Here is a 57,671-nt window from a genome sequence, read left to right on the forward strand (position 1 = left end):
GCTAAAGCGCCTGCGGGGTCTCACCTGTCCCGCTGCTCCCGCAGGAGTCTCGCGCCTTCCACTCCAATCAACATTGTGCTCAAAATCAACAATGTCCTTTAATACAGCCTTTAAATAAGCGTTTTCAAGGAAAATATATTTCCGAAGGGGCCAACCGCCCCTTTTTGTTAGTCGAAAAAGAAGAATTCGAACAGGCTGATACCGATTAATAATTCCTATATTATATAATAATGAGAGCGTTTACATATCCATGCTTTAAAATATAGAAATGTGCGTATTTCTTCTTGCATAAATCAATTAAACGTGTATACTTGTGACTGAAAGCGGACAACATTCGTAAAAGAGATTTCTTAGGAGGATTACAAATGGTAGCCGAAAATGGTACAAAAAAGACTAATCAAGTGGAAAAAAATGATGTGTTGAAATCAACACAAACAGTTATTCATAAAGCGCTTGAGAAGTTAGGTTATCCTGAAGAGGTATACGAGCTCTTGAAAGAGCCGTTACGTATGATGACAGTAAAAATTCCAGTTAAAATGGATGACGGATCGACAAAAATATTTACTGGATACCGAGCACAGCATAATGATGCAGTAGGACCGACAAAGGGCGGCATTCGTTTTCATCCTGGTGTGACGGAAACAGAAGTGAAAGCCCTTTCGATTTGGATGAGCTTGAAATGCGGCATTGTTGATCTTCCATACGGCGGTGGTAAGGGCGGTATCGTTTGTGATCCGCGTGATATGTCCTTTAGGGAGCTTGAAAGATTAAGCCGTGGATATGTTAGGGCAATCAGCCAAATTGTTGGGCCAACGAAAGATATTCCTGCCCCAGACGTTTTTACAAATTCTCAAATAATGGCTTGGATGATGGATGAATATAGCCGAATCGATGAATTCAATTCTCCAGGATTTATTACAGGTAAACCGCTTGTACTTGGCGGTTCACATGGGCGTGAATCGGCAACAGCAAAAGGTGTAACAATCTGTATCCGCGAAGCAGCTAAAAAGAAAGGCATTCAAATTGAGGGTGCAAGGGTTGTTGTTCAAGGTTTCGGTAACGCAGGCAGCTTTTTGTCCAAGTTCATGCATGATGCCGGTGCAAAAGTTATCGGTATTTCTGATGCCTATGGCGCTTTATACGATCCAAACGGTTTAGATATTGATTATCTTTTAGATAGACGTGACAGCTTTGGAACAGTCACTAAATTATTTAATAACACCATTACGAACAAAGAACTGCTAGAACTCGAATGTGATATCCTTGTTCCAGCTGCCATTGAAAATCAAATTACAGCTGAAAATGCTCATGACATTCGTGCGGCCATTGTTGTTGAAGCCGCAAATGGACCAACAACATTAGAAGCAACAGAGATTTTAACAGAGCGAGGTATTTTACTTGTACCTGATGTTCTGGCATCAGCTGGCGGAGTAACAGTTTCCTATTTTGAATGGGTTCAAAATAACCAAGGGTACTATTGGTCAGAGGAAGAAGTAGAAGAAAAGCTTGAAAAAATATTGGTTAAATCTTTTAAAAATATTTATGACACTGCCCAAACACGCCGTGTCGATATGCGCTTAGCCGCCTATATGGTCGGGGTAAGAAAAATGGCTGAAGCGAGTCGTTTTAGAGGCTGGATTTAAGTTTATACATTGAAATATCGCAAAAAAACTCCTATCATAGACGATAGGAGTTTTTTCATTGTTCTTAAGGAGTGTAAGGATTATGCAAATAGAAGATATCATCATTGTTGGAGGAGGCCCTTGTGGTTTAGCTGCGGCAATTTCATTACAAGAAATGGGGAAAAGGCCATTAATAATTGAAAAGGGTAATCTGGTAAATTCAATCTATCATTATCCGACACATCAAACATTTTTTAGTACAAGTGAAAAATTAGAAATTGGCGAGGTGCCCTTTATAACAGATAGCTATAAGCCGAAAAGAAACCAGGCTCTCGTCTATTATCGAGAGGTAGCTAAACGAAAGCAGCTGCGGATTAACGCATTTGAAAGAGTCACTAAAGTATCTAAGCAGGATGATTTTTTTCAAATAGATACGGATAAACAAAGCTATAATGCCCGTTATGTGATTATAGCCACGGGTTATTATGATCACCCAAATTACTTGAATGTACCAGGGGAGAACCTGCCAAAGGTTTTTCATTATTTCAAAGAGGCCCATCCATATTTTGATAAAGATGTCTGTGTCATTGGCGGAAAAAACTCCAGTGTTGATGCCGCTCTAGAGCTTGTAAAGGCCGGTGCGCGCGTTACTGTTTTGTATCGCGGCAAGGAATATTCCCCCAGCATCAAACCTTGGATTCTGCCGGAATTCGAAGCCTTAGTACGAGCTGGTACGATTTTAATGGAATTTAATGCAAACGTTAAAGAAATAACCGAGAATCAGGTCATTTATAGTAAGGATGGAGAACAAAAGACGATTACAAATGATTTTGTGTTTGCGATGATAGGGTATCATCCAGACCATCAATTTCTAAAAACAATGGGTGTGAAAATTGATTCGGAATCAGGAAGACCGCTTTTTAATCCAGAAACAATGGAAACGAATATTGATGGTATCTATATCGCCGGGGTTCTTGCGGCAGGAAACAATGCAAATGAAATTTTTATTGAAAATGGCAGGTTCCATGGCGGACAAATTGCCCGTTCCATTATCGAAAAAGAAACCAAAGGGTGATAACGAATGAAAAAAGTTGTTTTATTAACAACAGGCGGTACAATAGCTAGCAAACCAAATGCAGAATCAGGTAAATTAGCTTCGGGCGCGTTAACGGGTGAAGAACTGGCGGCGATGTGTAATATACCGAAAGACATGGAAGTGATTGTTGAATCCGTCTTTCAAAAAGCAAGTATTCATATTACATTTGAAGATTTAGTTGTCCTAAAAAATAAAATTGAGGCATATTTTAAGGATGATGCGGTTTCTGGTGTAGTTGTCACTCACGGAACTGATACTATGGAGGAAACTGCCTATTTTCTTGATTTAACGATTAATGACTACAGACCAGTAGTTGTTACAGGCTCACAGCGCTCCCCCGAGGATTTGGGAAGCGATGTCTACATTAATTTGCAGCACGCTATTTATGCAGCATGTTCAAGTGATTTACATGATGCCGGGACCGTTGTCGTTTTTAATGAACGAATATTTGCGGCAAGATATGTGAAAAAAGAACATGCTTCTAATATTCAAGGCTTTAGCGTGTTTGGATTTGGCTATCTCGGTATTATTGACAATGACCAGGTCCAGATTTTTCAGAAACCAATTAAAAGAGAATTTTATGACATTCAATCACCAATTCCACAAGTCGAAATCATCAAGTGCTATATTGGGGCGGATGGGAAATTTGTTAAGGCTGCCCGGGAGGCCGGTGTAGGCGGGATTGTCCTCGAAGGTGTGGGTCGTGGACAGGTGGCTCCTATGATGATGGAAGAAATCGTAAAAGCAATTGAGGCAGGGATTAAGCTGGTCATCACCACAAGTGCAGAAGAGGGCTCTGTTTACACAACCTATGATTATGATGGCAGTGCCTATGATCTTTATAACAAAGGGGTAATCCTCGGCAGCGACAATGACTCTAAAAAAGCTCGAATCAAATTAGCTGTCGCGCTAGCAAGCGGCTTGGAGCATATTCATTTTTAACTCTTAGGATTTATGAGTAAGCAATATGGAATGAATCTTTTATTTAATTTATATTGGTTACATGATACGATGAAGAAAATCGATGTGAAAAGAGGTTCATCATGCTGGGAATATTATCTGCCGGAGTTGCCCCTGGTCTGGCCCTATTGAGTTACTTTTATTTAAAAGATGAATATGAGCCAGAGCCAGTTTCCTTTGTTCTTCGGACCTTTTTATACGGAGCTTTATTGGTGTTTCCAATCATGTTTATCCAGCATGTGCTTGAATCAGAGCATTTGGTGAAATCTCATCTTATCGATGCTTATCTTAGCTCAAGTCTTCTTGAAGAATTTTTTAAATGGTTCATCCTGTTTTATGCAGTATACCAGCATGTTGAGTTCGATGAACCATTTGATGGCATAGTCTATGGAGTGGCCGTATCCCTTGGTTTTGCTACGATTGAAAATATCTTTTATTTACTGGCAAATGGGATAGAGCATGCGATGACGCGTGCTTTATTACCTGTTTCAAGCCATGCCCTGTTTGGAGTTATTATGGGCTTTTATATTGGAAAAGCAAAGTTTACTGAAGGGCATAAAGCTAAATGGGTCGTCCTCTCGCTGCTTTTGCCATTCCTTCTGCATGGATCGTATGATTTTATTTTGATTTCGCTTGAACATTGGGTGTTTATTATTTTTCCATTTATGATTTTCCTTTGGTGGTTTGGCTTAAGAAAGGTGAAAAAAGCAAAAATATTGAGCGCCAATCATTTTAAAAAACGATATCCCGTTCAAAAAACCCTTCATTCCTGATGAAGGGTTTTTTGATTTATTCTATTTTTTTGGAATAAAAACACCAATCTAACAAAAAATAGGGTTACTGCAAAAAAGATTTACATTGGGGGTTATTATTCTATGTTAAAGAAAAAAATCCTAAAAAAATTCTTCATAGTAACTTTTTTTCTTACATTGCCATTATCCTGTTTGGAAAATAATGAGGTCCATGCTTTTTCCAAACAAGTAATCCAAAAAGGAGCTGTTGGCGACGATGTCATTGAACTACAATCCAGGCTTCAATATATTGGCTATTATAATGGGAAAATTGATGGAGTTTTTGGTTGGGGTACGTATTGGGCATTAAGAAACTTTCAATACGAATTTGGACTGCCAATTGATGGATTGGCAGGGGCAACAACAAAGGCAAAACTTGTTAAGGCCAGCAAATACAATGAGCAGTTTGTAAAAAAACAAATCAACTCCGGGAAAAAATTTACCCATTACGGCGGTGTTGATCAAAGCAAGCAAAGTGCACCCGGCACCAAAGCGCCGGCAGCTAAAAAACCAGCAGCGAAAGCACCGGCAGCCAAAGCACCAGCAGCTAAAAAACCAGCCGCCAAAGCGCCTGCGAAGCAAGCAGCGCCGAAAAAACCAACTGCAGCTAACGTTCCAAATGGATATTCGCAAAATGATATCACCTTAATGGCGAATGCTGTTCACGGTGAATCAAGAGGTGAACCATATATCGGTCAAGTGGCCGTTGCTGCTGTTATCCTGAACCGAGTAAATAGTGCTTCGTTTCCTAATACAGTATCTGGCGTCATATTTGAGCCGGGAGCATTCACTGCAGTAGCAGATGGGCAAATTTGGCTGACTCCAAATGAAACTTCTAAGAAAGCGGTTTTGGATGCGATTAATGGCTGGGATCCAACTGGTGCGGCCCTTTATTATTTTAATCCAGCTACAGCAACAAGCGGTTGGATATGGGGAAGGCCGCAAATAAAACGAATCGGGCAGCATATTTTTTGCAAGTAGAGAGGTGAATAGAATTGATTAGAGGTATATTAATAGGTATTTTAGCGGTGGGTGTCGCGGGAACAGCCTACTGGGGCTATCAGGAACATCAGGAGAAAAACGCAGTTCTTTTAAATGCAGAAAACAATTATCAACGGGCGTTTCATAATCTTTCTTATCGAATGGATTTATTACACGATAAAATTGGAACAACACTTGCCATGAACTCCAGACATTCGTTATCTCCATCATTAGTTGAGGTATGGAGACTAACCTCGCAGGCCCATGGGGACGTTGGGCAGCTGCCGTTAACACTATTACCATTTAACAAAACCGAAGAATTTCTCGCGAATATTGGAAACTTCAGTTATCGGACGGCTGTCAGGGATTTGGACAAGGAACCATTATCAGCAAAGGAGTATAGCACATTACAAACGCTCTATAAACAGTCTGGTGATATCCAGGGCGAACTCAGAAATGTGCAGCACATGGTTCTGAAAAATAATCTGCGCTGGATGGATGTTGAGCTTGCGCTTGCATCTGGAAAAGAATCCACTGACAATACCATCATTGACGGCTTCAAAACAGTTGAAAAAACAGTATCAGGGTATAAAGAATCTGATATGGGGCCAACATTTGCTAACATGCAGAAGAAGGATGAAAATTTTAAAAAGATAAAAGGAAAAACCATTTCCCGTCAAGAGGCAATCAAGATAGCTAAAAATTATATGAAGTTTGATGGTAATGCGCAGGTGAAAGTAACCGAAAATGGAAAAGGCGCTGATTACGGTTTTTATAGTGTATCAATAAAAAATAAACAAACGGCCCAAGAAGCTAGCATGGATATTACTAAAAAGGCAGGGCATCCGATTTGGTTTATTAATAACCGGGATATCAAAAAACAAGTTCTCAGTCTAAATGAAGCTGATAATAAGGCAGCGGACTTCTTGAAAGAAACAGGTTTTAAAAATTTAGAGGTGTTTGAAAGTACACAATATGATAATATAGGCGTTTTCAACTTTGTTACGAATATTAATGGGGTTAGAATCTATCCAGAAGCTGTTAAAGTGAAAGTGGCACTAGATAATGGAGATATTGTCGGCCTATCAGCGGAAGAATATTTAAAATCATTACAAACTAGAAAAATTGAAAAACCAGTTCTTTCAGTTGAGCAAGCACGCAGCAAGGTAAATCCAAACTTTAAAGTAATGGAGGATCGGCAAGCATTAATTGTTAATGATTTGAATGAGGAGGTACTCTGTTACGAATTCCTTGGAACAATTGGAAATGACACCTACCGAATATTTATTAATGCCACAAACGGCATTGAAGAAGAGGTTGACAAACTGGAAAATGCCGAGGCGATATATGGCGAAGTCCTTTAAGGAAAAGCAGCTGCTTTTCCTTTTTCTATTCCTTATTCATGGTGAAGCATGGAATAAAACAAATCAATCGCCCCAATAATAAGGATATATTGATGTTGGAGTGAATGCTATGAAACGGGTTGAAAGTGTTTTAATCAAAGTGATTATCATCCAATTTATTTTTCTGTTTTTTGCGCAGCTATTTTTTCATCAACTGGATATCCTCCCGCAAATAAAACAATTAACTAAATATGAAGGAGTCAATGAAAATACTTTTACAGAAATTCTCCAAACTTTTCAAGGAAAATAAAGCAGGTCATTCTGCTTTATTTTTTTGAAGTAAAAAAAAGAAGCTTTTCGTTATCTTATGGTAAAATAAAAAGTAGACAACAAAGGAGACAAACATAGTTGTTTTTAGGAGGATTTATGGAAAAGAAATTATCAATCGCAATTGACGGTCCTGCTGCGGCCGGAAAGAGTACAGTAGCAAAAATTGTCGCGGAAAAGCTTTCCTACATCTATATCGATACGGGGGCAATGTACCGGGCATTAACATATAAAGCAGTCGTTAACGAGCTTAATCTGGAAGAGGAAGCTTCTTTATTTGATACATTATTATCAACTGAAATTAAATTATTGCCCTCTGATAATGGTCAATTAGTATTTCTTGATAATAAAGATGTAACAAAAGAGATCCGTTCTTCAAAAGTAACAAATTCTGTTTCGTATGTGGCAAAGCATCCGTTGATTCGCCAAGAAATGGTCAAAAGACAGCAAGCATTTGCCACTGAAGGCGGTGTGGTAATGGATGGCCGTGATATTGGCACGCATGTCCTGCCAAGGGCAGAAGTAAAGATTTTTTTACTCGCCAGCGTTGATGAAAGAGCAGTCCGCCGGCATACTGAAAATGTACAAAAGGGCTTCCCGTCTGACCTAAATAAATTAAAGGAAGAAATTGCACAAAGAGATAAAATCGATTCAGAGAGAGAAACAGCTCCTTTGAAAAAGGCCGATGATGCAGTTGAAATCGATACAACCTCTTTAACCATTCCTGATGTTGTAGAAAAAATAATGGCTCTTGTGCAAGAAAGGATTGGATTAGGGTGACGTTTTACGGGTTTGCAAAATCAGTTGTTTATGGGATTTTTAAACCATGGTACAGAGTTGAGGCAATTGGCGTTGAAAATTTCCCGAAAGAGGGTGGAGTTCTTCTTTGCTCCAATCATATCAATAATTTTGATCCGATAATTGTCGGAATCATGGCACCTCGGCCTGTTCACTATATGGCAAAGGAAGAGATTTTTCGAGTGCCAGTGTTGGGCGGAATCGTTAGAAAATGTAATGCTTTTCCAGTAAAAAGGGGCTTCGGTGACCGTGAGGCGCTTCGGTCTGGATTAAAGATTTTAAAAGAAGGCAATGTTTTCGGACTTTTTCCCGAGGGGACGAGAAGTAAGACCGGGCAATTAGGGAAAGGACTTTCTGGAGCGGGATTTTTCGCATTACGAACAGATGCGTTGGTTGTTCCTTGTGCCGTTATCGGGCCATATAAAGCCTTTCATAAGTTAAGGGTAGTATACGGAAAACCGATAGCAATGGAGGAAATAAGAAAAAATAAGGCATCTGCTGAACAGGTTACTGATTTAATTATGTCTGAAATTGCTAAACTTATAAAAGAGCATCAATAGGTTCTGCTTGACAAAAGAGCCTATTTGTAAGAAGTTATTAAAAAGGGACTTTTTTCGAATATTCTTTTTTTAAATTTGTTTTTATATTTGGTGAAGGCTCTTGGCTTTGACCAAAGCATATATAGATTATATTTAGATGTAAATGTAAATGTAAATGTAAATGGATTAAGGAGGAATACATATGTCGGAAGAGTTAAATCAAGTTGAAGTGGAAAGCTTTGAAATTGGTGACAAAGTAACTGGACAAGTTACTAAAGTAGAAGAGAAACAGGTGCTCGTGGCTGTTCCAGGCAGTAAACTTGATGGAATTATCCCAATTAGCGAGCTTTCAAGCCTGCACATTGAAAAGGCATCAGATGCAGTTCAAGAAGGTGATGAACTGGAACTAGAAGTATTAAAAGTTGAGGAAGAAGCATTGATTCTTTCGAAAAGAAAAGTAGATGCCGAGAAAGCATGGGAGAACTTAGAACAAAAATTCCAAAGCGGAGAGGTTTTTGAAACCGAAGTAAGAGACGTTGTTAAAGGCGGTCTTGTGGTTGATCTTGGTGTTCGCGGTTTTGTCCCTGCCTCCCTTGTTGAATCCTATTTTGTCGAGGATTTCAGCGATTACAAAGGCCGTAATCTTTCCTTTAAAATCGTTGAACTTGATAAAGAAAAGAACCGCTTAATCCTTTCGCATCGAGCAGTTGTGGAAGAAGAAAAAGGGAAACAAAAACAAAATCGTCTTGGTGCTTTACAAGCAGGCCAGGTAATCGAGGGCACAGTGCAGCGAATTACTGATTTTGGAGCATTTGTTGATATTGGCGGCATCGACGGTCTTGTTCATATTTCTCAATTATCTTATGAGCACGTTGATAAGCCATCAGATGTTGTTCAAGAAGGTCAGCAGGTTCAAGTTAAAGTATTAAGTGTAGACCGTGATAATGAAAGAATTTCTTTATCGATAAAGGAAACACTTCCTGGACCTTGGACAAATATTGCTGAAAAAGCACCGAAAGGAAGTATTTTAGAAGGGACTGTGAAACGGTTAGTCTCATACGGTGCCTTTGTTGAGGTTTTCCCTGGTGTTGAAGGTCTTGTTCATATTTCTCAAATTGCTCACAAGCATATTGGAACACCACATGAGGTTCTTAAAGAGGGACAAGAAGTTAAAGTAAAGGTTTTAGATGCTAATGAGAATGATCAACGGTTATCATTAAGCATAAAAGAACTTCTCGAAAAAGAGGTTGAAGAAAATCTTGATTATGAACTTCCTGAAGAATCAAAAGGCTTCCAGCTTGGTGAAGTCATCGGAGACAAATTAAAGAATCTAAGAAAATAATGGTGATTTTACGTGTCTAGATCTGAACGAAAATGGGACCATATCCGTTTTGCTCTTGAAAATGAGCAAAACGCTGCAACAGTTTTCGATGATATAAAATTTCTTCACCAGAGCCTGCCGAATACCAATGTATTCGACGTGCAATTAGATCATTCAATTGGCGGACTTAATTTAAGTTCGCCAATTTTTATCAATGCAATGACAGGCGGCGGCGGTGAAAAAACTTTTCAGATTAACAAGGAGCTTGCAATTGCGGCTAAAAATACAGGGTTAACTATGGCTGTGGGTTCACAGATGTCTGCTCTAAGGGATAAAACTGAAAGGTATACGTATAGGATAGTCCGAAAGGAGAATCCAAATGGTATTATCATCGCAAATATTGGCAGTGAAGCAAAAACGGAGCATGCGAAAGCTGCAATCGATATGATTGAAGCGAATGCCCTGCAAATCCATTTGAATGTTATACAAGAACTAACCATGCCAGAGGGAGATCGGGATTTTTCTGGTGCCTTAAAAAGAATTGAGGCAATTGTCAATGTAGTAGATGTTCCAGTCATCGTCAAAGAAGTCGGTTTTGGGATGACGAGGGAAACAGTTGAAACCCTTTCATCAGTCGGTGTCACTGCGGTTGATGTTGGCGGATCTGGGGGAACAAATTTTGCAGAAATAGAAAATAAGCGTCGTGAAAAATCCTTCTCGTTTTTTAATAATTGGGGCATATCCACTCCCGTCTCAATCATTGAAGCTGCATCCATTTCTAATCAGGTAACGATTATTGGTTCCGGTGGTTTTTCGACTGGATATGACATTGCCAGGGGGTTAGCATTAGGAGCAAATGCGATTGGAATCGCAGGATATTTCTTGCGAATTCTTGTTGAGAAGGGAATAGTCGCCCTTCAGGAAGAAATCGAAGCCCTTCATAAGGAATTAACGATGATTATGGCAGCATTAGGGGCAAACACAATCTCAGATTTACAAAATGCTCCGTTGATCATCTCTGGTGATACATACCATTGGCTGCACCAAAGAGGAATAGATACAAAACGATATAGCCAGCGTTCAATTAAATAAAAGCTCTCGCACCCGCGAGAACTGGGGCTGTCGAAAAACTTTCGATAGCCTTTTATTTCAATCATTTTCTTTAATGATTCACCGCGTTAATTTGTTTTAATATTATTAATATACGGTCTTTCAACAGGTCTGTTGATTTCCGCTCGAGGCGGCTTCGCTTTCCGCGGGCGTGCCGGGGAGCCTCCTCGGCGCTTAAGCGCCTGCGGGGTCTCCCCTGCCCCGTACTCCCGCAGGAGTCTTCGCCGCCTTCCGCTCCAATCAACAGTGCGGTATGAATAAAGACTTCGACCCAACCAATAAATTATAAAAATTAGTGGTGAAATCAATGTTTAAGCCAAAAGAATCTATCGAAAGTGAATTGGAATTTGTGTCTATTAATGAATTAGTTCCAGCACAACACCTTCTTCTCCTTATTGACAATTATATTTCAGGATATCTTTGATGAAATTGTTCTCCAAGCCATGAATCACAAAATGGTTGAAGGAAGTGTTTTATTTACGAATTAAACTCATTTAAAGGAAAACTCCCATAAAAATAAATCGTAAATATTTTGAGGAATCAAATAAACCTATACAACACACTTAGCAAGGTTAGAAAAGGTGTGTTGCAATACTTTAAGTTGATTTGCCTCCCTGTTGATTGGAGCGGAAATCAACAGGCCCAATTGCAGGAGAATCAATAAAATTGGTATTTTGATTCAGACAAAATAAAAAATTGCCGAGAAAATAACCTTTCTCGACAATCTCAGCTCACTCGCAAGTGCTTTTTTGGTCTTAATTATCTTTTTCCGTCATTTAAACCCCGAGCTTCCTCAGGACTTGAAAGCTTGGTTGCACCAGGATAGTGTAATGCTTGGTCCCGGTGGGATTCTACTCTCCTGCTTGCTTTTAATTTTTTCTCTTGGCGATCTCTTCCCATTATCCACACCTCCTCTTTATAAGATGATTCACAGTGGAAATATTATTCAAGGGAGTATGAAAATACATAAAGAATACCAATAATGTGAATAATAGGAGGTGTATAGAATGGAAGGGATTATGTTTTATTGGATATGCTGGGCGTTCTGGATCTATATGACGTTTATCCTACATAAGCAAAACACATATCGTTTAAAAATGTCGATTATCGTTCTAACCGTAATCACTTTATCGAATTATCATTTCAGCGTTGGCAGTTTTGAATTGCATGCGAGTGGAATATTTTTATTAGTTGTTTCTTATGTATTTTACAGTCAAGAAAAACTAGGTGCTATCTTTTATTTTTTTATCTGTTCATTAATTGTGTCAATTGCCTATGTTACGTTCCATTTGTTCGAGATTTTTGATCCAATTTGGGTTATCTTTAAGAAGGAATGGATGATGGGGATATGCTTTGGCTATCTTGCAATTCTCTTGCAAAAAACCTTAAAAGGACGCTTGTTGATTATCGTAAGCGGCACCATGCAAGGGGAGTTTTTATATGCCTATATCTTAAATAAACTTCAATTTTCCTATTCTGTCGGGGCTTTTGCTTATTTAGATGTTTGTTCTTTAATTGCCGCCTTGCTGGTGGGATGGAGCTTACTAGAAAACGCCGGCTCTATTTTCCAAAATCATGTCCATTTTTTTGAAAAAGGGAAACAAAAATCATCTTAAAATCAGTTCATATTATGGTTTCCGTTGCTAGTTAGGAATAACATTGATAAAATAATATAGTTAGGCCCTTCTAAATGACAGAAGGGTTTCTTTACTTGATAAGAACTTTAATGGAATAATGCTAACATAACAATATGTTTGTGTAATATATAAGAGAAAGGATGGCGAGTGTAATGGTTAAACCTGTTATTGCCATTGTAGGACGGCCAAACGTTGGGAAATCAACGATTTTTAATCGAATTGTTGGTGAACGAATTTCCATTGTTGAGGATATTCCAGGAGTAACAAGAGATAGGATTTATAGTTCTGGAGAATGGTTGACGCATGACTTTAATGTAATTGATACGGGTGGAATCGATATTGGTGACGAACCGTTTTTAGAGCAAATTCGTCAACAGGCAGAAGTGGCAATTGATGAAGCAGACGTGATTATCTTCTTAACAAATGGACGAGAAGGGGTAACAGCTGCCGATGAAGAGGTAGCGAAAATTTTATATAAGTCTAAAAAACCGATTGTTTTAGGGGTTAATAAAATTGATAACCCAGAAATGCGTGAACAAATTTATGATTTTTATTCCCTAGGTTTTGGGGAGCCAATCCCTGTTTCAGGATCACACGGGCTCGGCCTTGGTGATTTATTGGACGAGGCAGCCAAACACTTCCCAAAAAACAAGCCCATCGATTATGCTGATGATGTGATTAAGTTTTCCTTGATAGGACGGCCAAATGTCGGGAAGTCTTCCCTTGTTAACGCCATTTTAGGTGAAGATCGTGTCATCGTCAGCGATATTGCCGGCACCACACGTGATGCGGTCGATTCTCCGTATACATATAATGGCGATAAATACGTCATTATCGATACAGCCGGAATTAGGAAAAAAGGAAAAGTGTATGAGAGTACGGAAAAATACAGTGTCCTCCGTGCATTACGAGCAATTGAACGTTCAGATGTCGTTCTAGTTGTCATCAATGCAGAGGAAGGTATCATTGAACAGGACAAGAAGATTGCCGGGTATGCCCATGAAGCGGGCAGGGCAATTGTAATCGTGGTCAATAAATGGGATGCGATTGAAAAAGACGAAAAGACGATGAAAGAATTAGAGCAAAAGATTAGAGAACATTTCTTATTCTTGAGTTATGCTCCAATCGTGTTTTTATCAGCTAAAACAAAAAAACGCATTCATACCCTGCTTCCAATGATCAATTCGGCAAGTGAAAATCATTCTATGCGGGTTGAAACAAGTGTGTTAAATGATGTGATAATGGATGCCGTAGCGATGAACCCGACACCAAGTGACAAAGGCAAACGCTTAAAAATTTACTATGCAACACAGGTGGCGGTCAAACCCCCTGCTTTTGTTGTCTTTGTCAATGAACCTGAATTACTGCATTTCTCTTATGAGCGTTTTCTCGAGAATAGAATTAGAGACGCGTTTGGTTTCGAGGGAACCCCTATCAAAATTTATGCGAGAGAAAGAAAATAAAGATAAGGCGGGTGTAATGTAATGCAGGATAAAAAAACAGCAATTGCCGTGGTAGGCGCGGGTAGCTGGGGTACAGCTCTGGCGATGGTGTTAGCCGATAATTCCCATGAAGTCCGTCTCTGGAGCCATAATGAAGACCAGGTGAAGGAAATCAATGAATTTCATTCAAATAAAAAATATCTCCCTGGAATAGTTCTGCCTGAGTTAATCGTTGGTTACGCTTCATTAAGTGATGCTTTAATGGGTGTGGAAACAGTTATTCTAGCAGTTCCTTCTAAAGCGATACGGGAAGTTCTTGGGAAAATGCGTGCTGTACAAGCTGGACCTGTAATAATTGCACATGTGAGCAAGGGGATTGAACCAGATACACTTTTACGGATTACTGAAATGATTAAAGCAGAAATGCCAAAAGAGCTGTTAAAAGATGTTGTCGTCCTTTCAGGTCCAAGCCATGCGGAAGAAGTTAGCTTGAGGCATCCAACGACAGTAACGGTTACCTCGGAAAATATGGAAGCAGCGGAAAAAGTCCAAGATTTATTTATCAACCATAATTTTCGCGTCTATACCAATTCAGATGTCATCGGGGTTGAAATTGGCGGTGCCTTAAAGAATATTATTGCCCTAGCTGCAGGGATAACGGACGGGCTTGGCTATGGTGATAATGCTAAGGCCGCCTTAATGACCCGAGGATTGGCGGAAATAGCACGTCTAGGCACAAAAATGGGGGCAAATCCATTAACCTTCTCCGGATTAACAGGAATTGGCGACTTAATTGTTACTTGTACAAGTGTCCATTCGCGGAACTGGAGAGCAGGAAATATGCTTGGCAAAGGTAAAACGCTGAACGAGGTCCTTGATAATATGGGAATGGTTGTTGAAGGTGTAAGAACAACAAAAGCCGCTTATCAGCTCGCTGCAAAGTATAATGTAAAGATGCCGATCACCTTTGCACTATATGATGTCTTATTTAATGGGAAAGACGCAAAAGATGCGGTAGATGTGTTAATGGCCCGAGGCAAAACCCATGAAATGGAAGATTTAGTAAATGTTCTTGAAGAAAGAAATATGGAAGATTAAAATATAAAGAAATTAGGCGTTCAAATGATGCGCATTATATCTAGATTGCATACAATGCAACGAAGCATCCTAGTAGTATGACGCTGGAGAACGGGTTATTTAGTCCTCATGGCTGAAGTAAAGAATTCGCCCCTCTTTACTTCAGTTTTTTTTAATTGCTATGATATAATAAATTTTTGGAATAAGGGGGGATTATTTTGACACCTGGTATGTTGAAAATGTGGATTTCGATTGCAGGTATGGGGTTTATGTTTCTTGCGATTATGACCATTTATTTAAGCCGGTATAAGCTGAAAGGAGTACTCCGTATTATCACCGCCATTGTTGCCTATTTATTTATGATTGTGGCTGGAATAACGTTACTTATTGTTTTCTTATATTAAATTACATAAATCTAAAGGTGATTTTATGAAAAGTATGAAGCTTTGCTGTTTCATGATGTTAACAGCTATCTTTTTGTCCGGATGTATGTATCCAAAAGAAGAATTAACACATAATCAAATCCCGTATAAAGATCAAATCCAAGCAGTACAAGCGGCAGTGGATGACTTTCAGAAGGATAATGGCGGCATTTTGCCGATAAAAACTAAGGAAGCGGACACACCGATTTATCAAAAATATCCGATTGAATTTAAAAGAATTACTCCGAAGTATATGGCTGAGCCTCCAGGGAATGCGTTTGAAAGCGGAGGGATATTTCAATACGTTCTTGTTGATGTAGAAACGAATCCAACTGTTAAGTTGTTTGATTTAAGGATGACAGAAACAATTCGTGATATAAATTTAAGGATTAGATCAAAAGGATATCCGCCCTATAAAAAACAAATAGCCAAGAATGTTTATTCGCTTGATTTTAAACAACTTGGCTATGAAAGTCCGCCATACGTTGTCAGCCCATTTACCAATCAAAACCTTTCACTTGTTATTACAGGAAATGCTGAGGTATGTGTGGATTATCGCCCCGACCTTTATCAGGAACTTAAGAATTCGGACAAACAGTTTAAACCTGGTGAGGATATTCGCCCTATTTTAGTGAATGACTCCATGTTTGTACCGGCGTATTCACTGCCTTATACAATAGATGCCTTAACGAAGGAGCCTGTATTCTTAGAAGAATAATTTTGTCATAACCCTTTCCCTATGAAATATATTGTAGGAGAGGGTTTTTTTTATTTTGGCTTTGTTAAAAGTGAATGTTGATTTCCGTTCCAGGCGCTTCGCTTTCCGCGGGGCGGGCGGTGAGCCTCCTCGGCGCTAAAGCGCCTGCGGGGTCTCACCTGTCCCGCTGCTCCCGCAGGAGTCTCGCGCCTTCCACTCCAATCAACATTGTGCTCAAATTCAACAATGTGCTTTAACACAGCCTTTATTTTAATAAGGGGGTAAAAATTTTTAATAAAAGTGTCATAAAAAGATAGGACAACGTCATAAATATATACTGTCCAAAAATATCTAGATGGATGATATTATCCCACTTTAGTCTATGATCGGGAGGGAATCACTTGGAAAAGGTTGATATTTTTAAAGATATTGCCGAAAGAACAGGCGGCGATATTTATTTAGGAGTAGTAGGAGCTGTCCGTACGGGAAAATCAACATTTATTAAAAAATTTATGGAGCTTGTTGTATTACCGAATATAAACAGTGAAGCAGAAAGATCGAGGGCGCAAGATGAGCTGCCGCAAAGTGCTGCCGGGAAAACGATTATGACGACGGAGCCGAAATTTGTCCCCAATCAGGCAGCAACTGTTCATGTTGATGAGGGTTTAAACGTTAATATTAGGCTTGTTGACTGTGTAGGTTATACGGTTCCAGGAGCCAAAGGCTATGAAGACGAAAACGGGCCGAGAATGATTAATACGCCTTGGTATGAGGAACCAATTCCATTTCATGAAGCAGCCGAAATTGGCACCAGAAAAGTGATCCAAGAGCATTCGACCATCGGGGTAGTCGTTACAACTGATGGAACCATTGGAGAAATTCCAAGAAGTAACTATATTGAGGCAGAGGAAAGAGTCATTGACGAGCTAAAGGAAGTGGGTAAACCGTTTATTATGGTCGTTAACAGTGCTCAGCCTTATCATCCGAGCACGGAAACCCTACGATCGAGTTTAGCAGATAAATATGATATCCCTGTTATTGCGATGAGTGTAGAGAGTATGCGCGACAGTGATGTTCTTAATGTCCTTCGTGAAGCACTCTACGAGTTTCCAGTTCTCGAAGTCAATGTAAACCTTCCAAGCTGGGTCATGGTACTAAGGGAAAACCACTGGCTCCGTGAAAGCTATCAGGATGCCGTTAAGGAAACGGTTAAAGATATCAAGAGATTGAGAGATGTTGACCGCGTCGTTCAGCAATTTAGTGACTTTGAATTCATTGAGCGCGCTGGGCTTGCAGGAATTGAAATGGGTACTGGAGTTGCGGAAATTGATTTATTTGCTCCAGATGAATTATATGATGATATTTTGAAAGAAATCGTTGGTATCGAAATAAGAGGAAAAGACCATTTACTTGAATTGATGCAGGATTTTGCTCATGCGAAAGCAGAATATGATCATATTTCAGACGCCTTGAAAATGGTTAAACAGACGGGTTATGGGATTGCTTCGCCAACTCTTTCTGATATGAGCCTTGAAGAACCAGAGATTATTCGTCAAGGACCTCGTTTTGGTGTTAGATTACGAGCGGTAGCACCATCGATTCATATGATAAAAGTGGATGTAGAATCGGAATTCGCACCAATTATCGGTACCGAGAAACAAAGCGAGGAGCTTGTTCGCTATCTGATGCAGGATTTTGAGGACGACCCATTATCGATTTGGAATTCGGATATCTTCGGCCGCAGTTTGAGTTCCATTGTCCGAGAAGGTATTCAAGCAAAGCTTTCCTTAATGCCGGAGAATGCCAGATATAAATTAAAAGAAACATTAGAAAGAATCATAAACGAAGGATCAGGCGGCTTAATTGCCATTATTCTCTAGTTTTGGACTCCCCATCGGAGTCCCTTTTTTTTTAAAACTTCCTACAAATTTGGCAAGAATTAGCCTAATTGTGCAGAATTTCGCTAAACAAAAGAAAAGATTACCATTATTTCATGAAATCTTCTTGATATGCTGAATTTATTGTGATAATCTTTTAACAGAATTACGTTATAGTGTTGGAAACCTTTATTCATAAGGGTTTTTATAAAAAAAATAGATTTAATTCACAAAAGCAGTTCATTTGGATTACTTTAGCAATTAAACCGTGCTATGACGTATAGAAATTAGAAAAATTGTTTAGAAATGTAGATAAGTAATCTTATTTACGAATCTTGATAATTTCTTTGGGAGGAGGTGAATGGCATGAACAAGACAGAACTTATTAATGCAGTTGCTGAAGCAAGCGAGCTTTCAAAAAAGGACGCTACTAAAGCAGTTGATGCTGTTTTTGATGCGATTTTAGATGCTTTAAAAAATGGTGATAAAGTACAATTAATCGGTTTTGGAAACTTTGAAGTACGTGAGCGTGCTGCCCGTAAGGGTCGCAACCCGCAAACAGGCGAGGAAATCGAAATCGCTGCAAGCAAAGTTCCAGCTTTCAAACCAGGTAAGGCGCTTAAAGATGCAGTAAAATAATTACATAAATTTATTGCTTTAAGCGGATTGCTAAAGCAAAAAGGTCATGGCATTGTTCATGGCCTTTTTCCTTTGTTAAAACATCATTTAGGTATTGTTTTTTGCTTGGGCGGAAAACATTGTGCTAATATGTATTTGTCATCTATACTTGACAGATATACCCCTAGGAGGAATTTAGTATGCCAGAAGTGAATCGTGCCCAAATTGAAGAGGCGGTACGTCTAATATTAGAAGCAATCGGTGAAGACCCGAACCGTGAAGGATTACTTGATACACCAAAACGAGTGGCAAAAATGTACGAAGAAGTTTTTAGCGGGTTAAACGAGGATCCAAAGCAGCATTTTGAGACAATATTTAGTGAAGACCACGAAGAGTTAGTCTTGGTTAAAGATATTCCGTTTTATTCGATGTGTGAACATCATCTCGTCCCTTTCTTTGGGAAAGCACATATAGCTTATATTCCGCAAAATGGGCGGGTTACTGGCTTAAGCAAACTCGCAAGAGCCGTAGAAGCCGTTGCCAAGAGACCGCAGCTGCAAGAAAGAATTACTTCAACGATTGCAGATAGCATAATGGAGAAGTTAGATCCCCATGGTGTAATGATAGTGGTCGAAGCAGAACATATGTGCATGACGATGCGCGGCGTTAAAAAGCCTGGCTCAAAAACAGTTACTACTGCTGTTCGCGGGGTGCTTGCAGACGATGCAATTGCCAGGTCAGAAGTGCTTTCGTTAATAAAATATTAGTTCCGATTATTTCAAACAAATGTGGAGTGGATTAAATGGAAAAGCGCAATCAGCAAAATAGTGATTTTGTGGTCATAAAGGCGATTGATGATGGTGTCAATGTTATTGGCTTAACTAGAGGGACCGATACAAAATTTCATCACTCAGAAAAACTTGATAAAGGAGAAGTGCTTATTGCTCAATTTACAGAGCATACTTCAGCAATTAAAATTAGAGGAAATGCAAAAATTCTTACTCAATTTGGTGAAGTAGAAAGTGAAATGAAGAAATAACTAGGTCATTATTTCCTATAGATGGAAATGTAATTATTTTGTGAATTCCTGCCCATAAAATATCTTTTGTGATATAATGGTGTCTGCCTTGCTTATAAGATTTGTGGAAAATGCCCCTTATTTGAATGGCAAGAATTTTACTTTTTAACTTGGGAAATAAGAATACATATAGACATATTACTTTGGGGAAGCAAGGGTGATTAGATTGCCGGACATTCGACAAAAATTCATTAGTATTAGAGAGCAGGTCGAAAAGCAAGTTTTTGACTCTTACCTACTCGAATATATTAAAACTCCAATTATTGACGAAGATAAGCTACTCATCCTTATCTCAATTATGGACCGCCTCGAATTGTCTTTTAACCAAATGCAAAACTATTGCCTTTCAACAATGCTGGTTCAAATTGCCCTTGATACTCATGAACATATTACGAATAAGTCTGAAGTTGAAAAAGAACGGCAGTTAACTGTTCTTGCAGGTGACTATTTTAGCGGCTTGTATTATAAACTTCTAGCAGAATCAAACGATATCGTCGTGATCAAGACCCTTGCCAGTGGGATTAAGGAAGTTAATGAACATAAAATTATTGTCTATCAAAAGCAAACGAGCGGAATTGAAAGCCTGATGACAAGTATAATGCAGATTGAAAGTTCTTTATTTGAAAGGCTCGCTGAATATTTTAAAGTCGATTTATGGAATGAGTTACTTAGCAATTTTCTATTTTTTAAACGGTTGATTACAGAAAGAAAGCAATATATTCATGCGGGGAACTCAATCATTTTTGAGGCGATTAAGAAGAATATTTATCCGAATGTTGAATCGAAATTGGCGGATATATCTAGCGAGCACCGAAATCATTTGTTGATGATTTGTGACAGCTATTTAGATCAATCAAGACATGTCATTGAAAAAGGAATTCAGCAGCTTCCTTATTTGAATGATTATTTAGAGGAAAGAATTTCTTTTCTTTTAAGTCAGCATCAGCCAATTGCAAAAACTTTTGTGGAAGAAGGTTAAACAAAGATGCAGCAATCGAAAGAAGAAAGAGTTCATGATGTTTTTGAAAAAATATCCGATAGCTATGATAAAATGAACTCTGTCATTAGTTTTCAACAGCACATCAAGTGGCGCAAAGACACCATGAAAAGAATGAATGTACAACCTGGTTCAGAAGCACTCGATGTTTGCTGTGGGACGGCTGATTGGACGATTGCGTTAGCAGATGCCGTGGGTCCTTCCGGGAAAGTAACGGGGCTGGATTTTAGCCAGAATATGCTCAATGTGGGGATTGAGAAGGTTAAAGGGTTAGCACTAAACCAGGTTAAATTGGTTCATGGTAATGCGATGGAGCTCCCTTTTGAAGATAACAGTTTTGATTACGTTACCATTGGGTTCGGTTTAAGAAATGTTCCAGATTATCAGCAGGTGTTAAAAGAAATGCATCGCGTTGTAAAACCAGGCGGAATTGCTGTTTGTCTTGAGACTTCGCAGCCTACGTTAATTGGCTATAGACAGCTCTTTTATTTTTATTTCCGCTTTATTATGCCGATGTTTGGTAAATTATTTGCGAAAAGCTATAAGGAATATTCTTGGCTTCAGGAATCTGCACGTGATTTTCCAGGAATGAGAGAGCTTGCGCGCATGTTTGAGCTGGCAGGCTTTGCTCAAGTAAAATACAAATCATATAGTGGCGGTGCAGCCGCGGTTCATATAGGTTATAAGAAATAGTTGATGGAATGTAGACGGGATGAAAAGCAGGGTGAATACAAATGAAATTAAAAATGATGTATTCATTTTTGAATTCGGATATTAATATAATCGAGAAAAAACTAGAAGAGACAATCCAAGCGGATTCTCTTCTTTTGAAACAAGCTTCTATGCATACATTACAAGCCGGAGGAAAAAGAATTCGTCCTGTTTTTGTTTTGCTCGCTGGTAAATTTGGTCGTTATGATATTAATGTAATGAAAAATGTAGCGGTTGCCCTTGAGTTGATCCATATGGCTTCGCTTGTTCATGATGATGTTATCGACGATGCTGACCTGCGCAGGGGGCAGCCGACGGTTAAAGCTAAATGGGATAACAAAATTGCCATGTATACGGGTGACTTTGTTTTTGCCCTTGCCCTTGAGTTGATGACCAACATAGAACGAGTTGAGGCCCATAAAATTTTAGCCGATACAATTGTTGAAGTAACGGTGGGTGAAATTCAGCAAATCAAGGATAAGTATCGCTTTAACCAAAATCTCCGCGATTATCTGCGGAGAATAAAAAGAAAAACGGCCTTACTGATTGCTGCAAGCTGCCAGTTAGGGGCAATTGCTGCTGATGTTGAGGAGGCAATCCACAAGAAACTTTACCGTTTCGGGTATTATGTGGGGATGTCGTTCCAAATAACGGATGATATTTTAGACTTTGTTGCAACGGAAGAAGAACTCGGAAAGCCTGCAGGGAGTGACCTTCTGCAAGGGAATATTACGGCACCAGCCCTATTCGCCTTAGAAAATGCAGCAACCCGTATTGAAATCGAAAAGGTTCATGAGAAGATGGAATCCGCGGATATTCAAAGAATCATTACCCTCATTAAGCAGTCGGGTGCAATTGAAAAATCAGTTGAACTTAGTGATCAATATCTAAATAAAGCTTTAGCTATATTAGAGGAATTACCGGCCAATAAAGCGAAAAAGACTCTCAGAGACATCGCCAAATTCATCGGGAGAAGAAAATATTAATCACCTTGCGAATTGTTCGAAAAAATGATACCATTTTCCATGGATTGTTTTAAGATAACAATCTATATACATAAAGATTTAGGAGTGGAATTCATGGAAAAAACATTTTTAATGGTTAAGCCTGACGGGGTTCAGCGTAATTTAATTGGTGAAGTTGTTGCTCGTTTTGAAAGAAAAGGTTTTCAGCTTGTCGGAGCTAAATTAATGAGTATTCCTAAGGAGCTTGCCGAAGAGCATTATGGTGAACATAAGGAACGTCCGTTTTTCGGTGAATTAGTTGATTTCATTACCTCTGGTCCTGTATTTGCAATGGTATGGCAAGGGGAAAATGTGATTGCAACGGCTCGCCAAATGATGGGGGCTACTAATCCGAAGGATGCGGCACCTGGTACGATTCGCGGTGAATTTGGACTAACAGTTGGTAAGAATGTCATTCACGGTTCTGATTCACCTGTAAGTGCAGAACGTGAAATTGGCTTGTTCTTTAAAGATACTGGGGTTGTTGAGTATTCCAAACTAGTTAACGAATGGATTTATTAATTTACATGGGAAAGACACTTGTATAGTTATTATACAAGTGTCTTTTTTGATATCGATCACAAAATTTTATCTCGCTTTTCTGAATAGTTATGCTAGGTTTATTGTGAATGATATGATATATTGATACATAATTCTTTAATGAGTTGAAGGGGGAAAGAGGATGGGAATGAGATACTTAACAGCAGGTGAATCCCATGGTCCGCAGCTTACAACAATTTTAGAGGGCCTGCCGGCGGGAATGCCGCTCGAAGCTGAGGATATTAACCAGGAGCTTGCCAGACGGCAAAAAGGCTATGGACGCGGGAGGCGAATGCAGATTGAGAAAGATACTGCGGAAATTGTCTCTGGTGTTCGTCATGGCTACACACTTGGATCTCCGATTGCCTTAGTGGTCAAAAACAATGATTGGAAGCATTGGACGAATATAATGGGCATTGAAGCCGTTGAAGCAGGACAAGAGGATGAAATAAAGCGTAAGGTAACCCGTGCAAGGCCAGGACACGCTGATTTAAATGGAGCGATTAAATACGGGCACCGGGATATGCGAAATGTGCTTGAGCGGTCATCTGCACGTGAAACAACTGTTAGAGTGGCTGCTGGTGCTGCTGCGAAGAAACTTTTATCGTTAGTAGGAATCGATATTGTCGCCCACGTCGTTGAAATCGGCGGAGTTAAGGCAAACGTCGACAGCACGATAACAATGCAAGCATTAAAAGAGCAAACGGAAAATTCACCAGTACGGACCGCTGATCAAAATGTCGAGCAAGAAATGATGACAGCGATTGATGAAGCAAAGAAAAATGGTGATTCAATCGGCGGTGTCGTGGAAGTAATTGCCACGGGTATGCCGGCTGGGGTTGGAAGTTATGTTCATTACGATCGTAAATTGGATGGAAAATTAGCGGCTGCTATCATGAGTATAAACGCGTTTAAAGGTGTAGAAATTGGGATTGGTTTTGAAGCAGCAAGGAAGCCTGGAAGCGAAGTTCATGATGAAATCGCCTGGGAAAAAGAAAAAGGGTACTACCGCAAAACAAACCGGCTTGGAGGATTTGAAGGCGGAATGACGACGGGGATGCCGATTGTTGTCCGAGGTGTGATGAAGCCGATTCCGACGTTATATAAACCATTGATGAGTGTGGATATTGAAACAAAAGAGCCTTTTGCTGCCAGCATTGAACGTTCTGATAGCTGTGCCGTACCTGCTGCTGCCGTTGTTGCTGAAAGTGTAGTAGCATGGGAGCTCGCGAACGCGCTCGTTGAGCAATTTTACAGCGACCGCTTTGAAACCTTTGAAGAAGAAATCAAGAGAACTCGTGAATATGCGAGGGAATTTTAATGGATACGATTCACATCCAAACAGAATCAAAAAACTATAATGTTTTTGTCGGAAAAGGTGTGAGGAACGAGCTGGGCACCTTTTTAGCTAACCATTTTCCGGACCTTACCAGAATATTAATTATTACAGATGAAACAGTTGCTAAGCTTCATCTTGAAAAATTACAGCTCGTGCTAAAATCGTGGGAACCGATTATTTACTCAGGACCCAGCGGTGAAAAGACGAAAACTTTTGACGTTTTTTATGATGCACTATCATCCGCCCTTGAAAATCATCTTGACCGTAAATCGGTGATTGTTGCTTTTGGTGGTGGAGCGGTAGGGGATTTGTCAGGCTTCGTTGCCTCTTCCTATATGAGAGGTATCCCCTTTATTCAGGTCCCGACTACTATTTTAGCCCATGACAGTGCTGTTGGCGGGAAAGTCGCCATCAATCACCCGCTTGGGAAAAATATGATTGGGGCTTTTTATCAGCCTGAAGCCGTATTTTACGATTTAGAGTTGTTAACTTCATTGCCTGTACATGAAATCCGTTCCGGATTTGCAGAGGTAATTAAACATGCACTGATTTCTGATTCCAGCTTCTATGAATGGCTGCGAAAAAATGTGGATGACCTTAATTTAATTTCTTTAGATCAACTATCTTATTCGATAATTAAAGGTATAAAGATTAAAAATGAGTTTGTTAGTCAGGATGAAAGAGAGACGGGAATTCGGGCTTACTTAAACTTGGGTCACACACTGGGGCACGCGATTGAATCGGAAATGGGTTATGGGAATATTACTCACGGAGAAGCAGTAATGATTGGGATGATTTTTGCTTTGAAATTAAGTAAAAAGCTACTGGGTCTATCCTTCGATTTAGAAGAATTTATTGAATGGGTAGAACATCTCGGCTATAAAACGAAAGTTCCCAATCATTTATCCTTTGAAAAATTAGTAGCTAAAATGAAACAAGATAAAAAGTCGGTTGGGGATTCGATTCGATTTGTATTGCTAGAGCAATTGGGCCAACCGAAGCTTCAGAAAATATCGGAAACCATTTTATTAAATGAACTTAAACGTTTTTAACAAGGGGGATTTTTCTTATGATCAGAGGGGTGAGGGGAGCAACGACCGTTAATAGTAATACTGAGGAAGCGATTATTCCTGCCACTAAAGAACTTCTGGCAAAATTAATTGAAGCGAATCATATAAAGCCTGATTCAGTTGCATCCGTATTTATCTCAACTACTGAAGATATTGATGCCGCCTTCCCGGCTAAAGTATTGCGGACATTTACGGGCTGGACTTACGTACCGGTCATGTGCATGCGGGAAATGCAGGTTCCTAATTCGTTGAACTTGTGTGTCAGAATTATGATGCATGTAAATACCGATCTCTCCCAAGAAGAAATTATTCATGTTTATTTAAAAGGAGCTAAAGTACTTAGACCAGACTTAGGTAATAGTTTGACATAGTTTTAGTTAACAATTATTGAAGGGGTGGAGAAAATGAGATGGAAAGAGCAATTATTGACACTTACACCGTATCAGCCAGGAAAGTCAATTGATGCGGTCAAAAAACAATTCAATCTGGAGAAAATTGTCAAGCTGGCCTCCAATGAAAACCCGTTTGGCTGTTCACCTGCGGTCGTTGAGGTCCTGCAAACAAACCTTTCAGGGTTGGCTATTTATCCTGACGGCTATGCCACTCACTTAAGAGAGAAGCTTTCTGAATTTTTGAATGTTGATGAGGAAGAACTCATTTTAGGGAATGGTTCAGATAACCTTATTCAAATTATTTCAAGATCGTTGCTCCATCCTAATGCAAGTACGATTATGGCGACTCCATCTTTTTCGCAATACAAACACAACGCCGTAATTGAAGGTGCAGTCGTTAAGGAATTGCCGTTAATCAATGGTGAACATGATTTGGAGGCAATGCTTGCGGCTATAGACGAACAGACTAATGTTATTTGGGTCTGCAGTCCTAATAACCCTACGGGTACATATATTCCGGAAAATAAATTAATTCCGTTTTTAGATAAGGTTCCCCCGCATATCCTTGTCGTTCTTGATGAAGCTTACTATGAATATGTAGTAGCTGAAGATTATTATGATTCGATCGGGTTAACTCGGAAGTATAAAAATTTAATTGTCCTTCGAACCTTTTCGAAAATTTATGGAATGGCTGCCTTAAGAGTCGGCTATGGAGTTGCAAATCGAGCAATCATAAAAGCGCTAGAGCCTGCAAGGGAGCCATTTAATGTTAATTCATTAGGGCAGCTAGGAGCAATTGCGGCAATCAAGGACCAGGAATTTGTCGAAGTTTGTAAGGAGAAAAACAGACAGGGTCTATCACAATTTTATGATTTTTGTGAACAAAACCAATTGGACTATTATCCATCACAAACTAATTTTATTTTAATTGATTTGAATATTGATGGGGATGCGGCTTTTCATTTTTTACAAGAGAAAGGTTATATTGTCCGATCCGGTAAAGCGCTTGGTTTCCCAACTGCTGTAAGAATTACCGTTGGATCATCTGAACAAAATGAAGGTGTACTACAAGCATTAAGCGAATTTCTTGATAAGAATTAATCAGAGAAGCTTTTTAAAAATATCAGAATTTATTTCATTGGACTTTGAGAAGTGTCTAGCTCCAGCGCCCTAGCGGCTAGTGTCCTTCGCGCTCCGCCCTACGATAAGTCAACATCTGAACGCTTGCGCTCACCGTGTTTCCTTTATCTCAGTTGGAGCGCTCCAGGCCATACGCCGCTGAACAGGGCGCTTGCGCTTTTCTTATATTGGGGGAATATTCATTGAATGGCCGTGTTTTTGTAATTGGCTTAGGATTAATCGGCGGTTCCTTAGCATTATGTATCAAGAAGGAACATAACGAAGCTGTGATAGTTGGATTTGATATTAATAAAGAACAGTCTAGACTGGCAAAAATGCTTGGTGTCATTGATGAAATAGCGGAAACCATTGAGGATGGAGCAATCCATGCCAATTTAATCATTATTGCTGCACCTGTTAACGACACCAAAGAGATTCTCCAGATGCTGGCTAAATTGCCGCTTCATCCAGACGTAATTATAACTGATACAGGCAGTACTAAAGGGAAAATTGTTGAAAGCACCACCAGCTTGAAGGAGCGGGGAATCACTTTTATTGGCGGTCACCCAATGGCTGGTTCGCATAAAAGTGGGGTTTCAGCTGCAAAAGAAATATTATTTGAAAATGCATTTTATTTGTTAACTCCAGATGAGCAGATTGAGGCAGCAAAAGTAGAACAATTAAAAGGCTGGTTACTTGGGACAAAGGCAAAGTTTTTGACAATTACGCCTGAAAATCATGACTATCTTACAGGGATTGTCAGCCATTTTCCGCATATAATTGCTGCCTCCATCGTTCGTCAGACAGAAAAACTTTCAGAAGCAGAAAGTCTCATCCCACGCCTGGCTGCCGGGGGATTTAGGGATATTACGCGGATTGCCTCAAGCAGTCCAGAAATGTGGAAGGATATCTTGCTGCACAACCGTGAGATATTAATCAAGCTGCTAAATCAATGGCAGGAGGAAATGAATGGTGTTAAAATCCTGCTTGAAAATGAAAATAGTGCAGCTATCTTCCAATATTTCAACCAGGCAAAACAATTTCGCGACGGGCTGCCAATGAAAGAAAAAGGAGCAATTCCTGCCTTTTATGATTTGTATGTCGATGTACCTGATTACCCGGGAGTGATTTCGGAAATTACCGGGTATTTAGCGAAAGAAAAGATTAGCATAACAAACATTCGCATCCTTGAAACAAGAGAGGATATCAATGGAGTTTTAGTCATTAGTTTTCAAACGGAAGAGGACAGGTATAAAGCAGAACGTTGTATTGAAACCTATTCCAACTATCAAACATCAATCGGTTCATAATCTAAGATTAAAAAAGGTGATTTATATGGCGTCATTAACACTGAAAACGAACGCAGAAAGATTATTTGGCGAAATAAACATTCCTGGAGATAAATCAATTTCGCACAGGTCCGTCATGTTTGGTTCCATTGCGTATGGTGAAACACGGGTAACTAATTTTCTTCCCGGAGATGATTGTTATAGTACGATCTCATGTTTTCGAAAACTCGGGGTTGCCATCGAAGAAAACGACAATGAGCTTCGTATATTTGGTAATGGTTTTGAGGGATTAACAGAACCTGATGAAGTTTTAGATGTTGGCAATTCGGGAACAACCATTCGTTTATTAATGGGGATACTTGCGGGAAGACCATTTTTCTCCACACTTGTTGGCGATGATTCAATTGGAAAAAGACCAATGACCAGAGTCACGGTCCCATTAACAAATATGGGTGCCAAAATTGATGGAAGAAAAAACGGTGCCTATACGCCCGTTTCTCTCCGTGGAAAGCAATTAACACCGATTCACTACAAACTGCCGGTTGCAAGTGCCCAGGTAAAGTCCGCGATTCTCCTAGCGGGACTGCAGGCAGATGGAGTTAGTACCATCATCGAGCCAGCTGAAACCCGGGATCATACGGAAAGAATGATTCGTAAATTCGGCGGTGAAATCACAAAGGATAACCAATTGATTACGGTTAAAGGCGGACAAAAGCTGCATGCTGCTACGATCCATGTACCTGGTGACATTTCCTCAGCTGCATTTTTTCTTGTCGCCGGTGCCGTTATTCCTAACAGTGAAATTGTCTTGAAAAATGTGGGCTTAAATCCTACCCGAACAGGAATTATTGAGGTCATGAAGAAAATGGGTGCTGATTTACAAATTGTTCAAAAGGATGAGAACGGATTTGAACCATTTGGTGACCTCATTATTAAAACCTCCGCACTAAAGGGAACAATTGTGGAAGGAGATTTAATTCCAAAACTAATTGATGAGATCCCAATCATAGCCTTACTGGCAACCCAAGCTGAAGGAAAGACGATCATTAAAGATGCGGAAGAATTAAAGGTAAAAGAAACAAATCGAATCGATACTGTTGTCCAAGAACTAAAAAAATTAGGGGCTGCGATAGAGGCAACAGCTGATGGAATGATTATCCACGGAAAAACTAAACTTTCAGGTGGAACTGTCTCAAGCCACGGCGACCATCGGATTGGAATGATGCTCGCAATTGCAGCCCTTCTAAGTAACGAAGAGGTCATTCTCGAGAATCCTGAAGCAATTTCCGTTTCCTACCCGAATTTTTTTAATCATATTAATAGCCTTTTACAGTAAAAGCTGCCATCATTGCGGCTTTTCTTTTTTGGTGTAGGACAAAGTCATAGTTTTGAAATTTTCAGCATAGCTTGTCTTAAAGAAGAAAAGCGGAAGCGCCTTGCCCAGGGGCGATAAGCATAAGACAGGCCGCCGGGAAGGTTGCTCTTTAACCTTCTCGACGGAATGGCTTATGACTCGAGCCCCTAGGCGCTGCAGCTGGACAGAAGATAAGCGGGTGGTGAGACGATGTATATCATTGAAAATGCCAACATTCTTAAAGACAGGCAATTAACTACATGTTCGCTGTTGATTTCAGATAATCGAATAACGAAGATTCAACCTTGTTTTAATCATTATCGGGTGATGAAAATGAATGTTGACCCTTATATTATGACCCCGTCTTTTGTGCTTTTTAATTCCAAAATTCCGTATAAAGAATCTTTTCAAGCATTGAAAAATTATCTAATTGACCACTTTTTGCTAAAAGGATGTACAACCATGCTTACATATGTTGATGTTTCCTACGAAAATGAATTAACTGAAAAATTCAAGGAAATGAAAACAGCGCTGGTGGGTAGTCCTGTTGACTTTATCATCGGGATCAGAATCCCAGTCCGCCTAATTACTCCAAGCCTAATGAGAATGTGTAAGAAAGAAAAAATTCCGGCCATTTTTGTTGAAGTAGAGGAGCCGGGTCAATTGGAAAATGTGCCATGGGGATGGATCAGGGAAGCGATATTCCCGTTCAACAGTCCCTTGATTCCAAAAATTTCTTCTTCGCAGAAGAAGGAAGAGAGGGCCGTTTTGTCGAAATGGAAAGGTATCATGGTAAAAGAAAAAATTCCTTCAATTTATGAAGAAATAGAAGAAAATCAGCCATTATGTACCGCTATACTAAATAAAATAGGTTTATATCCGCAAAGAGCAAGTCTAATGCACGGCACTGAATTAAGCTATAACTTATATTTAAAGGGACGAGAAATCAATAATGTTGATGAAGTCAATTTATTTCATTATCATGGTGATAGACTTGTAGTTACAGTTCACAAAGGAAAGATTGTTCGGACAGGGGCTAAGGTTTTATTTAAGCCAGGATATGGAGAACATGTAAAGGTGCAAACCCCATCGTATTTTTCTTTGTAATTTAAGGGGGAAAAGAGGTAAAGCCATTGGAGAGAGTAAATAAAATTATTAACATGATAGAGCAGGGCCAACATAATGACGCCTTAAATGAATATAATCTTATATTAAAAAGCGGTCTGCCCGAGGAAAAATTTCTCTTGGGGGAAGAATTGTACCAGTATGGATTTTTAGATGAAGCAAAGAAATTAATTGAAAACCTATTGGAAATTTACCCTGAAGAAGGCGAACTTCTTGTTCTGCTAGGTGAAATATTGGTGGAAGCCGGAGAAGAGGAAGATGCAATTCTTGTTCTAGAAAAAATTTCAGAACAAGATACTAATTATGCACAGTCATTATTACTGTTAGCAGACCTTTATCAACTCCAAGGACTATATGAAGTGTGTGAAGGAAAATTATTGAAGGCAAAACAAATACTGCCAAATGAAGTCATTATTGATTTCGCTTTAGGGGAGCTTTATGGAGAACTTGGCGAAATTGCCAAGGCGATGAACGCCTATGAAACGGTTTTAAAAGAAGAAAACGAAATGGCCGGCATTAATATCCATGGACGGATGGCAGACCTATTAAGCGGATCAGGGTCTTTTGAGGAGGCTCTGGCTTATTATGATAAGGCGCTCGATGGAAAATTAGAGATAAACACATTATTCGGCTCCGCATTTACAGCGCTACAGGCAGGCTATAATCGAACTGCCATTGAAAAGTTCAATGAATTAAAAGCCCTTGATCCAGAATACCATTCACTCTATTTACATCTTGCAATCGGATACGAACGGGAAGAAGAACTTGAAAATAGTTTACTCGCGATTCAAGAAGGAATAAAACAGGATGAATTTAATAAAGAATTATTTTTCTATGGCGGGAAAACAGCACTAAAGCTCGGAAAAGACGCAGATGCTGAGCAATACTTCCGGGAGGCACTTGCATTAGATCCTGGATTCACAGAAGCTGCGCTTATGTTAAATAAGCTCTTTTTCCAACAGGAAAGATATGAAGATGTCCTCGAGTTAGTTTCTCAGCTAGACATTATTGAAGATGAGGAGCCCCAGCTTTTATGGGATTCCGCACTTAGCTTTCAAAAATTAGAGAAATACTCCTACGCATTAGACAAATATGAAAGTGCATATACTTTTTTTAAGAATAATGAAGCATTTTTGCTTGATTACGGATATTTTCTAATTGAGGAAGGAAAAACCGACCGAGCCGCCGAAATTTTTAAACAGCTGCTAATTGAGGATCCAACAAATGTTGAATTTATAGAAATACTTGATCGTCTTACCGATGTGAAGGATTAAAAAAGCTGATTATGCAGAGGAGGGAAACTATCATGGCAACCCCTGTTTCTGTCAACGAGAAGAAGGACTTTATTCGCTGGTTTTTAAATCATTATCAATTAAAAAGAAGAGAATGTGTTTGGATCCTCAACTATTTAATGAGCCACGATCAACTAATGGAAAAGGTTCATTTTGTTGAGCAAGCACAGTATTGTCCGCGAGGTTTGATTATGTCTACACATTGTGTGGATAAAGTGCCATTTCGTTTTTATAAAGAAAATGTGATGACAACGGATGCTGAAAAATCATTCCATGATATTCGGCTTAATCGAGACGAGGATATATTTATTCAGTTAAACTTCCATGCTTCAAATCAGGCACATCAATATGCAGCGGTGCTTGAGGAAAATCCCTTTGTTCCAAAACATCTGCAAGTGAATGAAAAAGATGGAATCATTGCAGAACAATTGTTACAGCATAGTATTGAACGCTTTCAACGTGAAAAACTGCTGCAATTAATTGATGAGGCACTTGATAACCAAGATCGTAAGGCGTTTCGGATGCTAACAGAAAAATTAAATAAGCTAACAACGGCTGAAACAAAAGGAAGTTTGCGATAAGCAACCTTTCTTTTGTTTTTTTAATATTTATCATTTTCTTTTAATGTTTAAGGAGATAATGATATTATAGGAATAGTGAAACAAAAGGCAGGTGGAAAAAATGAAATGGATACCACAAGATATTGAAACTTATTTAAATGCCAAGGAGTATGTGGATACTGCTATTATTCCCATCTATTCAATTTCGTTTGAGGGTGAAATGAAGCAGTCAGCCTCGGCTTCAGAATTTATCTCGCTGTTAACAAACCAAATAGAAAGGCAGTTTACAGGAAGGTTATTATTATTTCCTCCATTTACATATTTAAAAAATGAAAATAGCGAAAAAGTATTGAATGATTTGCTGACTTGGGAGGAAAATATCATAAAAGGTGATTTTAAACACATATATTACATAACATCCGATATTGAATGGAAAGCACATGAGGAAAAATTAGGCGGGTCATTAATTTGGCTTCCATCACTTCTGCTGGAGCAGATGTCAGAATCTCAAAAGGTGGAAATGATTAATAGCCAAGTAAAACAGCTTTTAAGTCTTTTTACCCAAAAATGGCAGGGATAAGGGAAAAACTATTTAGATTATATGTTTTTAAAATAGTATGATATTGACCTTGCCTGTAGATTGATATATCATTGTTATGTCCTAGTTTTATATGTGTTTAATAATTGTCCGCTGGACTTAACTTCGTGAATAGAGGGGGGGATAAACATGAGTAAAGAGCGCGTTTCAAGACGTCAATTTTTAAGCTACACATTAACTGGTGTAGGCGGCTTTATGGCGGCTGGTATGTTAATGCCAATGGTACGATTTGCAGTGGATCCTGTATTAAAAGCTGAAGCTGGCGGGGATTATATTGCTACAAAGCAGAAGGTTTCTGAGTTAACTTCTGATCCGGTTCGGGTTGACTTTACCTTCAAACAAAAGGATGCCTGGTATGAGTCAGATGTAACCAATACTGCATGGGTTTATCGTGATGATAAGACAAATAAAATTGTAGCGCTATCACCTGTATGTAAACATTTAGGCTGTACAGTTAACTGGAATACTGATAAGGAACATCCAGGTCAATTCTTCTGTCCATGTCACTATGGCAGATATGAGAAAAATGGTAAAAATATTGCTGGTACACCACCATTGGCACCGCTTGATGTGTATCCATACAAGGAAAAAGACGGTTTCCTTTATTTAGGTAAAGCTAAACCACGGAAGGAGGCGTAATCATTGTTAAACAAAATTTACGACTGGGTCGATGAACGTTTAGATATTACGCCTTTGTGGCGCGATATTGCAGACCATGAAGTACCTGAGCATGTTAACCCGGCGCATCACTTTTCAGCGTTTGTTTACTGCTTTGGCGGTCTGACATTCTTCGTAACAGTCATTCAAATTCTTTCCGGTATGTTCTTAACTATGTACTATGTACCGGATATTAAAAACGCATGGGAATCTGTTTATTATCTGCAAAATGAAGTGGCTTTTGGTCAAATTGTACGTGGAATGCATCACTGGGGTGCAAGTTTAGTGCTTGTTATGATGTTTTTACATACATTGCGTGTCTTCTTCCAGGGTGCTTATAAAAAGCCTCGTGAGTTGAACTGGATTGTCGGAGTACTTATTTTCTTCGTCATGCTTGGTTTAGGTTTTACAGGATATTTATTACCTTGGGATATGAAAGCGCTGTTCGCTACAAAAGTTGGTCTGCAAATCGCTGAGGCCACACCGTTCATTGGTTCCTACGTTAAAGTATTATTAGCAGGTCATGAACATATTGTTGGTGCTCAAACATTAACCCGTTTCTTTGCAATCCACGTGTTCTTCCTGCCAGGAGCATTGCTCGGACTTATGGGAGCTCACTTCATTATGATTCGTAAACAAGGTATTTCTGGACCGCTTTAAAATAAAGTTAAAGCTGTAAGTTTTTTCTAATCTCTACGGAAAAAAGGAGGGGGATTGCTCAATGCATCGCGGTAAAGGTATGAAGTTCGTCGGTGACTCACGTGTACCAGCACCTGAATCACGTAAAACGATGCTTCCAAAAGATTACTCAGAATATCCTGGTAAAACAGAGGCATTCTGGCCTAACTTCCTTTTAAAAGAATGGATGATAGGTGCCGTTTTTCTTGTCGGCTATTTATGCTTAACAGTTGCACATCCGGCTCCGCTTGAAAGGATTGCGGATCCGACCGATACAGGTTATATTCCATTACCAGACTGGTATTTCTTGTTCTTATATCAATTGCTGAAATACACATATGCATCTGGCCCATATACTGTTATTGGAGCTATGGTCATTCCAGGACTCGCTTTTGGCGGCTTATTATTAGCACCGTTCCTTGATGTCGGACCGGAACGCCGTCCACTGAAGCGTCCGCTTGCAACATCATTTATGTTGTTGGCAATAGCAGCTACCGTATTTTTAACGTGGCAATCTGTTGCAACACATGACTGGGCAGCAGCTGAACGCCAAGGTAAAATCGTTGCGAAAGTAGATTTTGATAAAACAAGTGATGGCTACAAAATTGCAACTGATAATACGTGTATTACCTGTCATGGTGATAATTTCCAAGGCGGCGCTGGAGCACCAACATTAGTTGGTACTGGCTTATCTGCTGAAGAAATAGCAAAAATTGCTGTAGAAGGTAAAAAAGGTCCAGGCGGTACAATGCCTCCAGGGATTTTTAAAGGTAATGATGAGCAGCTTAAAAAGCTATCTGAATTTATCGCGGAAATTGGTAAAAAATAATTAAATGATGAAAAGCTGACGGGAATCGTCAGCTTTTTTATTGAAATGGGGAGTATTTGTGCGCTTTATTTATCCTCTTTTGGCAAATAGATCCATTCTCGGACTTTTACTCATTGTCAATATAGCCGGAACTGCTTACGGATATTATTGGTATGGGTGGCAGCTCAAAGAAACACCTGCTATTTTTCTTCCTTTTGTTCCCGACAGTCCGACAGCAAGCTTATTTTTTGTTTTTGTCCTGATTGCATTTCTGATGGGGAAAAACTGGCCATTAATCGAAGCACTTGCGATTGTAACCCTTTTTAAATATGGAATTTGGGCAGTTGTGATGAATATCCTTGTTTATTTTGTTTCAGGGGAGCTTGACTGGATTGGCTATATGTTGATTATCTCCCATTTTGCAATGGCTGTCCAAGGAATATTGTATGCACCGTTTTACCGTTTTAAATTGTGGCATTTAATCGTAACAGCAATATGGACGCTGCATAATGATGTAATTGATTATGTATTTTTTATGCTCCCTAGTTATCATATGCTGGATCAGTATATACCGCAAATTGGCTATTTTACTTTCTGGCTTTCAGTTGTTTCGATTGGACTGGCCTATTATTTTTCAATAAGACCGAACCGGTTTAAATTAGAAATAAAATAATCGTGTTTCAATAATTAGTGGTCTAACCTTGTCCACCCTTACATACATTTTATTAGTAATGAAAGGGGGGACAAGGATTGTTGAAAATCAAATGGTTACTTTTATTTGCAATTATTATGATGATGACTCCCATAACCGCAGCCGCGGAACAGCAATCGCCCATGGAGCGGCTGGATGATATTTCTGATGAAGCACTCCAAATGGTAAAGTTTCATCGATATGAAGATGCTAAAAAAATGCTTGATTATTTTTCTGACCAGTTCACGAATATTTCTGGTAATGCAAGGCCATTATCTGTAGATGAAGTAAGAATTGTTAACACCTCGCATGATGAAGCGATGGAAGCAGCGGTTAGCCCTAACATGAAATATGAGGAAAGAATAAATAAATTAACTAAATTCCGGCTTGTTATAGATGCTATCGCGACAAGCCATCAACCCTTATGGACAGAAATGGAAGAACCAATAATGAGTGTCTTTAGCCAAGCAAGGGATGCAGCCATAAATGGCGATACAGCTCAATTTCATGCAAACTTTAATACCTTTCTATCACTATATAACGTCATTTATCCGAGCATGAAGATTGATGTTCCTATCGAAAACATTCAAAGATTGGACGCGCGGATTGATTTTATAAATGAGTATAGCTCACAGATTATTAGAGACCCGAAAAGTCAGCAGGAACTTTATGCTTTAGATACCGACTTAAAAAATCTTTTTGCCAATATGGAAAAAGATGATGCAGATCCTTCACTATGGTGGGTAATCATTTCAACAGGAAGCATTATTATTATGACATTATCCTATGTTGGGTGGCGCAAGTATCAAGGTGACAAAACATGGAAAAAAGACCACTCAAGAGAACATAAGGATTAAGATTAAAAAAGCAATGTCGTTATCGACATTGCTTTTTATTTCCGTAATGGCATTTTGTTTTCATCGTGTGTAAATCCTTCTCCGTGGACATCATGGACAACAGAAATCGAGATAAATGCGTGTGGGTCAACAGAGGTGATCAAATTTTTCAAGCGCATGATTTCGTTTTTGGCGACAACGCAATACAAAACTTCACGCTCGCTTTTCGTATAGGAACCATAACCTCTTAATGCAGTAACCCCACGGTCCATTTCATCCATAATTTTTTTGGCAATTTGTTCATTCATATCTGAAATGACCATTGCCCCCCGAGCAGAATAAGCACCTTCCTGCATAAAATCAATCACCCTTGCACCGACGAAAACAGCAACAAGTGTGTACATTGCTTGTTTATAATTAAGGTATGTGAATAATGAAAGGGCAATAACGCAGGCATCAAAGATAAACATCGTCTTTCCCATGTTCCAGCCTGCATATTTTTGGACAAGTCTTGCAATAATATCGACCCCGCCAGTTGTTCCTCCGAACCGAAAGATAACTCCTAAGCCAATTCCCGTGAAGACACCGGCAAACAAAGCTGCCAAGGTTAAATCGCTTTGCAGCGGCATATCAATCGAGTAACGTTGAAAAATCCATAAAAAAATTGAAACCCCAACTGTTCCTAAAATGGTATATAAGAAGGCGGTCCGTCCTAATAACTTCCAGCCAATAAAAAATAAAGGGATATTAAGAAGCAGGTTTGTATAAGAAGGATCCCAGTTCAATAAGAAATAAAAAATGAGTGTAATTCCTGTGAACCCGCCTTCCGCCAACTTATTCTGCATATTAAAATTAACCAAGCCGAATGACATAATGGCCGCACCTAATAGGATAAACAGAATGTTCTTTAATTTAAGCCCTACTATCATAAACATTCCTCCTCTTCCAAATAATCTCTCCTATGGCGGTATTTATTATAGCCGATTAAAGAGCTAAGAGCAATGAGGAGAGAAAAAGAGATGATAGAAACGAAAATATTTGTAAAACCACCCCAATTTAGCTAACATAAACATGAATAAATAACATTGTTAATGTGATATTTGCAGAAGAAATGAGGTAATGAGAAAATGGCAGTACATAAGACAATGAAAGACCTTCAGGCAGACGTCGATACTTACATAGGCCAATTTAAAGAAGGATATTTTAGTCCTCTTGCAATGCTTGCAAGATTAACAGAAGAATTAGGAGAGTTAGCTAGAGAAGTAAACCATTACTACGGTGAAAAACCGAAGAAAAGCAGTGAAACTGAAAAAGCCATTGAAGAAGAACTTGGTGATCTTCTCTTTGTTCTCATTTGCATGGCCAATGCCTTAAAGGTTGACTTGGAAGATGCCCATGATCATGTCATGGATAAATTTAAAACAAGAGATTCAGATCGTTGGACAAGAATTGAGCAGGAGTGAATTAAAATGAATGAAATTAAAATTATTATTGCCGGTCCGCGTGGCCGAATGGGCTCTGAGGCAGTTCAGCTGGTAACTGCCACAACACATTTTAAACTGACGGCTGTCCTTGATCACAAGTATGATGGCATGATGTTAAGTGATATAGCAGGGTTTCAATCTATTTCAAATGTACCAATCTATACTGATATTGAAAAATGCCTGCAAGAGGTAGAAGCAGACGTATTAATAGATTTAACCACGCCTGAAGTTGGCATGTACCACGCGAAAACAGCACTGGAACACAATGTCCGCCCTGTTGTGGGTACAACGGGCTTTACAAAAGAGGATTTAACTGAATTGGAAGATACCTGCAGTGAAAAAGAATTAGGCTGTATAATTGCGCCAAACTTTGCTATTGGGGCCGTAATGATGATGAAATTTTCACAGCTGGCGGCGAAATATTTTCATGATGTTGAAATTATCGAAATGCACCATGACCAGAAACTAGATGCCCCATCCGGGACCGCGGTAAAAACAGCAGAGATGATATCAGCTGTAAGGGAAACTAAAAAACAGGGTCACACCAATGAAAAAGAAACAATAACAGGTGCTAGAGGGGCGGATTATGATGGCATGCATATTCATTCTGTCCGCTTGCCAGGGCTCATCGCCCATCAGCAGGTTTTATTCGGCTCTGATGGTCAGACATTAACCATTCGTCATGATTCCTATAATCGTGCCTCCTTTATGTCAGGTGTGAAGGTAGCGGTCGAAACGGTAATGAAGCATAATAATTTTGTTTACGGACTAGAAAATATTTTAGACTAGGAGTCAAAATAATGAATATTGCCTTAATTGCCCATGATGAAAAGAAAAATGATCTCGTCCAATTTGTCACAGCCTATCAAGAAATATTTAAGAAACATACTCTGTTTGCTACGGGCACAACCGGCTTACGAATTAATGAAGCTACGGGGTTGTCGATTACCCGCTATCAATCGGGTCCACTTGGTGGTGATCAGCAAATTGGTGCAAAGATTGCCCAAAATCAAATGGATGCGATTTTCTTCTTCCGCGATCCGTTGACAGCTCAGCCTCATGAACCGGATGTGACTGCACTGGTCAGACTGTGTGATGTATATTCCATTCCACTTGCGACCAATATGGGTACGGCCGAATTATTAATTAGAGGTCTAGAACTGGGCTTAATCGATTGGAGAAATATTGTTAAAGAAAATGGTGAGGTAAATGGAAGATAAACCGTTACATATTCTTGCTTTCGGTGCCCATGCTGATGATGTGGAAATCGGCATGGCAGGTACGATAGCGAAACTTGTTTCTGAAGGGAAACGTATCGGTATTTGTGATTTAACGGATGCTGATCTTTCTTCTAATGGAAATGTCACGTTAAGAAAAGCAGAAGCAAGAGATGCAGCTGAAATATTAGGTGTTTGTAAACGGACTTCGCTAGCATTTCCTGATAGAGGTTTATTCTTAAATGATGAATACATAAGGAAGATTGCCGGTATTATTCGAACATATAAACCCCGAGTTGTCTTTGCTCCCTATTTTGAGGACCGCCACCCTGATCATGGGAATTGTGCCCGTCTTGTGGAGGAGGCGGTTTTTTCAGCTGGGATTAAGAAATATCAGACTGAAGAAGGTACAGAGCCGCACCGAGTAGAAAAACTGTATTTTTATATGATTAATGGTTTCCACAAGCCGGATTTTACTACGGATGTCACAATGTTTATCGACAAAAAACTGGAAGCATTAAGTGCATATAAAAGCCAATTTGAACAAACCGACGAAAGCTTCAATACACCGCTCGTCAATGGTTATATTGAAACCATCGAAGCCCGGGAAAGAATGTTTGGAAAATTGGTTGGGGTTACCTATGCAGAAGGCTTTAAAACAAAAGTGCCAATCCTTGTGAAGCGAGATTTGATGGGAGATTGAAAAATGAAGAAACTAAAAATTGGGATTACCTGTTATCCAACAGTGGGCGGATCGGGTGTAATAGCCACAGAGCTTGGGAAAATGCTAGCAGAAAAAGGACATGAGATTCACTTTATTTCTTCAAGCATTCCTTTTAGGCTTAATAAAATGTACCATAATATTTATTACCATCAAGTCGAAGTGAATCAATATTCTGTTTTCCAGTACGCGCCTTATGACATTGCCCTGGCAAGCAAAATGGCGGAAGTAGCAAATCGGGAGAAATTAGATTTGCTCCATGTTCATTACGCCATTCCACACGCGGTATGTGCGATATTAGCGAAGCAAATGAGCCACAGAGATATAAAAATAGTAACGACACTACATGGTACAGACATAACCGTATTAGGGTATGATCCATCATTAACAGATGCAATTAAATTTGGTATCGAAAAATCCGATGTTGTCACTGCTGTCTCCAAGGCATTAGTGGATCAAACCTATGAACTAATCAATCCGGATAAGCAAATTGAAACTGTCTATAATTTTATTGATGAGCGAATCTACCATAAAAGAGATGCTTGTAAACTAAAGGAAGAATTCGCGATTAAAGAAGAAGAGAAAGTGATCATCCATGTCTCAAATTTTCGGGCCGTAAAGCGTGTCCAGGATGTAGTGAAAACCTTTGCGCAAATTTCTGCGACAATGCCGGCAAAATTGTTGTTAGTTGGCGACGGACCTGAAATGACTTTAGTTTGTAAACTGGTAAGGCAGCTCGGGTTAGAGGACCAGGTCCTTTTCCTTGGAAAACAAGAGAATCTTGAGGAATTGTATTCCATCAGTGATTTGATGCTATTACTTTCGGAAAAGGAAAGCTTTGGGCTGGTGGCTTTAGAGGCTATGGCTTGTGGAGTGCCGTGTATTGGGACAAATATTGGTGGAATCCCAGAAGTCATTTTACATGGAGAAACAGGATTTATTTGTGATGTAGGAGACATAGAAAAGATCTCAAATAAAGCAATTGAGCTGTTAAATGATCAACATCTTCATCGGCAGTTTTCCAAGCTATCAGTGGAAACGGTTAAAACAACCTTCAATGCAGCAAAAATTGTTGAACAATATGAACAATTATATTTTAATTTAATGAATTAAGGTGAAGTATGATGATAGAACCTTTTTTATCAGCTAATCCTGTTTTAAGGAAATTAGAGGATGCCGGCTACGAAGCCTATTTCGTTGGCGGTTCCGTTAGGGATTACCTTTTAAAGAGAAGGATTAGCGACGTAGATATTGCTGCATCAGCAACACCTGATGAAGTGAAATCAATTTTTCCGAAAACTGTCGATATTGGAATAGAGCATGGAACAGTGCTTGTATTATTTAACGGCGGATCGTATGAAATTACCACCTTTAGGACCGAAGCGGAGTATCAGGACTTTCGCCGGCCGAAAGAGGTAGCGTTTATCCGTAATCTTCAAGATGACTTAAAGCGCAGGGATTTTACGATGAATGCAATCGCGATGGACCGAAATGGAAAACTAATTGACCCCTTTAATGGACAGACGGCAATTAAAGATAAAGTAATTCAAACTGTTGGTAAGGCAGAGGAACGGTTCGGTGAAGATGCGTTAAGAATGCTGCGGGCAGTTCGGTTTGTAAGCCAGCTTTCTTTTACAATTGAAACTAATACGATAACGGCATTAATCAAGCAAATTGATTTACTTAAGAATATTGCTGTTGAAAGAAAAAAGGCAGAGTTTGAAAAACTTTTAGGCGGCATGAATCGAAATGAAGCCATCAAGGTTTTGCTTAAAACGAATTTATTTCTTTATTTGCCAGGTTTGGCGACTAAGAAAAAGAATTTAAAACAATTGTTAAACTTTCAATGCGATAGTCTAAATAAAAATGAAATGTGGTCCATATTGCTTTTTTGTTTAGATATACAGGAAAAGGAAGTCGAGGCATTTTTAAGAGAGTGGCGGATGGCAATTAAAGACATAAGAGCGATACAACAACTATTACTCTTCCTGGAAAAAAGACTTCAGTATGAATGGTCCGTTTTTGATTTGTATCATGCAGGCCATGACAACATCCTATCCGTTGAAAAGCTGTACTTGGTTATTAACGAAATGAAAGAAACAGATTCAATCAATCATTGGCTAGATTTGTACGACAATCTTCCAATCAAGCATCTTGCTGACATTAAGGTTACGGGGAACGATGTGATGAAATGGCTCAACAAAAGCGGCGGACCCTGGCTGAAGGAGACGCTAGTAGAGATAGAAACTGCGATCGTAGCAGGGAAATTAGAAAATAATAAACAAAAAATTAAGGAGTGGATAATGGCGTGCAGTCCGAATTAAGAAAAGAATTGCTTGATGCCTTTACCAAAGCTGGCGACGTCTATTTATCCGGGCAGCATCTTGCTGAGGTAATTGGCTGCTCAAGAACGGCTGTGTGGAAGCACATTAAGGAATTAAGGAAAGAAGGCTTTGAATTAGAAGCCGTACGAAATAGGGGCTACCGAATTCTAAAAACACCGGAAAAAATAACCGCCGATGAAATCAGACTTGGCTTGACAACGGAATTTATCGGCAGGAATATCCACTATCAGGAAAGTGTTGAATCGACACAAAAGATTGCCCATCAATTCGCTTCTGAGGATGTACCGGAGGGGACTGTAATTATTGCAGAAGAGCAAAGATCCGGAAAAGGCAGAATGAGTAGAAAATGGCATTCACCAAAATATACAGGTATTTGGATGAGTTTAATTCTTAGGCCGAATATCCCGCTGACGAACGCGCCTCAGTTGACACTATTAACAGCTGTAGCTGTTGTTCAGGCGATGGAAGAAATAACAGGACTGCAGCCTGAAATAAAGTGGCCAAATGATATATTATTGCATGGAAAAAAGGTAACTGGGATCTTAACAGAACTGCAGGCTGAAGCGGACAGAATTCATTCGATTATTATTGGAATTGGCATAAACGTCAATCAGCGGAAAGAGGATTTCCCAGATGAGCTTCAGGAAATAGCCAGCTCACTATCAATTGAAAAAGGAGAGACGATTTCCCGGGCAGCGTTAATTAGAAGTGTTTTTAAACATTTTGAAAAACTGTATTTACTCTATTTGAAGCAAGGCTTTTTTCCGATTAAGCTTCTTTGGGAAAGCTATGCCGTCAGTATTGGAAAAGAACTTAAAGCAAGAACGTTAACCAACGTAATTGAAGGAACAGCACTGGGAATCACCGATGAAGGCGTTTTAAAAATAGAGGACCAATCTGGTGTCATCCACCATGTTTATTCTGCTGATATCGAACTTTGAACCCTATCACAAAGCATTATATTCCTTGCAAGAAGCGTGGACATTTTGTATGATAATTTTAGTGGGCAGTATCCTTGGGAACTGCACCGTTTTTCAATAATAATAAAAAAGGTTTCTGCCTAGATCCGTATTACGGACCGGGACAGAGGGATGGAACACGCAAAAGAGTAACGATGATCCTCTGCCTTCAGAAGGATCTTTTTATTTGCTCTTCGAATCCGTTTTATCGCCTCTCCCATAATTAAAGGAGGGAAAAAGATGAAGCAGGCAACAGATTTTTTGAAAATGAAGGACCAGAATGAAAAGATTGTCATGTTAACGGCCTACGATTATCCATCGGCAAAACAAGCAGAACAGGGGGGAGTTGACGTTATTTTAGTTGGCGACTCGCTTGGAATGGTGGTTCTAGGTTACGATTCCACCATCCCGGTAACGGTTGAAGACATGATTCACCATACGAAAGCTGTTAAACGTGGAGCAAAAGATACATTTATTGTCGTAGATATGCCGTTTTTGACCTACCATCTATCAGTTAGAGATACATTAATTAATGCAGGCAGACTCATTCAGGAGACAGGCGCTCACGCTGTAAAACTTGAAGGAGCCGACGAGGTTATTGAAAAAATCTCGGCCCTTACAAAAGCCGGGATTCCTGTTTGTGCCCACCTTGGTTTAACCCCGCAATCAGTTGGCGTTTTGGGTGGCTACAAGGTTCAAGGCAAAGATGCGCATGCTGCGAAAAAGTTAATCGAAGATGCGAAAGAATGTGAGGAAGCAGGTGCCTTTGCTGTTGTCTTGGAATGTGTTCCGAAGCAGCTGGCAGAGGAAGTGGCAAAGTCCATTTCCATACCTGTAATTGGGATTGGCGCTGGTATTAATGTGGATGGGCAGGTGCTTGTCTATCATGATATTTTAGGCTATGGAGTTGAACGAGTGCCGAAGTTTGTCAAACAATACCACTCTGTAAATCCCTTCATGATTGAATCGATTCAAGCCTATGCAGCAGATGTGAAAAATAATCAGTTTCCCGAAGATAAGCATACATTTACGATGAAGGAAGAGGAACTGAAGGTACTTTATGGAGGCAAGGAATGAAGGTTATTACCACCATTAAGGAAATAAAGGAAGAAATCGTAACACAAAAGGGGTTAGGAAAATCGATTGGCTTTGTCCCGACAATGGGATTTCTGCATGAAGGCCATTTAACTCTGATAAAGAAAGCAAGACTGGAAAATGATATTGTCGTCATCAGTATTTTTGTCAATCCTTTACAGTTTGGGCCAACAGAGGATTATGCGGATTATCCCCGCGATTTTGAGCGAGACCATGCCTTAGCTGAAAGTGAGCAGGTGGATTACCTTTTTTACCCTTCAGTGGAAGAAATGTATCCCAATGAACCATCCGTAAGAGTGACGGTTCAAGAACGAACTGATGTTTTATGCGGGAAATCCCGCCCAGGTCATTTTGACGGTGTTGCAACTGTCATCACAAAATTATTTAACATTGTGATGCCGGACAGAGCCTATTTTGGCAAAAAGGATGCACAGCAGGTAGCGGTCATTGAGGGGCTAATTTCTGATTTTAATTTCCCTGTCGAGCTTATTCCCGTCGACATTGTTCGGGAACAGGATGGGCTCGCGAAAAGTTCCCGTAATGTCAATCTCTTACCTGAGGAAAGAATTCAGGCAGCAATGCTTTATAAAAGCTTAGTAGCGGCAAAAAAAGCAATTGATCAAGGTGAACAAAATCCTTCTCGATTAATCGAGTTAATTAGTGGAATTATTACAAGTGAAACCAATGGACAAATTGATTATATCGAAATTTTCTCTTATCCAAGGTTAAAGCCATTGGAAAAAATAGAGGGTTCCATAATTATAGCGCTCGCTGTAAAATTTACTAAGGTTCGCTTAATTGATAATTTCATTATTTATCTAGATTAGACTTGAAAAAGTGACAACAGGGGAGGAATACTTTTGTTTCGTACTATGATGAACGGTAAGATCCATCGAGCAACCGTAACAGAAGCTAATTTAAATTATGTAGGCAGTATTACAATAGATGAGGATATTTTAGACGCTGTTGGCATGATAGCGAATGAAAAAGTTCAAATTGTTAATAATAACAATGGTGCCCGTCTTGAAACCTATATTATTCCCGGCGAGAGAGGCAGCGGTGTTATTTGCCTAAATGGCGCTGCAGCCCGCCTTGTCCAAAAAGGGGATATTGTTATCATCATTTCTTATGCCATTGTACCCGAGGAAAAACTAGCTGCTCACAATCCTAGAGTAGCGATTATGGATGAAAACAATCGCATTAAAGAACTGATCAATAAAGAACCTGCACTCACAGTTATGTAAGTCCCCGATTCCCGGGGATTTTTTTAATTGTACTAGTTTAGTGTGTGCTTGTTTTCTTTTTTTCCTTTTTATGATACCGTTTAATGAACGAAGGTTCGGGGTGTATATTGAATGTCAAATAAATTTGTTGTAATTGATTTAGAAACAACGGGGAACTTGCCGAAAAAGGGCGATAAAATTATTCAATTTGGTGCTGTGGTGATTGAAAATGGAATCATTACAGAAAGATATTCGTCACTAATTAATCCGCAAAAATCGATTCCGGCTTTTATCGAAGAATTGACCGGTATAAATGATGAAATGGTCAAGGATGCCCCCTTGTTTGCTGAAATAACAGAGAAGGTCATCTCTTTGCTGGACGGTGCCTATTTTGTGGCACATAATGTGCTATTTGATTTATCATTTCTTCAAGAGGAACTAATCCAAGCTGGATTAGAAGGATTTTATGGTTCTGTTTTGGATACGGTGGAAATGGCAAGATTTCTGTTTCCTACAGCCGATGGGTACAAGCTAACAGATTTAGCGGAGAAAGAAAATTTGCAGCATGACCGTCCGCATCAGGCTGATAGCGATGCCCAGGTTACCGCCGAATTATTTCTTATTCTGCTAGAACGATTATCATCGCTGCCGCTCGTAACTCTTAGGCAGCTTACACATCTATCAGGAGGGCTAAAAAGCGATTTGCAGCAGATGCTCGGAGAAATAATGGCAAATAAGGATATGAATACGGAAGAATTACCCGATGCTATCGAAATTTATCGAAATTTAGCATTAAAGAAGTTGACTCCTTTAGTGGACAATAAAGAAGCAGACAAGATAGATTTTCAGTACCCTTCCAAAGAGGAAGAGAAAATAGAGGTTGTCAACCAAGGCTTTGAGTTCTTTGAGAAAAGGACAGGCCAATTTAGGATGATGGACACTGTATATCAAGCATTTCAAAATGATAAGCATACTCTAATCGAAGCCGGCACCGGGGTAGGAAAATCGCTTGGATACTTGCTGCCCGCTGCCTGCTTTTCAAAACAAACTAAAGTTCCAATTGTCGTTAGTACACATACGATTCAACTGCAAGAACAACTACTAAAAAAGGAAATTCCGCTTTTAGAAAAAATCCTGCCTTTTAAAATAAACTCGGTACTTCTTAAGGGAAGGAGCCATTATTTAAGTTTAGAAAAGTTTTCGCAGACATTGATGGATGAAAACGATAATTATGATTCGACCTTAACAAAAATGCAAATTCTCGTCTGGCTGACCGAAACAGAAACCGGTGATAAAGATGAATTAAATCTTTCAAGCGGCGGTTTTATTTACTGGAATAAAATCAAAAATGAAGCACCTATTTTTTCACAAAAGGATATGTGGCAGGAAAAAGATTTTTATCAAAAAGCAAAAAGGGATGCACAAGCGGCTGATATTATTATTACTAACCATTCCTTGTTATTAAGTGATATTAAAGGAGAAGGCTCCATCTTGCCTGCCTTTGATTATGTCATCCTTGATGAAGGACATCACCTTGAGAAAGTAGCGAGCCAGTTTTTTGGCCATTCTCTTGATTATCTATCCGCAAGGTTGATGATTGGTCAATTTGGACTATATGAACAAAAACAACTGTTTTATGAAATGGAAGGGCTATTGGCTGCTATCCCCAGACAAAAAGGAAAACTGCTGCATACATTTGAATTGAACCAAATGGTCATCGATCTTACTTATGAAATGGATGAATTTTTTAAACTAATTGCTGTTTATGCAAAAGCGAAGCAGACAAATAAAAAAGGCTTTAATCGGATAAAGGTACGATTTTCTCATGGAGACAGCGGGAAAGAAAGAAATGCACTTGTCCACAGTGCAGAAAGGGTTGCTTTCTTACTGAAAGATTTACATTCGGCAATCATAGACCGACTGGAATCGATTAAAACAGCAAAGGGTACGTTAACAGCAGCAAAAGAGAATAAATTGGAAGAACTCTATATATTCGGAGCTGAACTGGCGGAGTTAAGGAATACGGTTATTAAATGCTTTTTAAAAGAATCCAAGGATGTAAAATGGATTGAAATGGATACCCGCTCACCACAAAATATTACCACCTTTTTGGCACAGCCTGCTTTTGTGGCGGATCAGCTTAAGGAAAAATTTTTTCAAGTAAAAAAAGCTGTTGTCATTACGTCTGCTACGTTAACGGTTAATCATTCTTATAGCTACATCATGAAAGAATTAGGTCTTAATGCTGACGCAACTGTTCAACAATCGATTCCTTCACCCTTCGAGTATAAAAATCAGGTTCAACTTTTCATTCCTGAAGACTTGCCTGCAATAAATTCAGTTTCGTTGGATGAATATGTAATAGCGATAACCGAACATATTATCACAATTGCTGAAGCGACAAAAGGAAGAATGCTGCTCCTGTTTACGGCTTATGACATGCTGAAGAAAACATATGAGCTCATTAAAGAAAGCGGCTTTCTAAATGAATACGTTCTGATTGCCCAAGGAATTACCAGTGGCAGCCGCACGCGACTAACAAGGAATTTTCAGCGCTATGATAAGGCGATATTACTAGGGACAAGCAGCTTTTGGGAAGGTGTTGACATCCCAGGTGAAGATTTATCATGTCTCGTTATCGTCAGACTCCCGTTTAGTTCGCCGGAGGAGCCGCTGACTGAGGCAAAATGCCAGATAATTAGCGAACAAGGTGGAAATGCCTTTTCTGAATACTCCCTTCCAGAAGCGATTCTTCGCTTTAAGCAAGGATTTGGACGCTTGATTCGTACCGAAAAAGATCGTGGTTTAATGATTGTATTTGATCGGCGCATTGTTACGACAAAATACGGGAAAGCCTTTTTGAAATCAATCCCATCTGTCCCTGTGAAAAATGGAACGATTAATGAATTGGTTGAGTTGATACATTCTTGGTTATGATAATATTGGAAATTCATCAAATCCTATAAGTGAATAAATGGGAGGAATGTGTATGAGAATATTGCTAATCTTTATGACTCTATTTGTTACAGGCACTTTTTCCGTACAGGCCGAACCATTTATTTCAACTAAGGTGGAGAACATTGATTTAAATTTAAGAGAAGATGAAGCAGCTGTGTCTTTTTTTGGTCTCACTAATGGGGAATCGATATTGCTTCAAGGTCCAGATGATAAAAATATATTAGTTAATGCCGGGGGAAAGGGAACAAAAGCAGAATTGGAAGCATGGTTAGGTCTTTATGGTGTAAATGAAATCGAAGCCTTAATTCTGACAAACAACGGACAGGAACGTACCTTAAATAACCTCAACCAGCTGATAGAAAAATATAACATAAAAGAAATAATTACAACACCAGACATCTCCAAACAACTGACAGGAAGTTTGGAGCAAGCAAAGCGAATTTCCATTGTATCTTGGGAAACAGGGGCAAAGAAGGAAATTCTTCCACAGATGATGGCTGAAGTCCAATTCAGTGGCAATGAACAAGATGAAGGCATGGATTTGACTCTGCAATTTTTGAAACACACGATTTTTTTGATGAGCTCATTTAGCCAGCAGGCAGAGCAAATCCTCCTAAAGAAAAATCTCAAGGATGTTAATATTTTAAAGCTCCCTAATCACCAAAAGGAAGACTCATTATCCGGAAAATTAATTGAACTGTTGAATCCGCAAATAGCGATCCTTTTTGCAGAAGAAAAGCAAAAGCTTGATCGTCACATCCTGGATGATTTGCATGATACTTGGTCTGAGATTTATGTAACCAAACAACATAGTGCGATAACGATTAAATTTACTAAAACAAATTATGAAGTCATTACCATTCCAACCGTATCGGAAAAATAAGTACAGGCAGAATTTTAAAAAAATCATTTAAATTGGCAGCGAATCACCATCCGTTAAAGTCATATTCCTGTTATAATAATTGAGAAGATTTTAGAAAAAGGAGAATTTGGATGGAAAGTAAAATTGAAGTTATTTCAACAGTCAAAATCCAGTATAGTTCGGATTTATATAAAGTTGTTGATGCCCTTAATCGAAACTTAAAAGATAGGGACCTCATGTTTGGACTGGCCCTTGATAAAGATGATCAAAATAAAGCGATTTTTACCATATATCGTACATAAAGAAGTGATGAAATGAAAAAATGGATTTTATTTATCGTGTTATTCATTGTAATTGTTGTCGGGATTTCGATAAAAGTATATTTTTCTTCCGTAGAACCGCTAAAAGCTGCTGAAAAAAAAGCTGTTGCACTGGCGAATGAAAAGACTGCATTAAGCAAAGTGGTAGATTTTCATATTTATAGCGGCTTAGAAACAGTTGATGTAATTGAAGGCAAAGATAAAAAAGGCGAAAAAATTATCATTTGGATTCCAGAAAAGAGTAAGAAACTGGTTGTAAAAAAAGCAAGCGATGGTCTAACTAAAGAGGAAGCCATTCAAAAATTATTAGAAGAAAAAAACCCTAAAAAAATTATCTCAGTCCGGTTGGGAATGGAAAAAAATATCCCATTATGGGAAATTTATTACCGTTCTGAAAATAATTTAATAAATTATTATTATATTGACTTTGAAACTGGTGAGTGGCTGAAAAAGATTGAGAACCTATAGCTTCACTGGAGACGGGAGGAAGAGAAATGGAAATAGAATTAGCAAATAGGGTACTGGCATTAACACCTTCATCAACATTAGCGATTACCGCTAAAGCAAAGGAATTAAAGGAACAGGGAGTAGATGTCATTGGTTTAGGTGCCGGGGAGCCTGACTTTAATACACCTAGCCATATTTTAGATGCAGCCTATCGTTCAATGAATGAGGGGCATACAAAGTACACTCCTTCCGCAGGATTGCCTGCCCTTAAAAAAGCGATCATCAAGAAGTTTGAAAACGATCAAGGCTTAAGCTATAAACCGAATGAAATCATTGTTGGAAACGGGGCAAAGCATGCGCTATATACCTTGTTTCAGGTGCTTTTAAACGATGGTGATGAGGTTATTATTCCTGCTCCTTATTGGGTAAGCTACCCTGAACAAGTTAAATTAGCAGGCGGTGTTCCGGTTTATATTGAGGGGCTTGAACAAAATCAATTTAAGATAACACCTGAACAATTACTAAAGGCAATTACGAAAAAGACTAAAGCGGTTATTATCAACTCTCCTAGTAATCCAACAGGTGTTTTGTATACAGCGGAAGAACTGTTGGAATTAGGCAAAATCTGTTTAGAGGAAAACATTTTAATCGTCTCTGATGAAATTTATGAAAAGCTTATTTACGGAGGAGCTCTGCATGTTTCAATTGCTCAACTTTCTCCTGAGCTTAAAGAGCAAACGATTATTATTAACGGTGTATCCAAGTCACATTCCATGACTGGCTGGCGAATTGGCTATGCTGCCGGCAATAATCAAGTGATAGAAGCAATGACAAACTTAGCAAGTCATAGTACTTCAAATCCTACAACGACCGCTCAATATGCGGCAATCGCTGCCTACAATGGCCCGCAAGAGACTGTTCGGGAAATGCGTTTGGCATTTGAAGAAAGATTAGCGATAATCTATGATAAATTAGTGGCTATACCTGGCTTTACTTGTGTAAAGCCCCAAGGAGCTTTTTATCTTTATCCAAATGTTAGGGTTGCCGCCGAAATGACTGGATTTCAAAATGTCGATGATTTTGCCGAGGCATTACTTGTAGAAGCGAAAGTAGCTGTCATCCCCGGGTCTGGCTTCGGCACACCTGATAATATTCGCTTATCGTATGCGACTTCATTAGAGCAATTAGAAACAGCTGTTTCCAGAATACACCAGTTTGTAGCGGCAAAAGTTGAGATATAATCTTCTCTAGAGAATGAACAAAAAGTCTGCAATTAGCAGGCTTTTTGCTTGTCCAGCTTCAGCTCCTGACCAAGGTGCTTCCGCTTTTCTATTTTCCTTACCAAATATGGATACCCAATTTCCTTACTCGGATTGTTTGTTCATGGTATACTTATCAGGAGGTGTCCTAAAATGAAATCAAACATATTATCATGGATCCAAGAAGGTAATATTACAGTACCTGCTTTATTATTTTCAGAGTATCGTAAACTTAATTTGAACGAAATTGAACTTGTTCTTTTATTAAATATTCTTACCTTTTTAGAAAAGGGGCATGAATTTCCTACTCCAGAAGAACTTTCAGCAAGGATGACGATTTCTGTGTCAGACTGTAACGAAATGCTTAGAAGGCTGATTCAAAGGGGTTTTATTGAAATCACCGATGAATATTCGAATGAAGGCATTCGTTTTGAGAAATATTCGGTTAAACCTTTGTGGGAAAAACTTGTCGACCAGTTCCTAATAAACAACAAAACAAATAAAGAAATGGATAAGAAAGCTGAAGAGACCGATCTATATACTTGTTTTGAGAAGGAATTTGGGCGTCCGTTATCTCCCTTTGAATGTGAATCCCTTGGGATGTGGATGGATGACGATCATCATGACCCTATCATTATTAAAGCGGCGCTTAGGGAAGCAGTAATGTCCGGAAAATTAAATTTTCGTTATATTGATAGAATTCTTTTTGAATGGAAGAAAAATGGAATTAGAACGATTGAACAGGCGAAAAGCCATGGACAAAAATTTCGTCAAAAACAAACACAAAAGATGATTCCAAAAGTTGAAGCCCAGCAGCCTTCTGTCCCTTTTTATAATTGGCTCGAACAATAATCATCATAAGCGAGGGGGACCCTCTCGTTTTTATTTTGCGAAGGGGTAATATCATGCTTAAAAATACTGAAATCCGTTATTGTTTAGATCAAATGAGTGAAATGTTTCCTGAAGCCCATTGTGAATTAAACCATACTAATCCATTTGAACTTATTATTGCAGTCTCCTTATCAGCACAATGCACGGATAAGCTGGTCAATAAGGTAACAAAGGATTTGTTTCAAAAATACAAAACACCCGGAGATTATTTACAGGTTTCAATTGAAGAATTGCAAAGTGATATTCGTTCGATCGGTCTTTACCGAAATAAAGCTAAAAATATTCAAAGCCTGTGCCGGATGGTTCTAGATGAGTATGGCGGCGAAATCCCGATGGATCGTGATGAATTGACCAAGCTGCCGGGTGTGGGCAGGAAAACTGCAAATGTGGTCGTCTCGGTTGCTTTTAACATCCCGGCAATTGCAGTCGATACCCATGTTGAAAGGGTGAGTAAGCGTCTGGGGATTTGCCGCTGGAAGGATTCAGTGTTGGAGGTAGAAAAGACTCTAATGAGGAAAATTCCGGCTGAGGAGTGGTCTGTGACCCATCACCGGTTAATTTTCTTTGGCAGGTATCATTGTAAGGCTCAAAATCCCCAATGCCCAAGCTGCCCATTGTTAGAGCTGTGCAGAGAAGGGAAGAAACGAATGAAAGCGAAGGCTGTCATTAATGGTTAATCAAGAGATGGAAGTATCTGAGTTACTAGCGGAATGGAGTACTCTGAAGGAACAGCTAGAAACAATATTCCATGAACGAAACCGGGAAAACAGCCAGGAATTGATGGAGCATGGAATTCAATTATTTGTTCGATTTTTATTTTTATCAAACAGTCTGCACCTGTCCTTTGATGGTAGGATTTCTTTTAGCCAATTAGAAATTAAGCCCGTTAATATTGAAGAAAGATTAGCGTTTATTAAGTCACGTCCAAGCTTATATCATTCATTTCGGCAGTTGTCGGAACTGATGGTTGAACAAGAAAAACTTTTTGTAAAACATAGTGCAATGAAAAAATCGTCCAGGCCAATGGCCTAGACGATTTTTTTTACTTTAGCCTGTGTTAAAAGTGAATGTTGATTTCCGTTCCAGGCGCTTCGCTTTCCGCGGGGCGGGCGGTGAGCCTCCTCGGCGCTAAAGCGCCTGCGGGGTCTCACCTGTCCCGCTGCTCCCGCAGGAGTCTCGCGCCTTCCACTCCAATCAACATTGTGCTCAATTTCAACAATTTGCTTTAACATAGCCTTACTTTAAGATTCACGGGATCCTGATCCTTGGCCTCCTGTTGGGTTTCCAGGGGGAGTAACAGGAGGGATGGTCTCGCCGGGATTACCCTGGTTCCCGCCATTTCCTTTGCCTTTATCCTTATCCTTATCCTTATCCTTGTCTTTATCCTTGCCGTTATCATTCCCATTATCATTCCCTTGGTCATTCCCCTGACCATTGATATTGCCATTATCATTACCGTTACCATTCTCTTGATTATTCTCATCAGCTGGTTTTGGTATATCAATTGCAGTGGTAGCAGGGTCGCTCTTTTTATTGCCGCGAATTGCGACAATTGTAAAGGAATACTTAGTTCCTGGTACTACATCAGGCACGGTTAAAGTATTACCTGTTACAGGGAAATGTTTTGGACCGGCCCCGTTATCGACGGTTACATCGAAGGTTACATTTTCGTCACCCTTTTTGTAATCCCAGGACAAGGTAATTTCATTTTTGCCTTCGTCATATTTCGCTGTAGCATTGACCGGAGACTCCAGTTTGTTATATTTCTCCGATACTTTTTTAGGCGAATGTCCTTTGACAGCATATTCGGTTATTACTTCACCAGCGGGTGTGAACCCCCCGGCAAGCACTGGCGGCATCGAGCCTTTTTCAATTCTGACCTTTTCCACACTATTAGGCATAGTGAAATCAGGCGTGTCTGTATCCTTTGAAACGTAGGCCATTACATTTTTAAATAGTAATTGGGCGATGCTACGGCCTTCAACCGTTGAAATTGGCGTTGTCCTGTCCTTATATCCGGTCCAAACAGCGGCAGTATAATTGGTTGTAAAGCCAGTAAACCAGGCGTCAGGGACAGAAGAGCTGGACTTGATATTATATTTTTCCATATCTTCAGCGGTATAGTTTGTTGTCCCCGTTTTACCGGCAATCGGAAGGCCGGGTACTTTAGCTTTTGTTCCTGTCCCGGGAGAGACGAGAACGCTTTTTAGCATATCGCTAACCATGAATGCGGTTGAATCTTTCATGACCACCTTCGGTTCCGGTGCAGTGCTTATCTCAGTTCCATCGCGCAGTTTTATTTTCGTAACTGCATGCGGCTTAGTGTATATGCCCTTATTACCAAAAGCACTGTAAGCCCCGGCCATTTGAAGCGGTGAAACACCCGTTTCAAAGCCGCCAATGGCGTATGCTTCAGAAATTTCTTTTAAAGGAATACCGAGATTGTTTGCAAAATCTTTTGCTTTATCTAAACCGACCTGCTGAAGTGCTTGGACGGCAGGTGTATTCCGCGATAATTGTAGAGCGGTTCTAATCGTCATTGGCCCCATATATGTTTGGTTCCAGTTTCCAAACTTTTTCCCGTTGGAATAGGTCATTGGTTTATCCTCAATCATTTCATAGGTTCCCCAATTTAAGTATTCAATTGCTGGGCCGTAATCAAGCACGGGTTTAATGGTAGATCCTGGCTGACGCCTAGTATCAGTCGCATAATTAAATCCGCGTTTTACCTGTTGGTTTCTGCCCCCGCCAAGTGCGCGGATTTCGCCCGTCTTCGTATCAAGAAGCGAAATTCCAGCCTGGAATTCCTCATCAGGATAATTAATAATATCATTTGTGTTAAGCATATTATAAACATATTTTTGTGCATTTTGGTCTAATGTCGTATAAATCGTTAACCCATCTGTAAAAATATCAAGGTCAGTATTTTCCTTCACTTCGTCAATAACAGCATCGACAAAAGAATCGAAAGGCTTTTCGTCCACGGTACGCTGTTCTGGTTTCAATACAGTGGCTGCAACGGAAACTTTTTTCGCTTCTTCCATTTCTTGTTTCGAAATAAATCCATGCTGCTCCATTAATGTTAAAACGATATTTCGCCTTTTCTCAGCCAAATCGGGATGATCAAATGGATTGTAATTATTTGGGCTCTGCGGCATTCCGGCAATTTGCGCAGCCTCTGCTAACGTTAACTCATTTAATGTTTTGTCATAATAGATTTTTGCTGCCGTGGCAAGTCCATTGCTGTTTCGAGATACATAGACTTTATTCACATACATTTCAAAAATTTGATGCTTTGTATATTGTTGCTCAAGTTTATAAGAAAGCCATGCTTCCTGAACTTTTCGTTTTAAAGTTTTATCCTGAGTTAAAAATACATTTTTAACAACCTGCTGTGTAATCGTACTGCCGCCTTCCGCACCAAATCCACGCTGGAAATTAGCCAAAAGAGCACCGCCAAGGCGGATGGGGTCAATCCCATGGTGTTGGTAAAAACGATAATCTTCAGTCGCTATAACGGCATTTTCAAGTACCTTTGGTATATCTTTATAGTTTACATATTCGCGATTAACGGCACCCACTTCGTAGAACAGGTTTTGATCTTTATCTAAAATCTTCGAAGGGATGGGGTCTTTTAATAATTTTGGGTCAAGTTTGGGAGCATCCTTTACTAAATAGGCGAAAGTACCAACTCCGGCTAAAATACCAACGATTCCAAGAACAACTAGGCTTAGAAAAATTTTCTTAAAAATCCCGCCCTTTTTTTTCTTTGCTTTTGGCTTTCCTTTAGATTGGAGTTTCTTTCGGCGCTCCTCTCTTGATTTATATTGTTCAGACATTGTAATTTCCTTCCTTTCTAACTATAACCATGTGTCCCATTGAAAAAAGGTTAAAATCTATCTATGATTTTAATATAGTCAATTCTTGGCTGATAGCCAAGTGGAATGTGATGACCCTTTTGTTCGATTTCTTCTTTTGTGATTGATTTTCTTCCCCCATTAGCCATTCTTTCCCAAAAAGTTAACAACTGTTTGGCTTCAAGCAAATAAACCTGCTCGAACCTTGAAAATCGCAGTATAACAAAACAAATGCCTCCTTGATTAAGGACTTCCTCCATATGCTTTATTTGATGCTGATGAAAATTTTTTAATGGAAAAGACGTTGTGTTCTGTGTTTCCTTTGCTTCAAAATCAATATATTTCCCTTTATAGACGCCGTTATAGTCGGTAGTTGAAGCAAGTTTAAAATATGCTTCTTTAATGACTGCTGCACTGCGATTAGGATAATCAACCTGGACGATTTGCACTGGTGTTGGTTTTTTATGAATGACGGCAATTTTTCTATCTCGGTAAAATTCATTCGTTTCATTTAAATCATCCTCAAGTGTCATACCGCGGTTACTATAAGAGCTGTTTTTTCTAGTTCCCCCAGTTCTGGCAGTCACAATTTCATTTGGTGTGTACCTTTTTCCGTTAGGATAGTTAAAGTCCATGTTTTGCACCTCTCAAACTATTCCTATCATATCAAATCTTTGCGGAATTGGCGTGTATAAAAAAACTTTGCAGACACACCCTATTAACAATTGTACCGTGCTTGTCAAAGATAAGCATGATTCAATTTTCATAAAAGGATGAACCCAACTGACTCATAGTCTATTAAAAAACGTAAGGGAAGTTACTATGAATCATCTTACGATACAGGAACAAGCAATCATTCGTCAAATTCAAAGTGAAACGGATAAAAAGAATTTCGATAATATTTCTAGAACCGCCGCATATTTAAGGTATTTTAAAGAGAATCCGGATATAATTTGGTCTTTCCTTGCAAGTATGGTTTCAAGAAATGGGGGCTGGAATATGTGTGACCTCTCAGGTTCAATTTTTCCCCATCTTATCGCAGCTAAAACAAGAAAGCAGCTTTTCCTAACGTATGAGCGAGCTAATTGGCTCATTTTTCATGATGTATTTCCGCAATTACTGGTCTATCAATATTCGACGAAAATAAATCGGCCAATGTTTCATTTACTTCCGTATTTCAATGTATCTTCATTTATTCAAAAAGAATGGCAAAGGTATTGGAAAGGAAACGACAAGA

62 protein-coding genes (1 of these 62 running past the window's edge) are annotated in these 57,671 nt (G+C 39.3%); 58 read left to right on the top strand and 4 right to left on the bottom strand.

Annotation, left to right across the window (positions count from 1 at the left end):
- The first annotated feature begins 365 nt into the window (after positions 1 to 365).
- The 11 genes from ACFVSW_RS23070 (at position 366) to fni (ending at position 10,870) form a co-directional block, all read left to right on the top strand.
- Complete coding sequence (locus ACFVSW_RS23070) at positions 366 to 1,643, top strand: Glu/Leu/Phe/Val family dehydrogenase (RefSeq protein ID WP_387318956.1); 1,278 nt, start codon at positions 366 to 368, stop codon at positions 1,641 to 1,643.
- An 82-nt stretch (positions 1,644 to 1,725) separates the two neighbouring features.
- The gene (locus tag ACFVSW_RS23075; protein WP_387318957.1) at positions 1,726 to 2,697 is read left to right on the top strand and encodes a YpdA family putative bacillithiol disulfide reductase; all 972 of its coding nucleotides are present in this window, start codon (positions 1,726 to 1,728) and stop codon (positions 2,695 to 2,697) included.
- A gap of 6 nt (positions 2,698 to 2,703) precedes the next feature.
- Complete coding sequence (locus tag ACFVSW_RS23080) at positions 2,704 to 3,660, top strand: asparaginase (RefSeq protein WP_387318958.1); 957 nt, start codon at positions 2,704 to 2,706, stop codon at positions 3,658 to 3,660.
- 101 nt (positions 3,661 to 3,761) lie between these two features.
- Positions 3,762 to 4,451: a glutamic-type intramembrane protease PrsW gene (gene prsW / locus ACFVSW_RS23085; protein WP_387318959.1), complete on the top strand. Its 690-nt coding sequence runs from the start codon at positions 3,762 to 3,764 to the stop codon at positions 4,449 to 4,451.
- Positions 4,452 to 4,553: 102 nt separating this feature from the next.
- Positions 4,554 to 5,450, top strand: coding sequence for a spore cortex-lytic enzyme (sleB, locus tag ACFVSW_RS23090; protein WP_387318960.1), 897 nt, complete (start codon positions 4,554 to 4,556; stop codon positions 5,448 to 5,450).
- A gap of 14 nt (positions 5,451 to 5,464) precedes the next feature.
- The gene (gene ypeB / locus ACFVSW_RS23095) at positions 5,465 to 6,814 is read left to right on the top strand and encodes a germination protein YpeB (RefSeq protein WP_387318961.1); all 1,350 of its coding nucleotides are present in this window, start codon (positions 5,465 to 5,467) and stop codon (positions 6,812 to 6,814) included.
- 109 nt (positions 6,815 to 6,923) lie between these two features.
- Entirely contained in the window at positions 6,924 to 7,103 is a 180-nt protein-coding gene (locus ACFVSW_RS23100) for a YpfB family protein (protein WP_387318962.1), read from the top strand.
- Between the two features lie 116 nt (positions 7,104 to 7,219).
- Positions 7,220 to 7,900: a (d)CMP kinase gene (gene cmk / locus ACFVSW_RS23105; RefSeq protein WP_387318963.1), complete on the top strand. Its 681-nt coding sequence runs from the start codon at positions 7,220 to 7,222 to the stop codon at positions 7,898 to 7,900.
- Positions 7,897 to 8,478, top strand: coding sequence for a lysophospholipid acyltransferase family protein (locus ACFVSW_RS23110; RefSeq protein WP_387318964.1), 582 nt, complete (start codon positions 7,897 to 7,899; stop codon positions 8,476 to 8,478). The genes cmk and ACFVSW_RS23110 overlap by 4 nt, the downstream gene beginning before the upstream one ends.
- Before the next feature lie 181 nt (positions 8,479 to 8,659).
- Positions 8,660 to 9,799 carry a 30S ribosomal protein S1 gene (rpsA, locus tag ACFVSW_RS23115; protein WP_387318965.1) on the top strand — a complete coding sequence of 380 codons (1,140 nt, stop codon included), beginning with the start codon at positions 8,660 to 8,662 and terminating at the stop codon, positions 9,797 to 9,799.
- Positions 9,800 to 9,811: 12 nt separating this feature from the next.
- Complete coding sequence (gene fni / locus ACFVSW_RS23120; protein WP_387318966.1) at positions 9,812 to 10,870, top strand: type 2 isopentenyl-diphosphate Delta-isomerase; 1,059 nt, start codon at positions 9,812 to 9,814, stop codon at positions 10,868 to 10,870.
- 777 nt (positions 10,871 to 11,647) lie between these two features.
- Here the strand turns inward: fni and ACFVSW_RS23125 are convergent.
- Entirely contained in the window at positions 11,648 to 11,788 is a 141-nt protein-coding gene (locus ACFVSW_RS23125) for a YpzI family protein (protein WP_387318967.1), read from the bottom strand.
- Between the two features lie 107 nt (positions 11,789 to 11,895).
- Between ACFVSW_RS23125 and ACFVSW_RS23130 the strand changes: the two genes are divergently transcribed.
- From ACFVSW_RS23130 to ypjB, 28 genes are all read left to right on the top strand, one after another.
- On the top strand, positions 11,896 to 12,504 hold the full coding sequence (locus ACFVSW_RS23130; protein WP_387318968.1) for a YphA family membrane protein: 609 nt from the start codon (positions 11,896 to 11,898) through the stop codon (positions 12,502 to 12,504).
- Between the two features lie 173 nt (positions 12,505 to 12,677).
- Positions 12,678 to 13,988, top strand: a complete 1,311-nt coding sequence (der, locus tag ACFVSW_RS23135) for a ribosome biogenesis GTPase Der (protein ID WP_387318969.1) — start codon at positions 12,678 to 12,680, stop codon at positions 13,986 to 13,988.
- Between the two features lie 21 nt (positions 13,989 to 14,009).
- Positions 14,010 to 15,065: an NAD(P)H-dependent glycerol-3-phosphate dehydrogenase gene (locus tag ACFVSW_RS23140; RefSeq protein ID WP_387318970.1), complete on the top strand. Its 1,056-nt coding sequence runs from the start codon at positions 14,010 to 14,012 to the stop codon at positions 15,063 to 15,065.
- A 197-nt stretch (positions 15,066 to 15,262) separates the two neighbouring features.
- Positions 15,263 to 15,448, top strand: coding sequence for a DUF2768 domain-containing protein (locus ACFVSW_RS23145; RefSeq protein ID WP_387318971.1), 186 nt, complete (start codon positions 15,263 to 15,265; stop codon positions 15,446 to 15,448).
- 25 nt (positions 15,449 to 15,473) lie between these two features.
- Entirely contained in the window at positions 15,474 to 16,184 is a 711-nt protein-coding gene (locus ACFVSW_RS23150; RefSeq protein WP_387318972.1) for a hypothetical protein, read from the top strand.
- A 380-nt stretch (positions 16,185 to 16,564) separates the two neighbouring features.
- On the top strand, positions 16,565 to 18,043 hold the full coding sequence (gene spoIVA / locus ACFVSW_RS23155) for a stage IV sporulation protein A (protein ID WP_387318973.1): 1,479 nt from the start codon (positions 16,565 to 16,567) through the stop codon (positions 18,041 to 18,043).
- 363 nt (positions 18,044 to 18,406) lie between these two features.
- Positions 18,407 to 18,679, top strand: coding sequence for a non-specific DNA-binding protein Hbs (gene hbs, locus ACFVSW_RS23160; protein ID WP_024030636.1), 273 nt, complete (start codon positions 18,407 to 18,409; stop codon positions 18,677 to 18,679).
- A 179-nt stretch (positions 18,680 to 18,858) separates the two neighbouring features.
- Positions 18,859 to 19,425 carry a GTP cyclohydrolase I FolE gene (gene folE / locus ACFVSW_RS23165; RefSeq protein WP_387318974.1) on the top strand — a complete coding sequence of 189 codons (567 nt, stop codon included), beginning with the start codon at positions 18,859 to 18,861 and terminating at the stop codon, positions 19,423 to 19,425.
- Positions 19,426 to 19,460: 35 nt separating this feature from the next.
- Entirely contained in the window at positions 19,461 to 19,697 is a 237-nt protein-coding gene (gene mtrB, locus ACFVSW_RS23170; RefSeq protein WP_387318975.1) for a trp RNA-binding attenuation protein MtrB, read from the top strand.
- 196 nt (positions 19,698 to 19,893) lie between these two features.
- Positions 19,894 to 20,715 (top strand): heptaprenyl diphosphate synthase component 1, encoded by an 822-nt coding sequence (locus ACFVSW_RS23175; protein ID WP_387318976.1) that lies wholly within the window; start codon positions 19,894 to 19,896, stop codon positions 20,713 to 20,715.
- Positions 20,716 to 20,721: 6 nt separating this feature from the next.
- The gene (locus tag ACFVSW_RS23180; protein ID WP_387318977.1) at positions 20,722 to 21,426 is read left to right on the top strand and encodes a demethylmenaquinone methyltransferase; all 705 of its coding nucleotides are present in this window, start codon (positions 20,722 to 20,724) and stop codon (positions 21,424 to 21,426) included.
- Positions 21,427 to 21,467: 41 nt separating this feature from the next.
- Entirely contained in the window at positions 21,468 to 22,430 is a 963-nt protein-coding gene (gene hepT, locus ACFVSW_RS23185) for a heptaprenyl diphosphate synthase component II (protein ID WP_387318978.1), read from the top strand.
- Positions 22,431 to 22,523: 93 nt separating this feature from the next.
- Positions 22,524 to 22,970, top strand: coding sequence for a nucleoside-diphosphate kinase (ndk, locus tag ACFVSW_RS23190; RefSeq protein WP_387318979.1), 447 nt, complete (start codon positions 22,524 to 22,526; stop codon positions 22,968 to 22,970).
- A 166-nt stretch (positions 22,971 to 23,136) separates the two neighbouring features.
- The gene (gene aroC / locus ACFVSW_RS23195; protein WP_387319042.1) at positions 23,137 to 24,309 is read left to right on the top strand and encodes a chorismate synthase; all 1,173 of its coding nucleotides are present in this window, start codon (positions 23,137 to 23,139) and stop codon (positions 24,307 to 24,309) included.
- Positions 24,309 to 25,379: a 3-dehydroquinate synthase gene (aroB, locus tag ACFVSW_RS23200; protein ID WP_387318980.1), complete on the top strand. Its 1,071-nt coding sequence runs from the start codon at positions 24,309 to 24,311 to the stop codon at positions 25,377 to 25,379. The genes aroC and aroB overlap by 1 nt, the downstream gene beginning before the upstream one ends.
- Before the next feature lie 17 nt (positions 25,380 to 25,396).
- Positions 25,397 to 25,768 (top strand): chorismate mutase, encoded by a 372-nt coding sequence (gene aroH / locus ACFVSW_RS23205; protein ID WP_387318981.1) that lies wholly within the window; start codon positions 25,397 to 25,399, stop codon positions 25,766 to 25,768.
- 33 nt (positions 25,769 to 25,801) lie between these two features.
- Positions 25,802 to 26,890 (top strand): histidinol-phosphate transaminase, encoded by a 1,089-nt coding sequence (hisC, locus tag ACFVSW_RS23210; protein WP_387318982.1) that lies wholly within the window; start codon positions 25,802 to 25,804, stop codon positions 26,888 to 26,890.
- A 221-nt stretch (positions 26,891 to 27,111) separates the two neighbouring features.
- Entirely contained in the window at positions 27,112 to 28,218 is a 1,107-nt protein-coding gene (locus ACFVSW_RS23215) for a prephenate dehydrogenase (RefSeq protein WP_387318983.1), read from the top strand.
- A gap of 25 nt (positions 28,219 to 28,243) precedes the next feature.
- Positions 28,244 to 29,533: a 3-phosphoshikimate 1-carboxyvinyltransferase gene (aroA, locus tag ACFVSW_RS23220; protein WP_387318984.1), complete on the top strand. Its 1,290-nt coding sequence runs from the start codon at positions 28,244 to 28,246 to the stop codon at positions 29,531 to 29,533.
- A 228-nt stretch (positions 29,534 to 29,761) separates the two neighbouring features.
- Complete coding sequence (locus ACFVSW_RS23225; protein ID WP_387318985.1) at positions 29,762 to 30,658, top strand: hypothetical protein; 897 nt, start codon at positions 29,762 to 29,764, stop codon at positions 30,656 to 30,658.
- 26 nt (positions 30,659 to 30,684) lie between these two features.
- Positions 30,685 to 31,950, top strand: coding sequence for a tetratricopeptide repeat protein (locus tag ACFVSW_RS23230; RefSeq protein WP_387318986.1), 1,266 nt, complete (start codon positions 30,685 to 30,687; stop codon positions 31,948 to 31,950).
- A gap of 32 nt (positions 31,951 to 31,982) precedes the next feature.
- On the top strand, positions 31,983 to 32,549 hold the full coding sequence (locus ACFVSW_RS23235; RefSeq protein ID WP_387318987.1) for a ReoY family proteolytic degradation factor: 567 nt from the start codon (positions 31,983 to 31,985) through the stop codon (positions 32,547 to 32,549).
- Between the two features lie 100 nt (positions 32,550 to 32,649).
- Positions 32,650 to 33,108: a YpiF family protein gene (locus tag ACFVSW_RS23240; RefSeq protein ID WP_387318988.1), complete on the top strand. Its 459-nt coding sequence runs from the start codon at positions 32,650 to 32,652 to the stop codon at positions 33,106 to 33,108.
- Between the two features lie 147 nt (positions 33,109 to 33,255).
- Positions 33,256 to 33,765 carry a QcrA and Rieske domain-containing protein gene (locus tag ACFVSW_RS23245; RefSeq protein ID WP_387318989.1) on the top strand — a complete coding sequence of 170 codons (510 nt, stop codon included), beginning with the start codon at positions 33,256 to 33,258 and terminating at the stop codon, positions 33,763 to 33,765.
- Between the two features lie 3 nt (positions 33,766 to 33,768).
- Entirely contained in the window at positions 33,769 to 34,443 is a 675-nt protein-coding gene (gene qcrB / locus ACFVSW_RS23250) for a menaquinol-cytochrome c reductase cytochrome b subunit (protein WP_024030495.1), read from the top strand.
- Between the two features lie 61 nt (positions 34,444 to 34,504).
- Positions 34,505 to 35,290: a menaquinol-cytochrome c reductase cytochrome b/c subunit gene (locus tag ACFVSW_RS23255; protein ID WP_387318990.1), complete on the top strand. Its 786-nt coding sequence runs from the start codon at positions 34,505 to 34,507 to the stop codon at positions 35,288 to 35,290.
- 58 nt (positions 35,291 to 35,348) lie between these two features.
- Positions 35,349 to 35,942, top strand: coding sequence for a lipoprotein heptaprenylglyceryl N-acetyltransferase LhaT (gene lhaT / locus ACFVSW_RS23260; RefSeq protein ID WP_387318991.1), 594 nt, complete (start codon positions 35,349 to 35,351; stop codon positions 35,940 to 35,942).
- 77 nt (positions 35,943 to 36,019) lie between these two features.
- Positions 36,020 to 36,817 (top strand): sporulation protein YpjB, encoded by a 798-nt coding sequence (gene ypjB, locus ACFVSW_RS23265; protein ID WP_387318992.1) that lies wholly within the window; start codon positions 36,020 to 36,022, stop codon positions 36,815 to 36,817.
- Between the two features lie 35 nt (positions 36,818 to 36,852).
- On the opposite strand, the gene ACFVSW_RS23270 is transcribed toward ypjB, so the two are convergent.
- Positions 36,853 to 37,725: a YitT family protein gene (locus ACFVSW_RS23270; RefSeq protein WP_387318993.1), complete on the bottom strand. Its 873-nt coding sequence runs from the start codon at positions 37,723 to 37,725 to the stop codon at positions 36,853 to 36,855.
- A gap of 198 nt (positions 37,726 to 37,923) precedes the next feature.
- Between ACFVSW_RS23270 and ACFVSW_RS23275 the strand changes: the two genes are divergently transcribed.
- The 18 genes from ACFVSW_RS23275 (at position 37,924) to ACFVSW_RS23360 (ending at position 53,609) form a co-directional block, all read left to right on the top strand.
- Positions 37,924 to 38,259: a nucleotide pyrophosphohydrolase gene (locus tag ACFVSW_RS23275; RefSeq protein ID WP_387318994.1), complete on the top strand. Its 336-nt coding sequence runs from the start codon at positions 37,924 to 37,926 to the stop codon at positions 38,257 to 38,259.
- A gap of 6 nt (positions 38,260 to 38,265) precedes the next feature.
- Positions 38,266 to 39,069 carry a 4-hydroxy-tetrahydrodipicolinate reductase gene (gene dapB, locus ACFVSW_RS23280; RefSeq protein WP_387318995.1) on the top strand — a complete coding sequence of 268 codons (804 nt, stop codon included), beginning with the start codon at positions 38,266 to 38,268 and terminating at the stop codon, positions 39,067 to 39,069.
- Positions 39,070 to 39,080: 11 nt separating this feature from the next.
- The gene (gene mgsA / locus ACFVSW_RS23285; protein WP_387318996.1) at positions 39,081 to 39,500 is read left to right on the top strand and encodes a methylglyoxal synthase; all 420 of its coding nucleotides are present in this window, start codon (positions 39,081 to 39,083) and stop codon (positions 39,498 to 39,500) included.
- Positions 39,490 to 40,200 (top strand): bacillithiol biosynthesis deacetylase BshB1, encoded by a 711-nt coding sequence (bshB1, locus tag ACFVSW_RS23290; protein ID WP_387318997.1) that lies wholly within the window; start codon positions 39,490 to 39,492, stop codon positions 40,198 to 40,200. The genes mgsA and bshB1 overlap by 11 nt, the downstream gene beginning before the upstream one ends.
- 3 nt (positions 40,201 to 40,203) lie before the next feature.
- A complete protein-coding gene (gene bshA / locus ACFVSW_RS23295; RefSeq protein WP_387318998.1) occupies positions 40,204 to 41,331 on the top strand; it encodes an N-acetyl-alpha-D-glucosaminyl L-malate synthase BshA in 1,128 nt (375 codons plus the stop codon).
- Positions 41,332 to 41,342: 11 nt separating this feature from the next.
- Positions 41,343 to 42,542: a CCA tRNA nucleotidyltransferase gene (locus tag ACFVSW_RS23300; protein WP_387318999.1), complete on the top strand. Its 1,200-nt coding sequence runs from the start codon at positions 41,343 to 41,345 to the stop codon at positions 42,540 to 42,542.
- Positions 42,527 to 43,504, top strand: coding sequence for a biotin--[acetyl-CoA-carboxylase] ligase (locus ACFVSW_RS23305; protein WP_387319000.1), 978 nt, complete (start codon positions 42,527 to 42,529; stop codon positions 43,502 to 43,504). The genes ACFVSW_RS23300 and ACFVSW_RS23305 overlap by 16 nt, the downstream gene beginning before the upstream one ends.
- A 258-nt stretch (positions 43,505 to 43,762) precedes the next feature.
- The gene (gene panB / locus ACFVSW_RS23310) at positions 43,763 to 44,599 is read left to right on the top strand and encodes a 3-methyl-2-oxobutanoate hydroxymethyltransferase (RefSeq protein ID WP_387319001.1); all 837 of its coding nucleotides are present in this window, start codon (positions 43,763 to 43,765) and stop codon (positions 44,597 to 44,599) included.
- Positions 44,596 to 45,444, top strand: a complete 849-nt coding sequence (gene panC / locus ACFVSW_RS23315; RefSeq protein ID WP_387319002.1) for a pantoate--beta-alanine ligase — start codon at positions 44,596 to 44,598, stop codon at positions 45,442 to 45,444. Before panB ends, panC begins: the two co-directional genes overlap by 4 nt.
- Positions 45,445 to 45,477: 33 nt before the next feature.
- Entirely contained in the window at positions 45,478 to 45,861 is a 384-nt protein-coding gene (panD, locus tag ACFVSW_RS23320; protein ID WP_387319003.1) for an aspartate 1-decarboxylase, read from the top strand.
- 111 nt (positions 45,862 to 45,972) lie between these two features.
- Positions 45,973 to 48,777, top strand: coding sequence for an ATP-dependent DNA helicase DinG (dinG, locus tag ACFVSW_RS23325; RefSeq protein WP_387319004.1), 2,805 nt, complete (start codon positions 45,973 to 45,975; stop codon positions 48,775 to 48,777).
- 52 nt (positions 48,778 to 48,829) lie between these two features.
- Positions 48,830 to 49,681 carry a ComEC/Rec2 family competence protein gene (locus ACFVSW_RS23330; protein WP_387319005.1) on the top strand — a complete coding sequence of 284 codons (852 nt, stop codon included), beginning with the start codon at positions 48,830 to 48,832 and terminating at the stop codon, positions 49,679 to 49,681.
- 110 nt (positions 49,682 to 49,791) lie between these two features.
- Positions 49,792 to 49,962 (top strand): YpmA family protein, encoded by a 171-nt coding sequence (locus tag ACFVSW_RS23335; protein WP_387319006.1) that lies wholly within the window; start codon positions 49,792 to 49,794, stop codon positions 49,960 to 49,962.
- Positions 49,963 to 49,974: 12 nt separating this feature from the next.
- On the top strand, positions 49,975 to 50,448 hold the full coding sequence (locus tag ACFVSW_RS23340) for a cell wall elongation regulator TseB-like domain-containing protein (RefSeq protein WP_387319008.1): 474 nt from the start codon (positions 49,975 to 49,977) through the stop codon (positions 50,446 to 50,448).
- A gap of 32 nt (positions 50,449 to 50,480) precedes the next feature.
- Entirely contained in the window at positions 50,481 to 51,668 is a 1,188-nt protein-coding gene (locus ACFVSW_RS23345; RefSeq protein WP_387319043.1) for a pyridoxal phosphate-dependent aminotransferase, read from the top strand.
- Between the two features lie 171 nt (positions 51,669 to 51,839).
- On the top strand, positions 51,840 to 52,538 hold the full coding sequence (locus ACFVSW_RS23350) for a DnaD domain-containing protein (RefSeq protein ID WP_387319009.1): 699 nt from the start codon (positions 51,840 to 51,842) through the stop codon (positions 52,536 to 52,538).
- Positions 52,539 to 52,591: 53 nt separating this feature from the next.
- Positions 52,592 to 53,254, top strand: a complete 663-nt coding sequence (gene nth, locus ACFVSW_RS23355; protein WP_387319010.1) for an endonuclease III — start codon at positions 52,592 to 52,594, stop codon at positions 53,252 to 53,254.
- Positions 53,247 to 53,609, top strand: coding sequence for a YpoC family protein (locus ACFVSW_RS23360; RefSeq protein WP_387319011.1), 363 nt, complete (start codon positions 53,247 to 53,249; stop codon positions 53,607 to 53,609). Before nth ends, ACFVSW_RS23360 begins: the two co-directional genes overlap by 8 nt.
- 209 nt (positions 53,610 to 53,818) lie before the next feature.
- Here ACFVSW_RS23360 and ACFVSW_RS23365 read toward each other — a convergent pair whose 3' ends face one another.
- Positions 53,819 to 56,416 (bottom strand): PBP1A family penicillin-binding protein, encoded by a 2,598-nt coding sequence (locus ACFVSW_RS23365; RefSeq protein WP_387319012.1) that lies wholly within the window; start codon positions 56,414 to 56,416, stop codon positions 53,819 to 53,821.
- A gap of 50 nt (positions 56,417 to 56,466) precedes the next feature.
- Positions 56,467 to 57,069, bottom strand: a complete 603-nt coding sequence (recU, locus tag ACFVSW_RS23370) for a Holliday junction resolvase RecU (RefSeq protein WP_387319013.1) — start codon at positions 57,067 to 57,069, stop codon at positions 56,467 to 56,469.
- A gap of 187 nt (positions 57,070 to 57,256) precedes the next feature.
- Here recU and ACFVSW_RS23375 point away from each other — a divergent pair, with 187 nt between their 5' ends.
- On the top strand, positions 57,257 to 57,671 hold the 5' end (the start) of the coding sequence (locus tag ACFVSW_RS23375) for a DUF2515 domain-containing protein (protein ID WP_387319014.1). The gene runs 563 nt beyond the window's last position; 415 of the gene's 978 nt are visible here — the first part of the coding sequence; its start codon is at positions 57,257 to 57,259; its stop codon lies beyond the right edge, outside the window.

Origin of the sequence: Neobacillus sp. NPDC058068, assembly GCF_042885335.1 — a bacterium.
In the GTDB taxonomy this organism is placed as follows: Bacteria; Bacillota; Bacilli; order Bacillales; family Cytobacillaceae; genus Neobacillus.

What these genes read in the sequence shown, in the direction of transcription:
- ACFVSW_RS23070 (WP_387318956.1), top strand. Translation starts at nt 366, where the DNA reads ATGGTAGCCGAAAATGGTACAAAAAAGACTAATCAAGTGGAAAAAAAT.
- ACFVSW_RS23075 (WP_387318957.1), top strand. Translation starts at nt 1,726, where the DNA reads ATGCAAATAGAAGATATCATCATTGTTGGAGGAGGCCCTTGTGGTTTA.
- ACFVSW_RS23080 (WP_387318958.1), top strand. Translation starts at nt 2,704, where the DNA reads ATGAAAAAAGTTGTTTTATTAACAACAGGCGGTACAATAGCTAGCAAA.
- prsW (WP_387318959.1), top strand. Translation starts at nt 3,762, where the DNA reads ATGCTGGGAATATTATCTGCCGGAGTTGCCCCTGGTCTGGCCCTATTG.
- sleB (WP_387318960.1), top strand. Translation starts at nt 4,554, where the DNA reads ATGTTAAAGAAAAAAATCCTAAAAAAATTCTTCATAGTAACTTTTTTT.
- ACFVSW_RS23100 (WP_387318962.1), top strand. Translation starts at nt 6,924, where the DNA reads ATGAAACGGGTTGAAAGTGTTTTAATCAAAGTGATTATCATCCAATTT.
- cmk (WP_387318963.1), top strand. Translation starts at nt 7,220, where the DNA reads ATGGAAAAGAAATTATCAATCGCAATTGACGGTCCTGCTGCGGCCGGA.
- rpsA (WP_387318965.1), top strand. Translation starts at nt 8,660, where the DNA reads ATGTCGGAAGAGTTAAATCAAGTTGAAGTGGAAAGCTTTGAAATTGGT.
- ACFVSW_RS23125 (WP_387318967.1), bottom strand. Translation starts at nt 11,788, where the DNA reads ATGGGAAGAGATCGCCAAGAGAAAAAATTAAAAGCAAGCAGGAGAGTA.
- ACFVSW_RS23130 (WP_387318968.1), top strand. Translation starts at nt 11,896, where the DNA reads ATGGAAGGGATTATGTTTTATTGGATATGCTGGGCGTTCTGGATCTAT.
- der (WP_387318969.1), top strand. Translation starts at nt 12,678, where the DNA reads ATGGTTAAACCTGTTATTGCCATTGTAGGACGGCCAAACGTTGGGAAA.
- ACFVSW_RS23140 (WP_387318970.1), top strand. Translation starts at nt 14,010, where the DNA reads ATGCAGGATAAAAAAACAGCAATTGCCGTGGTAGGCGCGGGTAGCTGG.
- ACFVSW_RS23150 (WP_387318972.1), top strand. Translation starts at nt 15,474, where the DNA reads ATGAAAAGTATGAAGCTTTGCTGTTTCATGATGTTAACAGCTATCTTT.
- hbs (WP_024030636.1), top strand. Translation starts at nt 18,407, where the DNA reads ATGAACAAGACAGAACTTATTAATGCAGTTGCTGAAGCAAGCGAGCTT.
- folE (WP_387318974.1), top strand. Translation starts at nt 18,859, where the DNA reads ATGCCAGAAGTGAATCGTGCCCAAATTGAAGAGGCGGTACGTCTAATA.
- mtrB (WP_387318975.1), top strand. Translation starts at nt 19,461, where the DNA reads ATGGAAAAGCGCAATCAGCAAAATAGTGATTTTGTGGTCATAAAGGCG.
- ACFVSW_RS23180 (WP_387318977.1), top strand. Translation starts at nt 20,722, where the DNA reads ATGCAGCAATCGAAAGAAGAAAGAGTTCATGATGTTTTTGAAAAAATA.
- hepT (WP_387318978.1), top strand. Translation starts at nt 21,468, where the DNA reads ATGAAATTAAAAATGATGTATTCATTTTTGAATTCGGATATTAATATA.
- ndk (WP_387318979.1), top strand. Translation starts at nt 22,524, where the DNA reads ATGGAAAAAACATTTTTAATGGTTAAGCCTGACGGGGTTCAGCGTAAT.
- aroC (WP_387319042.1), top strand. Translation starts at nt 23,137, where the DNA reads ATGAGATACTTAACAGCAGGTGAATCCCATGGTCCGCAGCTTACAACA.
- aroB (WP_387318980.1), top strand. Translation starts at nt 24,309, where the DNA reads ATGGATACGATTCACATCCAAACAGAATCAAAAAACTATAATGTTTTT.
- aroH (WP_387318981.1), top strand. Translation starts at nt 25,397, where the DNA reads ATGATCAGAGGGGTGAGGGGAGCAACGACCGTTAATAGTAATACTGAG.
- hisC (WP_387318982.1), top strand. Translation starts at nt 25,802, where the DNA reads ATGAGATGGAAAGAGCAATTATTGACACTTACACCGTATCAGCCAGGA.
- aroA (WP_387318984.1), top strand. Translation starts at nt 28,244, where the DNA reads ATGGCGTCATTAACACTGAAAACGAACGCAGAAAGATTATTTGGCGAA.
- ACFVSW_RS23225 (WP_387318985.1), top strand. Translation starts at nt 29,762, where the DNA reads ATGTATATCATTGAAAATGCCAACATTCTTAAAGACAGGCAATTAACT.
- ACFVSW_RS23235 (WP_387318987.1), top strand. Translation starts at nt 31,983, where the DNA reads ATGGCAACCCCTGTTTCTGTCAACGAGAAGAAGGACTTTATTCGCTGG.
- ACFVSW_RS23240 (WP_387318988.1), top strand. Translation starts at nt 32,650, where the DNA reads ATGAAATGGATACCACAAGATATTGAAACTTATTTAAATGCCAAGGAG.
- ACFVSW_RS23245 (WP_387318989.1), top strand. Translation starts at nt 33,256, where the DNA reads ATGAGTAAAGAGCGCGTTTCAAGACGTCAATTTTTAAGCTACACATTA.
- ACFVSW_RS23255 (WP_387318990.1), top strand. Translation starts at nt 34,505, where the DNA reads ATGCATCGCGGTAAAGGTATGAAGTTCGTCGGTGACTCACGTGTACCA.
- ACFVSW_RS23270 (WP_387318993.1), bottom strand. Translation starts at nt 37,725, where the DNA reads ATGATAGTAGGGCTTAAATTAAAGAACATTCTGTTTATCCTATTAGGT.
- ACFVSW_RS23275 (WP_387318994.1), top strand. Translation starts at nt 37,924, where the DNA reads ATGGCAGTACATAAGACAATGAAAGACCTTCAGGCAGACGTCGATACT.
- dapB (WP_387318995.1), top strand. Translation starts at nt 38,266, where the DNA reads ATGAATGAAATTAAAATTATTATTGCCGGTCCGCGTGGCCGAATGGGC.
- mgsA (WP_387318996.1), top strand. Translation starts at nt 39,081, where the DNA reads ATGAATATTGCCTTAATTGCCCATGATGAAAAGAAAAATGATCTCGTC.
- bshB1 (WP_387318997.1), top strand. Translation starts at nt 39,490, where the DNA reads ATGGAAGATAAACCGTTACATATTCTTGCTTTCGGTGCCCATGCTGAT.
- bshA (WP_387318998.1), top strand. Translation starts at nt 40,204, where the DNA reads ATGAAGAAACTAAAAATTGGGATTACCTGTTATCCAACAGTGGGCGGA.
- ACFVSW_RS23300 (WP_387318999.1), top strand. Translation starts at nt 41,343, where the DNA reads ATGATAGAACCTTTTTTATCAGCTAATCCTGTTTTAAGGAAATTAGAG.
- panB (WP_387319001.1), top strand. Translation starts at nt 43,763, where the DNA reads ATGAAGCAGGCAACAGATTTTTTGAAAATGAAGGACCAGAATGAAAAG.
- panC (WP_387319002.1), top strand. Translation starts at nt 44,596, where the DNA reads ATGAAGGTTATTACCACCATTAAGGAAATAAAGGAAGAAATCGTAACA.
- dinG (WP_387319004.1), top strand. Translation starts at nt 45,973, where the DNA reads ATGTCAAATAAATTTGTTGTAATTGATTTAGAAACAACGGGGAACTTG.
- ACFVSW_RS23330 (WP_387319005.1), top strand. Translation starts at nt 48,830, where the DNA reads ATGAGAATATTGCTAATCTTTATGACTCTATTTGTTACAGGCACTTTT.
- ACFVSW_RS23335 (WP_387319006.1), top strand. Translation starts at nt 49,792, where the DNA reads ATGGAAAGTAAAATTGAAGTTATTTCAACAGTCAAAATCCAGTATAGT.
- ACFVSW_RS23340 (WP_387319008.1), top strand. Translation starts at nt 49,975, where the DNA reads ATGAAAAAATGGATTTTATTTATCGTGTTATTCATTGTAATTGTTGTC.
- ACFVSW_RS23350 (WP_387319009.1), top strand. Translation starts at nt 51,840, where the DNA reads ATGAAATCAAACATATTATCATGGATCCAAGAAGGTAATATTACAGTA.
- nth (WP_387319010.1), top strand. Translation starts at nt 52,592, where the DNA reads ATGCTTAAAAATACTGAAATCCGTTATTGTTTAGATCAAATGAGTGAA.
- ACFVSW_RS23360 (WP_387319011.1), top strand. Translation starts at nt 53,247, where the DNA reads ATGGTTAATCAAGAGATGGAAGTATCTGAGTTACTAGCGGAATGGAGT.
- ACFVSW_RS23365 (WP_387319012.1), bottom strand. Translation starts at nt 56,416, where the DNA reads ATGTCTGAACAATATAAATCAAGAGAGGAGCGCCGAAAGAAACTCCAA.
- recU (WP_387319013.1), bottom strand. Translation starts at nt 57,069, where the DNA reads ATGGACTTTAACTATCCTAACGGAAAAAGGTACACACCAAATGAAATT.